Below are 57671 nucleotides of genomic sequence, written 5' to 3' on the forward strand. Positions count from 1 at the left end.
TTAACTAATACTAATACCTCATCACCTGATTCGTTTCTGGTGATGAGGTATTTTATAAAATAACAATCCCTCGTTATCACTCAATTTTTACTAAAATTCAACAAAATTATGAAAAAAGTAATTTTAAGCGTTGTCGCGCTAGCTATCGCAAGTGTCGCAATGGCTCAGGACACAGGGGCTCGTAAAGCAGTTCAGGTAGCACAAATACCAGGATCTGTAGCAACTGCAAATACAGGGGAAAGTGTTCAAAACGGTGTAGCAAATGCAGTACAAGTGCGTCAAGCAGGTACCATGAATTCAGCATTGACTCTTCAGAATGGAGAAGAAAATCAAGCTAGAATCATGCAGACTGGTGACGTTAATGGGAATCAAGCCCTTAGTGGTCAGTTAAACCTTGCAGAGGTAGATCAGTTAGGTTTTGGTAACGAATCCACTAGCTACCAAGAAGGAGACTTTAACAACGCGATGACAGAGCAACGAAACGAAGCAGGTGGTGGTACGATAGGAAACCGTGCATTAATTCAACAAGGAGTTGCAGACCAAGCTGAAAATAATGATGCCAACATTACTCAAGATGGTCAAGACAACTCGGCATACACAAAACAAACGTATGATAACAGTGATGCGGCGACTTCTCAAACAGGGGAAAGTAACATCTCTGAAATTGATCAAAATGCAGGTCCAGAAGATAGTCAAGGACAATTTGCTATTGTAAGCCAGATAGGAAGCAATAACGAATCTCGTGTGGAGCAAGACAATGCTGCTGGAAGTGATGCCCGTAATGTAGCTTATACTGCACAAACAGGGAGCAATAACAGTGCAGAGCAAATTCAGAGTGCTGAGGGGTCTACAGGAAATATAGCAGTTATTGCTCAAGGTCAAGGAAATCAATTATTTCAAGCTCCGGCATCTGAGCAAGTTTGGTTTAATACTTTTGCTTTCGATTCAAGTGTAACTGGTGGTGGGAATAATATTGGTGATTCTGATAATGGTGTTGCTTTTCAACAACAAAACGGTGATGGAAATCAAGCATTTTTAGGTCAATATGCTTCAACAGCTGATTCCAATAATGGAGCTCAACTTCAAGACGGTGATAATAATGCAGCATACATGAGTCAGAATGCCTTTGGAAGTTCAGATGGAAGTGGAAATATAGGAAGACAAGAGCAAATAGGAGATGGAAACGCTACTGGGGTATTGCAAACTGGAAGCGATCACCGTGCTCTTCAGGTACAAACTGGGAATAATAATAGCGCTATTTCTAGTCAAAGAGGAACAAATAATAATCTCAATGTATTCCAAGAAGGAGTAGGTAGTTACGGTCAGACGTTACAACACGGTGAATTTAACGTAGCACTTCTTACACAACGTGATGGACAAAGTTACACTATCCGTCAAAACGAAGGTCAATTTGGAATAGGTGGAAATCAAGCTGATATCCTCCAAGAAGGACCATTAGGAACTGGAAATCAAAATGGATTTATCCAAGTGACTCCTCAAGGTGTAACTGCACCAACTTCAGTTTCATCATTTACATTGGCACCTATCAACTAATAGAGAGTTTATAAAAAGTAATGTGTATAAAACTCATTATACACATTACTTTTTAATATTTCTCAACAATTTTAAATTCTATTAGTAATTAACAGTTTATATACTTTTTTTATTTTAAATTAGAGTTATGAAAAATTTTAAACATATAGTCATTGCTAGTTGCTTAACATTACTTTATAGTGCAACTCTTTTGGCTCAAACTTATGAGAAAGATACAGAAGAGCAAGAGGTAAATGGAAATGAAATTGTTGTAGATAATCAAACCGTAAGTTCTGATATATTTTTAAATTTAGGTTTTGACACCTCTGTTAATCCAAGAAATCAACAAATTACTGGGAATAGCATATTTTTAACACAAATAGGAGATTTGAATATAGTATCTATTAATTCAAATACGACTTCTAGTGAGATACAACTAACCCAAAGAGGCAATTCTAATTTTACAGCCTTAGATTATCGTGCTAACACCGTAGTGACTACTATAACTCAAGATGGTAATTTTAATTTAATACGAGATTTTGTAAATAACCCTACTGTAGATGTTTCTCTAGATTTACTTCAACAAGGGGATAATCTAACTTTTGAACGCTTTGGGACTAATACTTTAACAAGATCAATGAGATTTGTACAAACAGAAGCCTCACCAACAATTATTATAAGAAGCTACCAGTAATCTCTACGTTTTCTTTTTATTACTTACTCGTTTTATATGAGACTACTTAATGTAATATTTGCTCATATATCAAAGAAATATCTTCTTTGTCTTGTTTTTCTTACAACAAGTGTTTTCACAAGTTTTGCTCAGTTTTTTAACAAAGATATCCAAGCCAAAATTTTAATAGAACGTAATAGCGAATTCTATACTTTTCACGCTGGGGCGCGAAATAAAACAGCTACCGATTTTAATTTAAAATATGATTATTCAGTTTTCAGAACTGATAAAGACGGTAATGTTGCAAAGTCAAATCAATCAGGCTTGTTTTTTTTAAAAGGAAATGAGACAAAAATATTATCAACATTAACTGTGAACTATAATGTTGAAGATAAAATTATATTGCTTCTATTGGTCTACGATACTGACGATAAACCTATAGGGAAAGACCGTATTGTTTTAGAACAAGGAGGTAAAACAATCATAGATTTAAATAGAGATACCCCTAAAAAAACTTCAGGAGATCAAGCCGTAGCACAAGATGGCTATAAAATAGAAGGATTAGTGCTACAAAAAACATTAACAAAATCTGGGAGAGATTTTTTCAGAATGTTTTATAGTGAGTATTACAATAACCAAATACAATCTCCAGTAAATATATTAATTAAAGAAGTTCCTGGTAGAAGGAGAAACACATTAATTAGTGTGGAGGTAGACGGAAAACTAGTATGGCAATTTTTTGCGCAACCTAGAAAAGAATTTCTTACCGATATGGTTAGAATTTCTCTTCAAAGAGTATTATCTTTCCTGAATAGATTAGAAAAACAGAATGAACAATTTATAAGGTATTAGCGATATGAAAACTACAATCATTACACTATTAATTTCTTTTGTTGTGACCTCAATGAGTGCACAACAATTTGTGTATAGACCTATAAATCCTTTTTTTGGAGGGGACACGTTTAATTACCAGCAATTATTAAGTTCTGCACAAGCTCAAAATGGATTTACAGCTCCACAAAATGCGGCAGATCAGCAATCAGATTTAGAGCGATTTGGCGATAATTTAAACAATCAAATTTTAAGTCAGATTTCTCGTACGTTAACACAACAACAATTAGATTCTATAGGAGATTTAACAGAACCTGGCACATTTACATTTGGTACATTGGCTGTAGAAGTCTTTGAAAGCTCAGAGGGACTCGTTATTAATATTTTAGATACTACAAACGGAGAGGAAACACAAGTAATAGTTCCTAATTAGTAAGCGCAATTAGTATTATAATATGCACCATTTTAAAAAGTTTATACTAGTACTTTTACTAGTTGTATTTAATTCCTGCGGGTCTTATTTTAACCAACCTTTATTTCAAGAGCCTTCGAGAGTAGGCGAGTTTTCTAGATCTACAGACAAATTATTAGACCTTCCTGATGCAGCCCAAAAACTAGAAGTGGCTGTTTATAATTTTAGTGATCAAACAGGTCAATTTAAACCAGTCGAAAATGGAAGTACGTTTAGTACTGCTGTTACTCAGGGAGGAACGACCATTTTAATAAAAGCATTAGAAGATTCTGGTTGGTTCAAGCCTATTGAGCGAGAAAATCTTGGTAACCTGACTACTGAGCGTAATATTATAAGAAATACCAAGCAGGAATATATTAAAAATTTAGATCCTAATACCCCTCCTTTGCCTCCTTTATTATACGCTGGACTTATATTAGAAGGCGGTATTATATCCTATGATACCAACATTGTTACTGGTGGTATGGGAGCTAGATACTTTGGATTAGGCGCCTCTTCTCAATATCGACAAGACAGGATAACTGTTTATTTAAGAGCTGTATCCACAACCAGTGGCGAGATTCTTAAAACTATATATGTTTCTAAAACGATATTATCACAATCGTTAAGTGGTAACTTTTTTAGATTTGTAAAATTTCAACGATTGTTAGAGGTAGAAACGGGTATTACGCAGAGCGAACCTATTCAAATAGCAGTAAAAGATGCTATTGAAAAAGCAGTACATGATTTAATTGTTGAAGGTGTTAAAGATCAATTGTGGAGCAGTAAAGAAGGAAAAGCAGTGAATGATCAATTGGTCACAGATTATCTAAAAGATAAAGAATTTGAAGAGTCTAAAGCTTTGTATAACAGATTATTTGTTGACAGAGAATATAAAAATACGATTAGTTTATCAGGTGGAGCCAATCTCATAGATGGGGATTATGCAACAAAAAGATTAGGTTTTTATGGAGCAGCTTCTTACCAACGTAACCTGAATCGTTTTTTTGATTTTGGTATTGATGGAGCCGTTTTCGAATTAAATAATGGGGAACAGTATTCAAATATATTTGGAAGTATAGGTCTTAATGGTATTTTTAATTTATTACCTAAAGACGACCTAGCCCCTTTTATTTATGCAGGACCTGGACTCGTTGTAGATGTTCGAGAAGTAACCGATACGCAAACACGATTTGGAAAAGCATTTTTTAAATTCCAATATGGAGCTGGAGTTCAATACAAACTAAATCCAAGAGTTGGAATAAAGGTTTTTGGAGAACATAATGTTGTTCTAAGTGATGAGTTAGATTTTAGAGTTAATGGTAAAAGAGATGATTTTTATTTTAACTTTGGTATAGGTGTTAATTATAATTTCAATTGGAGAAATAAATCCAAAAAAGAAAATATAGAAGATATTGAGGATGAGAATTAATAATTTTATTTATAGGTTTCTTTTAGTGCTATTCGCTTTTACGATTAGTTGTAGTGAGGATACAATACAGGATGAACTGACAGGAGGTTTAACAGGGACTGTGATTTCTAGTGAAGATAATATGCCATTAAGCAATGTTAAAATCACAACTAATCCATCATCAAGTACTGTTTTTACAGATGCTAATGGGTTCTTTTCATTATTGAACATAGCCGTAGATGATTATTCTGTGATGGCAGAACTTGAAGATTTTGACACTGCTTTTGAAGGTGTTGCTGTTATTCCTGATGAAATAGCTACAGTCGCTTTTGAATTAGATAGATCTTCTATTACAAATGACCCTCCATCAGCGCCCATATTAGTACTGCCTGCAGATGGAGCAGATGATTTAGAAAGTGAAGTCATGTTTGTTTGGAGCCGTTCAGAATCAAATGCAGAATCACTTACCTATGATTTAGAATTACGAAATGCTTTTACAAATGAAATAGAGAACTATACGGTTGAACAGGATACCACATTTACAGTAAATAATCTAGACCTAGGGGCTACCTATTTTTGGCAAGTAACGGTATCTGATGATGATAACTCACCTGTTTCTTCAACGATAAGTGAATTCTCAACCTTGGCATTTCCGTCAAATCCTTTCTTATTTGTAAAGAAAGAAGGAGGTAATAGTGTGATTTATTCTGGAGACGGAGCAGGAGATACAGGAAACTCTCAAGTAGATGTCAATTTGTTTCAATTAACAGATGATGCTACCAATAGCTTTAGACCTAGAAAAAGCAACGAGGCACAACGTATTGCTTTCTTGAGGACAGTAGGAGGAAGCACACATATATTCACGATGGATTTAACAGGTGAAAATGTACAGCAAGTTACCTCTACAATACCTGTATCTGGGTTCAGGCAGGATGAACTTGATTTTACATGGTCACCCAACGGAGGTCGTATTATATATCCATCTTTTGATAGATTATATAGTATCAATCCAGATGGCTCAGATCTAGATCTTATATATCAAACAACTGATGGTTCTTTTATCTCTGAGGTTGATATTCAGGAATTTGATGCTGATTTATTACTATTAAAAACTAATAATGTCAATGGGTATGACGTTAGGATTTTTACATTACGACTAACTACAGGACTAGAAGAAACTGTTGTTTTAGAAGGACTACCAGGCGCTGCTGGAGGTGTACAAATAAGTGCCAATGGAGATCGTATTTTGTATTCAAGAGATACTTCAAACTCTCAGAATCCTCAATATAGAATTTTTGCAAGCAGATTGTTTATTTATGAAGCGGCAAGTGCTACGAGTGTCGAGCTTGTTACCGATGTTATTACTGGGAAAAATGATTTAGACCCTAGGTTTTCTCCTTCTGAAGGAAATATTATATTTACCAGAGTTGATAGTAATACAGGAGCAATTCCATCTATATTTTTATTTGAATTAGGCGGAAATAACCCTGAAGACGATGAGTTATTTACAAGCGCTAATATGCCTGATTGGGAGTAAGTCTCTTTAAATTCATACAAATAAAAGCTCTAAGTTTTAATTTATAAATCTTAGAGCTTTTTTGATTAGGTAATTATCTATTGCAACAAGGTGTAGTTCTATTTTAAAACAGAAGTGCTTACAAATCTTTATTTCTCTTTTATATTTTTTCGCTTTAAGCGAAAAACTAAAATAGGTTCTATTATTTAGTTCGTAGTATTTCTTCAGAATATGAGATAGCTAATGATAATTAAGATTTAATCTCTCAACCCTTTTTTGATGAGTGATTTTATGTCTCGATCATCTGCATAATCCAAAGGCGTTTTTCCTTTGATCGTTTTGAGTTTTAAATCTGCATTGCTCGCGATTAACAATTTTATTACTTCCATGAACGAAACACCTCGCTGTGCAGCTATATGTGTCGCCGTTTCCCCATATCCATTGGTAGCATTGATATCAGCGCCTTTTTCTAGTAAGAAGCTTACGAGTTGAACATCTTCAATAGCGATTTCTTTTAAATATAACAATAGTGGGCTTTCATTGGTGTCATAAGTATGATTTACATCAACGCCATTAGTAATAAGCGTTTTAATTCCATAAATATAATTTACTGAAATAGCTTCTCTCAATAATTCAGGAGATGGTTGTGCGCCTGCATTTAACAAATAGTTGAGTATATCGTTTTGTTTGTAGTAGATAGCATCTAATAAACCTTCTTGTAGGCCAAAATCTTTTTTCTCCGAAAGGTATTTGACAACCATTAGATTTCCTTTTCTACAGGCTATCGACAACGCATTTTCACTGATCGAATTACTCTTTTTCATAAGCAAGAGAATAATCTCTTCATTGGTGGTTTCCATAGCATCTTTCAGTGCTTCATCGGCAGTTGCTCCTTTTCCTAAAAGGTAGGATGTAATATCAATATTGGCAGTTTCTGAAGCTGTTTGAATCGCATCATTTACATTGGAATTTCCTTCTTCGATAAGTACTTTTGATAATTCAAGATTTTCGCCTTTTACAGCACTTATAATAAATTCAGGACTGAGCGTTTCTGCACCTTCAGAGATTAAGTATTGTACAATAGGGATATTTTCTACGTGTACAGCAGATGCCATTCCTTCACTTGGATTTCCGCTATTGTTCACTAAAAGCGTGACCATTTCTAAATTTTCATTTTCTACAGCCATAGGGATGACTTTGCTGGTATCTAGTGACTCATTATTTTGAGCCAAAACTAATTGCGCAAATTCTAATTGATCTCCTTTTACTGATGCTGTTAATGCCTCTTCAAAAGAACCTCCATAGGTAAGTAAGGTGTCTTCAAAAAGTTGTAAGTCTTCGCTTTTGATTGCATACGCAAATACAGGTTCAGGGATTGCTTTGTTTTTTAAAGCCACTTCAATCGCAGGCTTATTATCTTTTGTAATTGCATATTCCAACGCTTGAGATGGTTCTCCACCATTTTTTAATCCCATGTCAAGGATATGGGTGTTTTTATTGTCTATCGCCATTTCTACCGCCACATTGGTATTGATCTTCGCATCTTTATCGATAAAATATTCAAAAAGCGCATCGTCATCTATAGCAGCAGCGACTTCTAGCGATTGATTAGTAGCTTCTGTGACAGGAATAATGGTATTTTTAAGATCTATATTATCAGTTTTAATCGCTTTTTCCAGCATATATGCATCTGCGGTTGCTCCCATAGTGATAAACTTTTGAGCAAGCTCATGATCATCATTTTCGATCGCTAGAAGTAATTCATCTTTTCCTGCTTCAAAGACATCATATTCTTCGCTCATTAATGCTTTTACAGTAGGGTAGTAGCGGAGTTGGAGGGCGAATGAAAGATCATTATTACGCGGTTGTGCGCCTTCTCTAAAAAGCGCATACACCACTGGCGCACTCTTATAAGCGACAGCTTTATAGATCATATTATTTTTAGGAACAGCACCTCGCTCTAGTAGGATAAGCGCATATTCAGGATTAAAATGTTGGCGTTCAAATAAAATATCCAAATCCTCTGTCGTTGCCACAACTCCTTTATCTAAGATGTAATTAAGAATGTCTATAGGCTGTTTGTTGATAATCACTGCCTTGATAAGACCTTGTGCATTTGCGTTAGCGTTTCTCAAAAACAATTCTTCAAGTCTTTCCCTATTTCCTGTAGCAGCTGCAGCGACCAATTCAGAATCTATGACATAGTTATACTGTGTATTTGTGTTTTTAAGAAGATCGGTTTCTCTGACGAGTTCCATTGTGTAGACCACTTCGTAAATATGATCATCTATAGAAGTAAGTGTAATGGTTTTCTGCACATTTTTTAAAAGGGCATCTTTATAATAGGTTTTTGCTTCTTCGGAGCCCGCAACTCGTAATCGTTTTCTCTCTTTACTTTTAAATAGTTTTTTGGTATCATCCCAAACACTCATATATCCATATTCGATATCTTCTGGTTTGATCGTAACAATCACGTTTTTGTCGAGGGTGACTTCTTCATCTGTTATTAATGTCTCCAAACGAAGACCACCTCTTTCTATAAGCGGTTTTGTTTCTAATAAGGCTTCGTCTTTCGAAAAGCCTCCGAAAAAGATATCCCCTGTATAATCGTTTTCATCTGTTTTTACAGGCCCCATACTTTTTTTAACAAAGCTTACGATCTCTTGTTTGAATCTAAGGGAGTATTTTTTAAAGAACGTACTAGATTCTTTTCTGCTGACTTGATCACGGGCTGTTTGCATGGCGATCGTAGTGATACTGTCTAAGTGTTTTATTTTTTCAGCCTTGTTTTTTACATCTGGTAAAGGTATGGAACGTAAAATGTCTACAATGGGAGTCATTCGTACTTCAATGGGCGATTGAGTGTTTTTAGAAACGGTGTTTTCCCAAGCAGTAAACCACAACTGATTTTTATCACCACCTACCGTATATGGTCTTCCTTTTTTTGCATTGATATAAGGATCTATATCTTCACGATTGAGTTGCTGTTGTTCTATATCTTTTATGACCTTCTCTTTAAAAGCGTTCTCATCATAAGGAGAGTAGACATAATCATTTTTGGCAATCGAATTTTGAAGTAAAAATACACCACCATACGCAACTGCTTGGGCGATGTGCGTACCATAGCGAGCAATAAAACCACTAGGAGTTATATCACGACCCAGTCTGTTAAAGTCCTCTACAAGCGCACTATCCAACACACTTCCTTTTAGCCGAAGCAACGCCGTTTCAGTGCCTACTTTCTTTTTGGTGTACACCATCAACGCATCAGGGTTTTCAGCCGTATCAAATAGTTTATAATGTGCTTTGCTATTATGAGCGACATACGGATAGTCAACAGTGTCGGTTTCTAACACCTTCTTTTCATATTCGTACGAATTGGTCACAAAAAGATGTGTTTCAGGAAAGCTTTGCGTGTTGGCTGTGCGTTCGGGATTTCCTTGTAAAAGTGCTTTTCCTTTGGAAGAACTATTCCAATCTAACGGATCTACATAACGGATATCAAAACCATGCCCAAGAACATCTTGTGTTTGGCTATACATATTCCCTATAAAAAAAATTAAAAGCAGTATAAAAACTACCTTAGATGCATTAGTTGATTTCAATTGGATATCTATTTTTTTGTATACGGGGGAATATATACACCATTCTAAAATACGGAAAAAGAAGGTTTTAAAATATATTTTTAGACGTAATTATGGATTATAAGTTTATAACACATCGGGTTAATAAATAGACGTAAGAATTTTCAGTCATTTTTTAAGGTTTTGTGCGCTTTCGCGAAAGCGTATACATCAAAAATCTAATGAATTATACCTATTTTTGTGACTTCGAAAACAACCTATGAGCCAAGATATTTCAAAACGTTATGCGCTAAGAGGCGTATCTGCCGGAAAAGAAGATGTACACAATGCCATCAAAAATGTAGATAAAGGGCTATTTCCAAAAGCTTTTTGTAAAATCGTACCCGATCACCTTACGGGCGATGATGACTATTGTTTGATTATGCATGCCGATGGGGCGGGCACCAAATCGGCATTGGCGTATATGTATTGGAAGGAAACAGGAGATATCTCGGTATGGAAAGGCATTGCACAAGATGCGCTGATTATGAATGTAGACGACTTGCTTTGTGTAGGTGCGACCGATAATATTATTTTATCCTCCACGATAGGGCGAAATAAAAATTTGATTCCTGGCGAGGTGATTTCGGCGATCATCAATGGCACCGAAGCGTTGCTAAAGGATTTAAAATCTTTTGGCGTAACGATTCATTCGACAGGAGGAGAGACGGCAGATGTGGGTGATTTGGTGCGAACTATTATTGTAGACTCTACCGTGACGGCACGTATGAAGCGGAGCGATGTGATTGATAATGCCAATATTAAACCTGGCGATGTGATTGTAGGACTTGCTTCTTTTGGACAAGCGACCTACGAAACTGAATATAACGGCGGAATGGGAAGCAACGGACTGACCTCGGCGCGACACGATGTTTTTCATAAATACTTAGCTAAAAAGTTTCCAGAGAGTTTTGATGCGGCAGTTCCTGATAACCTGGTGTATAGCGGCTCCAAAAAACTAACGGATACCGTTAAAAATAGCCCAATAGATGCAGGGAAGTTAGTGCTTTCACCCACACGTACCTACGCACCGATTATCAAAGAAATCCTTTCCAACTATGACGCTTCCGACATTCACGGAATGGTACATTGTAGTGGAGGTGCGCAGACAAAAATTCTACACTTTGTAGAAGACTTACATATTATTAAAGACAACCTTTTTGAAGTACCACCGCTGTTTGATTTGATTCAAAAAGAAAGTGATACCGATTGGAAAGAGATGTACCAAGTCTTTAATATGGGACATCGTATGGAGATCTATTGTAGTGAAACCATTGCTAAAGAGTTGATAGCCATCTCCAAGTCTTTTGATGTAGCAGCAAAGATTGTGGGTCGCGTAGAAGCAAGCTCGAAAGGGAAAAAGCTAACGATAAAGAGTACTAAGGGGAAGTTTAAGTATTAGTTGTTCTTACTGTAATACACTTTACTTAATAAGAAGACTTAATAGATGAATAAAATAAAACTTTATAAAAAAATACTAGTTGGAATAACTATAGTTATAGTTTTATTAATAATCATTTTTACAATTGACGTTATTAGTGAAACACCTAATAAGTCTTTTTTGAACATTGATTTTGAAAATAAAAACAACATTGTTTCTGCTTATGGAGCTTTAATTGGTGGAATTCTAGCATTTTTATCAATACTTTTTGTTTTTTATGGACTTCTAGAACAAAGACAACAGACTTTAAATGAAAGAAAAGAAAAGGAAGAAGAAAATAAACAAGAACTTTTAGACCAACTGAAATTATTAAGTAGTTATTTTAAATCAACAATCAATGATATACTTAATCAAGGAGAAATTTTAGCCGAGTACTCTCAAAAGGAACAAGATTCACCTTCCGAAATGAATATGATGTACTTTACTACTAATAAAAATTTTAGTAGAATAATTGATATGAAACCTCTTTCAATTTATAAAGCTATTCGCACAAATTTTCATAAAGACGAAGATTGGGAAAAAATTTTTCTAAATATTTATAGCATATTTGACTTTTATTCAGGAGCATTAAAAGAATTAAAAGAAAAATATACATCTCACATTAATTTTAAAGTAAAAGAGCAAAGAAAAATTAATTTTGAGATTCGTAATCTATTAAGTCAATGTTCAATTCTAGTAGATAAGTATAGAGTTGAGTTTCCTGATGATTATATGTCATATTCTTGGGTAAAATTAGCAAATGAATTTACAATACAGTATTATGCTTATTTGGAGGATTATAAGCTAAATGATAGACTATCAAATCTAAGGTATATTTCGGATAATTTTTTAGAACCTTTTTTAAAAGCAGCAATCGAATTAAGGAATATGCCTGGTTATGAAAAACCTATTTGTAGAAAACTACTAGTGTCTTCTTCTGATATAAGAAAAGATATTTGGGAAACAGAATTTAACTCCGTTCACTATGCTAAAGATGTAGAAAAACAATTTAATGAATATTTTAGTAGTGAAAATAAACACTTAAAAGAACTGGAAAGATTGAAATTTGAAATTGACAAGAAATTGCAAAACTAGAAAAGACTGATCTACTATTCTAGTCTAACCTATCGTTGACTATCAAAACCTATGAAAAAAGCAATCCTCTTCTTAGTTATATGTTTTATCTCCATCACCCTTCAAGCACAACAACCTCCAGCCTTTCAAGACACCATTCCGTTTAGAAATGATCTAGGGATTATTATCATCCCGATGACGTTTAATGGAGTAGAAAAACAATTCGCCTTTGATACAGGTGCGCAGGTAACTGTTGGGTTTTCTTGGGTAGATCGGGATTTAAAGCCAACTTCAAAAACGGTAACAGTAAATTCATCCAACGGCTCTAAAACGAGAATGCGTTATTACAAAAGTGGCAACATTCAACTAGGAAGTCGGAAAATTACCAAACACAGAATCTTAAAAACTACCGATAGCGATATTTTCTCTTGCTATCAAGTAGACGGTGTATTGGGTGTTGATATTACACAACATTTTAATTGGATCATTGACTTTGAGAAAAAAATACTCATCATGTCTCCGCCCGATTTTTATCCTGAAGACGTCAAAGAAATGCACGCCTTGGATTTTGACTTTGCAAAAAACCGTCCATCGGTTTTTATGGAAATGAACGGAAAGAAAATCAAATTTCTATTAGACACAGGCGCTAGAGATTCGGATATCAATAAAGATGCTTACACGCTTTTAAGTATGGATGAATACCCTAAAGCTACATTTTACAGTGGTTTTTATGATGTGAATGGCACCTTAACCAAAACATACTCAAAAACGTTACAACTTCCTGAAATCAAATCTGGAACTGTGACCATTGCTCCAGATGTAGATTATAGCACGCAATCGACCAAAATAGGGAATAGTTTATGGAAAGACAGACGCTTGTTTCTGAGTTTAAAAAACGATCAATTGTTTGTCTCTGATGCCACGATTAAAAATGAGGCTTGGAGTTATGATGGTGCAGCCGTACTCAAAAATGGTAAAATGACTGTTTACAGAATTAGAGAAGGAAGTGACGCTTGGGAACAAGGTATTCGTCAGGGAGATGAAATTAAAACCTTTAATGGCAATGTATTCACAGATTTTTGTGAACTTGATAAATTTCAAAGACAATTGTCAGACGAGAAAAGCGATTTTGAATGGGAATTTACCAACGGAAAGAAATTGACCATTCAACGAAAAAAGTTGTTTGTACTTTAGTTTTTAAAATAGTATCTGTATATTGTTGTGATTATAGGTCTTAAATCATTTATAAACAAACACTTATCATTTATTTAAAAATAAATTTTTAAAAACCAAATTCCAAAAAGATACGTACATACATACATATAAATCAATTACGCATACAATAACATTACCCGCCCCAATCATGAATTATTTGAATTTTCTTTGGAAACGTCATCGTTTCTTAGTCTTTGCTATCGTACTATTGGTGGTGAATATTTGTGTAATATTCACCACAAATTTAGATCACAGTAGGCAAATACGATTCGTCTCTACAGTTTGCTTCTTACTATTTTATGTAGTGTCAAGTAAAAAACGAAACCTATTTGTACTTGGTGCATTATTGTTTTTTTTAGGAAAAGATATCGCTATTCAAGGATACGAAACGTATGTAGGAAACATATTCTATTTACTTTTCGGAATCCTAGCATACGGGGCACTCATCGCAGAACGTCTTCAGAAACTCAGAACTATAAAAATTAGTAGCAGTTTGATTTTTGTATCTGTACTATTAGTCTCGGCAAATACATATACGCTTTATATCATTCTGGATATGATAGACTATAGTTTTCAAAATCCGTTTCAAGTAATATTATTTTATACCTATGGTGCCTTTATGATGCTTATGGCGATTACAGCCGTAGCTTATAATAATTTATACAATAGTACACGCTCTTTTATATTTACATTGCTGGTATTCAGTTTTGTAACCTCAGATATTTCTTCTCTATTAGCCTATTATTATAAGATTGATTTTTGCTATTACATAGACCGTATAAGCTATCTTTTAGGGTTTGTATTTCTAGTTAATTACGGCCTTAACTATGAACTAGAAAGAGAAGAGAAGGAGCAATTGGAACTGTTGGAAAACAGTCAATCAGATACTTCTCTATCACATCCTAAAGCAAGCTCTATATCTGAAACAAAAGCGTCTTTACTTACATACACTCGTCATAAAGATGAGCAATAATATACTGCCGCGTGTAATGTGTTGCACACAAATTATTTTAAAAATGGATCGAAGATCTCTTTAAAATCTCTTTCTAGAAGTTTCATTTTTGGGTCAATATATCGTCTACAAAACGGTGCTTCAGGATTTCTTTTGTAATACGCTAAAAAGGTTTCATCATTCAGTTTAAACCTTTCAAATGGTAAGGCTTTGGTTATAATTGGTTTTGAAAAGTTTGGTTGTAATGTTGAGATCGCTTTCGCGAAAGCGGACTCTTGCTCTTCCCTAAACCAATACATTGCTGATCGATATTTCGTCCTAAAACGATGATCACTCGTTGACTGATGCGTATGCAAGTGTATTTCAATAAGCTGTTTTATACTAACTATATGCGAATCAAAATGTACGATTACTCCTTCCGAAAACGAATCATAAGGCGCAGTTGAAGCAATAAAACCTTGTTCAACATCGTAGACGCCCTTAATAGTTTGAAATACGGCTTCGGTACACCAATGACAACCACCTCCAAAGGCTATTTTATCTGTCGTTTGAATGAGAGTTCAGTGTTAAAAAATATGAATATTTAATGATGTTGGTATTGAGATGAAGCACAAAAAATTAACGGGATATTTTTAATTTATTACGGACTCTTCTCCATAGTTTATCTGATAAAATAGCTTTATCATTTAGATCAGACACTAGATGGCTTAAGTTTAATTCATTTATATCAAAATTGGTAGAGGAATCAATCATTGGATTGTTGGATATCATTGCCATACTCCAATCTTCAAATTCAAGTTTTGGTTTAGGACCTTGCCACAGGGTAACAATGCTATGATGTCTATTGTCTTTTTTTATGTTTTTATAAAGTTGTAGGACTTCCTTTTTGGGACCCTCTATTAACTGAAAAAAGATATTATTATGGAATATAAGACTTCCTGTAATATTATTGTTTTTGTTTTGAATCTTAGAAACATCAATAATGTTTACAACATCTTCTTCTTTTAATTCTAATACGGCTAAAGATCTGTAGCTTACTTCAAATAGAAACTCTCCTTTAGAAAAAGAATTTTTATAGTCTCTTGGCAATATTCCAAATCTTTTTCTGAAAACATTAGAAAAATAACTACGACTAGAATAACCTATACTATAGCATACTTGGGAGATTGTCATATCTGTAGATTGAATGAACTCCTTTGCCAATTCCATGCGTATGCTTGTAATATATTCGTTGACGGTGGTACCATATACGTAGCGTACACCTTTTTGTATTTTTTTTTCGTTAAACCCTAAATATTTACATAGTGTTGAAATATCTATAGTATTTGAGATATTTTTTCTGATATAATCTCCCAATTTTATAATGGCAGATATATCTTCTTGTGAAAAGTCTGTAGGACTTACAGAATTATTTTTATCATTTTGAAAAGATTCAATTTGTGATGCCAACATATTCAAGATAGCTCCTTCTACAGTTAGTCTTCCTACTAAGTCTATTCTCGAATTGCTAATAATCATTTTTACAAACTCACCTGTATGAAGATTAATATTTCCAAAATATCGATACGATTCTTCTTTAGAACTTTTTTTAAATAGTTGTTTTAGATTTGAAACTAATTGAACTCTTAGGTTTGTTTTATATTTCTTAAACAAGGAAGGGTTTATAATGAGATAACAGCTTTCATAATTAATATTTGATGGTATCGTAAATTCTGAATTTTGTCCAGTTTCTCCTGATAAAATAAAATTTTGACCCTCGTGGATTTTTTTTAATTCTTTTTCGTTAGAAAATTTTTGTAATTGATAGCCAGATTGATGATACCCAAAATAATACTGCGTACTCGTTGAAAAATCAAATTCAATTTTAAAATTCTCTGTATATGTTATTTTATAAACCCATGCAGTTAAGCCAGGGAAAACTTCATAGATAGAAATCGTACCTTTCCCTTTTTCATTATCTAAAACCAACTTAGCAGCTCCTAGATTCTCAATCAAATCTGCGTTGAGATACACAGCAAATTGACGTAGCATATCTATAGGAGTATTTTCTTTCAGATTGAACATAAGTATTTAGACAGTATTGATCTAGAAAATAGTAATTAAAAAAAAGTTGATACATTATTTAATACAAAGTTAAGAAATATATGTATTTATATGAAATACAACAATAAAGCCTTAATATTTTAAACTAATTGATGCTGTATATTTAATTTTTATAGGACTAATGGGTTTTTATAGTTCATACGTTAAATCAAAGTTATCCTTAAAAAGAGAAATCCCTTAAAATTTAATTCAAAATATAAGATCAAAAGCGATGATTCGCAAAGAAAATATCAATTGAAAATTGTAAATTCGCGGTAAGTAGAAGGCAATTATGTTAGAAAAATTACAGATCGTAAAACAACGTTTTGATGAAGTGAGTGATTTGATCATTCAACCTGATATTATCACAGATCAAAAACGATATATAGAACTCAATAAGGAATACAAAGATTTGAGAGCGCTTATGGATGAGCGTGAGAAATATATTGAATATACCAACAATATATCAGAAGCAGAAGAAATTATTTCTGATGGGAGTGATGCAGAGATGGTCGAAATGGCTAAAATGCAAATGGACGAAGCAAAAACTGCAATTCCTGAACTGGAAGAAAAGATCAGAATGATGCTGATTCCTAAAGATCCTGAAGATGCTAAAAATGTTGTCGTCGAGATTCGTGCAGGAACGGGAGGAGATGAAGCCAGTATTTTTGCTGGAGATTTGTACCGTATGTACACAAAGTATGTAGATAGTAAGCAAGGGTGGAGTCATAGTACAGTCGATTTCTCAGAAGGAACTTCGGGTGGATTTAAAGAGATTCAATTTGAAATCACGGGAGAAGATGTCTACGGAACCTTAAAGTTTGAAGCGGGAGTACACCGTGTACAACGAGTCCCACAAACCGAAACACAAGGACGTGTACACACCAGTGCTGCTACAGTCATGGTACTTCCAGAGGCCGAAGAGTTTGATGTACAAATAGATCCTAAAGATGTTCGTGTTGATTTTTTCTGTTCGTCAGGACCTGGAGGACAATCGGTAAATACGACCTATTCTGCAGTACGTTTAACACACATTCCTACGGGATTGGTGGCACAATGTCAAGATCAGAAATCACAACATAAGAATAAAGAAAAAGCATTTAAAGTCCTTCGCTCTCGATTGTACGATATGGAGCTTGCCAAAAAGCAAGAGGCAGATGCTGCAAAACGTAATTCGCAAGTAAGTAGTGGAGACCGTAGTGCAAAAATTAGAACTTACAATTATTCGCAAGGACGTGTCACAGATCACCGTATTGGATTGACCTTATACGATCTTCAAAATATTGTGAATGGTGATATTCAGAAAATATTAGATGAATTACAACTCGTTTCTAATACAGAAAAACTAAGAGCAAACGAAGGAGAATTATAATGACTACGCAAGAACTTGTTGCTCAGATTCATAAAAAGAAATCCTTTCTTGTGGTTGGATTAGACACCGATCTGGAAAAGATTCCGCAACATCTTTTGAATGAAGAAGATCCCATTTTTGCGTTTAATAAAGCCATTATAGATGCGACACATGATCTCTGTGTAGGGTATAAACCTAATATCGCTTTTTATGAAGCCTATGGGATCGCAGGGTGGAAGTCACTAGAGAAAACCATCAATTATCTCAACAAGAACTATCCAGCGCAATTTACAATTGCTGATGCAAAACGGGGGGATATAGGAAATACGTCGACACGATATGCCAAGGCATTTTTTGAATCCCTTAATTTTGATTCAGTAACAATCGCTCCGTATATGGGGCGTGATTCTGTAGAGCCTTTCTTAGCTTTTGAAGATAAGCACACCATTATATTAGCATTGACGTCTAACCAAGGCGCTTTTGATTTTCAAACCCAACAGATAGAAGGCACAGAGCTCTACAAGAAAGTACTTGAGACTTCAAAAACATACAAAAATAGTGATCGTTTGATGTATGTGGTGGGCGCTACAAAAGCGGAGTATTTAACCGATATCCGTGCGATTATTCCAGAAGCATTTTTATTAGTTCCTGGGGTGGGCGCTCAAGGCGGAAGTCTTGAAGATGTCTGTAAATACGGAATGACCAAAGATGTAGGGCTGTTGATTAATTCGTCTCGCGGAATCATCTATAAATCGCAAGGAGAAGATTTCGCTGAAGCTGCGCGTATCGCCGCAAAAGAAATGCAGCAAGCTATGCAAACGATATTAGAAGACACCTTATAAATCTTGTCTTTATGGAGTATAAAGATCAATTAGGACGTCTCCTTCAATTTTCTACAACTCCTACACGTATTGTTTCTTTAGTTCCTAGTCTAACCGAATTACTTGTTGATTTAGGGTTGAGAGATCATATTATGGGTCTGACCAAGTTTTGTGTGCATCCCAACGGATTGATCAAAGAAAAAATAATTGTAGGAGGTACCAAGCAAGTGCATATAGATAGGGTCAAAGCACTACAACCTGATATCATTCTGTGTAATAAAGAAGAGAATACAGAACAGATCGTAGATGACTTGGAAGCGATTGCGCCTGTACATATATCTGATATTAAAAATATAGAAGATACCCTTTCGTTGATCAGGATGTATGGTGCTATTTTTCAAATTCAAGACAAAGCACATCGTTTAGTCGATAAAATTCAGAAGAAACACAGGGATTTCTCAAAAGGTCTAGATGCATCAGTTCCGTGTAAAAAGGTTGCTTATTTTATATGGAAAGATCCTTGGATGGTCGCGGGAAATGACACCTTTATTGATTACTTGCTAGGAGAATGTGGCTATGAAAATGTATTTAAAACAAAGGAAGGAAGATATCCAGAGGTATCGTTAGATCAACTTCAGGAAGTAGATTATATCTTTTTGTCCTCAGAGCCTTTTCCTTTCGCTGAAAAGCATATACAAGAACTCATGCTTCACACCCGTGCAAAGATTATGTTGGTAGATGGGGAATATTTTTCTTGGTATGGAAGCCGATTATTGGGCGCATTTGATTACTTTAAAATCCTACAGAAACAACTAAAATTGTAAAAATTTTAATTTCTGGTCCAGTTGTAATGCTTCATACGTAAGTACATCACTTAAGCTAGCATCTGTATACTCTAGATTGTATGCTTCTTCAATAAGCCGTTTGTGCTTTCGTTCCAAATATTCTTTAAATTGAATATGTTTAGAAATGGTTTTCATTGATTGGGTAATAGGGGTTACTATTTGGTTCTTATTAAATTTACGTAAAAAATTGATAGTTAGATGTTTAAAATGTAATAAATTAAGTACTTGTATATTTTTAAGCATTTTGAATGCTATAACTAATTTTAAGTGTCTTATCACTTATTTTTGATGCAAAAACAATAAAAAGCAGCCACACAATCTATTTGTATGAATGTTTGGATATAGAAGATTTCTTCTAAAAAACGTCAGATAGATGTTTAATCAGTGTGTTTTTATTAGTCTTTTAAGATAATAACATATTTTAATAAATCTATTATTTTAAATATGAAAAATCATTAAGTTTCTAGCTTACACTAAATGTATATAAAAAATGCCATGCTTATCAAATAAGCATGGCATTACATAAACTTTAGTATTATACTATTTAATAATAATTTTTTTGACAACCGTAGTACCTTCAGAAATAATTCTTAATAAATAAATACCAGATTTTAATGTGTTATAATTCACATCAAATAATTCCTTTTCTCGAAGTGTTTCTTGATAAAGTGGCATACCACTTATGTCTAAAAGCTGATATTCTAATTGCTTTAGTTCTTTATCCAGATATACTTTAAATTGTCCGTTGGATGGGTTTGGAATAACCTGTACAGAAAACGTAGGAATATCAGCAGGAGCAAATCCAGATTCGGTGTTTGCATCTACATCTTCATAGTTAAGACAGTCTTCTACAATTATGGCATTAAATTCAGAGTTTGTAGCTACATCAAAACCAGGAAGTAACTCAATATAATGTTGCGCCACATAGATTGCTTTTGAATTATTTACAATTTTATTATCTGCTTTAATGTTTAATGCTTGATAAAAGCCATTATAATCTACAGGTGTTTCATCAGAAATACGATGAAAAATATATCGATTTGCTTGACAAAATGTGAGTTCGCCAAAACACTCTATATGCTCAAGAATACGATCTCTTATACGTTGTCCAGGTTGTACACCAAAACCACGTCTGTAGTCATAATCTTGCCAATCATTTGCACCTCCTCCAGAAGACATGAATGTGAAATAGGCAGGATCTGGTCCTGTATAGCAATTGTTTGCATCTCCATTAGGACCTGCGTCTAGAGCTGTTCCATTACCGTTCCAAATACAAGAACGCGTATGTGAAGAACCAAATAGATGTCCCATTTCGTGTATAAAAATTTTTAAACGGGGATGCACGCTAGGTAACTCATAATTTGTTGGTAATACAGAAGGTATCAAACCAACACCCATTCGTGATGTATTTGGGTTATCACAAAAACCACCTATAGTAGCTGCTCTCCCAGCGGCAAAACAGGTAGAGTTCACAAATAGATATGCGTAATCTCCATTATATGTATTTCCGCGTTCATTTTGGAATTGAGTCATATAATTAGAAGTTGCACCCTCACAATATATTTGACCATTGTAAATGACTTGATTTGTCATACCTGGTCCTGGGAACACAGTGCCAGATGGGGTGTCAAAGGATTCTACTTTTGCCTCAGAAACCCACATCGTAATCTCTTCATTAGCAAAAATCATGGCACTTTGATTAAAGTGCGAAAGCATCATATTGATAGTTTGAGTCACAGAACCATTTCCTATAGCAGGGTTTAAAAATACAGGATAATTTGCTTCTAGGGATATCGTAATGGGATGTCTCTGTATACGTATCCCTGAACTTTCATTCTGAGAACTATAGGGTGGTACATTTTCATTTTCTGCATCAGTCATACCACATTCTAAATCTTCCGACACTAAAGCATCTTTATAAAACGCATATATTCCTTTTCCAGCATTTTTTAAAGGAATAAGATTGAAACTTCCTTTACTACCTGAGAAATAGCCATAAATTTCATCATTAAAAAATGAGATAGCTACTTGTGTTTGTTCCCCAGCAACACGTCCCCAATAATGAGTTCCTTGAGTTTCAAGATCAATCACTTGCTTACCATCACTCGTCATACCCAAAGCTCCAGGATTAATAATCTGAGATTGCATAAGCTGAATTTCCATAGGCTGGTCACGTTTGCCATACGCAGGTAATAACAAGGTAAATTCTTGTACATTAGAACGCATAAACTTTTCAAACTTCAACACATCTAGCTGAAGGATATATCCATCATGTTCGGTTTTTAAGTACTGACTAGCAACGGTTCTATTTGACGAAACGTCAAATAGACTCAAAGCGTCTGTAGCTAAAGACTGTTGTCCAAACCCAGCATGGTAAAAGCTTAAGAAAATAAGTATTCCTATGCTTTTTATAAGAGTATTATAACGCATAGATCTATTCATCTTTTAAGGTTTCGATTTCTTTATTTAATTCTATTACATAGAGGGTAAGCTCTTCAATTTTTTGTAGGAGTAATTTATTCATCTCTCCTAAGTCAATTCCATCTTCAGCCACAGTTGCAGCAGATGGAATGTCCTTTAAATGTCCGTTTTCTTTAATAAATTTTTCTACTTCTTTAAGTGTAGGAAGTTTGTATTCTTTTTCAAAAACATAATCTGCCCAGCCAGTATAGACTTTTACAGAGGTAGCACGTATTTTTCCATTTACAGAGAGTTTGTAAGTGATGAGTCCATCTGTGGTAGAAGAGGTGCCAATAGAGACATTTCCATTTCTCCAAGTATTTGCAGTATTTGTATCACTTCCTAACCATTGGGAGTCTGGTATTGGCACGGGCCCATTTGCGGCACTTTGTGTAGCTGTTTGAGAAAATAGATTTGATGTTGCTAAAAGAACACACGTTAAAAACAAGATTTTTTTCATAATTATAAGAATTTTAATTAGTAATTACGATGAAAGTAACTATCTAAAAAACATATAACTATACCTGTTTTTAATGTGCAAGCTGTTCTTACATATCTGTAGAGAATTGATTCAAAAGCGATTTTTTAAAATCTTTTGAAGCAAGTATTAGAGAAGTAATTTCAGTATACTAAAAACTTAATCTTGCAATGCAAAAACCTTCTTTAAAAGATCTGTGGTTCTAGAAGTGTACTTTGTGCGGATTTGTTTTTCTTCTACCGCAATCATGGTATATACTCCTTTTAAAGCTTCTTGGGTAACGTAATCTGTAAGATCAGGATTAACATTGTTGGTTAACGGGATGCTATTATAGCGATTAATAAGATTTTCCCATATTTGATCAGCACCTACTTTACTAAAAGAATTTTGTATAACGGGATTGAACTTATTGTATAAAGCTTGTTGCGTTTTTGAAGTCAGATATTGTGTAGCAGCATCATCACTTCCTAATAATATAGTTTTCGCGTCAGCAAAAGTAATTCCTTTTACAGCATCTACAAATATAGGAGTCGCTTCTTTTACAGCGTCTTCGGCAGCTCTATTCAATACTTTAAGACCTTCGTCGGCTAATTTACCAAGACCAATATCTCTTAATGTTTTATCTACTTTTTGAAGCTCTTCAGGAAGTAAGATTTTTGTCAATTGGTTTTTATAAAAACCATCCTTTGTCGTAAGTTTTGATACTTGTTTATCAATTCCTAATTGTAATGCATCTCTTAAACCTGCACCTATCTGATCTTGAGAAAGACCAAAGTTTCCATCTTGCGGAAGATTATTTACAACCTGTTGTAATTCTGCACAAGAACTTAAACTGATGGCTAAGCATAGAACGATAAACTTTTTCATTTGGGTATCTTTGATATTATTTTGGTAAAGATATGAATTTAAGATTTTCAATAATAGCGGTATCCCTATTCATTTTTGGGTGCTCACAATCCTCAAAGACTTCACAAAAAACAGTCGATCCGCAAGAAACGGACGGGGTATATATAAAGGTGTTAGGAATTGCACAAGATGGCGGAATGCCACATATTAACAATTCGAAAGAGTTTGAAGCAGTGAGTCAAGGAAAACTAATTCAAGAGCGTGTGGTCAGTTTAGGACTTATAGATACAGATGCTCAAAAGAAATATCTTTTTGAAGCAACGCCAGATCTGCCAGAACAGCTCTATTTTTTACATCAGGAGATAGCTTCAAACACTATTGTAGACGGTGTTTTCTTAACCCATGCACATATAGGGCATTATACAGGCTTAATGCACTTTGGACGAGAGGCAATGGGAAGCAAAGCGATTCCGGTGTATGCCATGCCAAGAATGAAAACCTTTCTAGAAACCAATGGTCCGTGGAGTCAGTTGGTGGATTTAGAAAATATAAACATTCGTCCTATGCAGGCAGATAGTATAATTACGCTTTCGCGAAAGCTAAAGATCACACCATTCCTAGTGCCACATAGAGATGAGTTTTCTGAAACTGTAGGCTACCGAATCGAAGGGCCAGAAAAAATAGCCTTGCTTATTCCTGATATTGATAAGTGGTTCAAATGGGAAAGGTCTATTGTAGCCGAAGTGAAGAACGTAGATTATGCGTTTATAGATGCGACTTTTTTCTCTGAAGGCGAAATCCCAAGACCTATGAGTGAAGTCCCGCATCCTTTTATAGATGAGACTACTGCGCTTTTTAAAAACGAAACAAGCGCTGTAAAATCAAAAGTAATTTTTATCCACTTTAATCATTCTAATCCTGCATTGAATGAACAGCATCCAAAACGACTTGCTTTAGAAAAAGAAGGCTATCGCTTTGCGAGGCAAGGGGAGATGTATGGCTTATAAAAACTATAGCCTACGATTCGGTCTGTTCGAGCACAGTCGAGAACCGAGCACAGTCAAGAGCTATAAACTAACTTACCGATTCTCAATAATTCTTTTTATAATATTCAACAATACTTGGTCATAGCACTCATTGATACGTGATGATCGTATCTTATAAGCGATAAAAATGGTATGGGTCATTCAGATATCGAACACATAAATTAGTTACAATTATTAGATGTTTTAAGGAATATGAATTCCTTTTTACAACGATTTCGTTGCTCTTTTTAATACCTTTGCACTCTTAAAATAGTACTATATCTAAATTATGAAACAAGCCACACCTTATACTCCAAAAAATAAAGTTCGTATCGTTACTGCAGCCTCTCTTTTTGATGGGCATGATGCTGCCATTAATATTATGCGTCGGATCATACAAAGTACGGGAGTAGAGGTGATTCATTTAGGGCACGATCGTAGTGTAGAAGAGGTGGTCAATACCGCCATTCAGGAAGATGCAAATTCGATAGCCTTAACATCATATCAAGGAGGACATAACGAGTATTTTAAATATATGTATGATCTCCTCAAAGAAAAAGGAGCGGGACATATTAAAATCTTCGGAGGTGGAGGAGGTGTGATTCTTCCAGAAGAGATCAAAGAACTCATGGAGTATGGGATTACTCGTATTTATTCTCCAGATGATGGGCGTGAGATGGGATTACAAGGAATGATCAATGATCTGGTACAACAATCCGATTATCCTATAGGCGATCAATTAAACGGCGAAGTAGATCACTTAGTTGAGAAAAATCCTAGAGCAATTGCAAGAGTCATTTCTGCAGCAGAAAACTTTCCAGAAGTTGCTGCCGAAGCTTTAAAAGCGATTCATGAAAAAAATAAAACGTCTTTAACTCCTGTATTAGGAATTACAGGAACCGGCGGATCAGGAAAATCATCGTTGGTTGACGAACTCGTACGTCGTTTTCTTGTGGATTTCCCAGAAAAAACGATTGGTCTTATTTCTGTAGACCCATCCAAACGTAAAACAGGAGGAGCCTTATTAGGAGATCGGATTCGTATGAATGCGATTAATTCTCCACGAGTGTATATGCGTTCGTTAGCCACACGCCAGAGTAATCTTGCGCTTTCAAAATATGTCGCCGAAGCTATTCAAGTGCTGAAAGCGGCAGCCTATGATTTGATCATTCTGGAAACCTCAGGAATTGGTCAATCAGATACAGAGATTTTAGAACATTCTGATGTCTCTTTGTATGTGATGACCCCAGAGTTTGGTGCAGCCACACAATTGGAAAAAATCGATATGCTAGATTTTGCAGATTTGGTGGCGATCAATAAGTTTGATAAACGTGGTTCGCTAGATGCATTGCGTGACGTCAAAAAACAATATATGCGTAACCACAACCTTTGGGATACGCATCAAGATGATTTACCTGTTTTTGGAACCATCGCCTCTCAATTTAATGATCCCGGTATGAATACGCTCTATAAGAAGATTATGGAGAAAGTCAACGCTGTGAATGAGGCAGATCTGGCATCTACGTTTGAGATCAGTAAGGAGATGAGTGAAAAGATTTTTGTCATTCCACCAGCACGTACGCGTTATCTGAGCGAGATTTCCGAGAGTAATAGGGGATATGACGCTTTCGCGAAAGCGCAAAAAGAAACCGCACAAACCTTATACGGAATTTATAAAACTATAGAGAGCATTGTGGGCAGCAAACCCGCATTAGATAAAGCAGGATTGGATGTGAGTTCGAGCGCAGTCGATAACGCAACCGAAGAAAACAAAGATCTAATTAAACTTCTCGTAGCACAATTTGATCGTGTAAAACTAGATTTAGATCCGTATAACTGGGAAGTGATTACAGGATGGGACGAGAAAGTAAATCGTTATAAAACACCTGTCTATACCTTTAAAGTAAGGGACAAAGAAATTAAGATTGATACACATACCGAATCCTTATCCCATACACAGATTCCTAAAGTCGCCTTGCCTAAATATGAGGCTTGGGGAGATATATTGCATTGGGTATTGCAAGAAAATGTGCCAGGTGAATTCCCATACACGGCGGGCTTGTATCCTTTTAAGCGAACAGGAGAAGACCCTACACGTATGTTTGCAGGAGAAGGAGGACCAGAGCGAACAAATAAACGTTTCCATTATGTAAGCCTTGGCTTGCCAGCAAAGCGTTTAAGCACCGCTTTTGATAGTGTCACGCTTTACGGAAATGATCCAGGACGTCGACCAGATATCTACGGAAAGATTGGAAATGCTGGGGTAAGTATCTGTTGTCTTGATGATGCTAAAAAACTGTATTCTGGATTTGATTTAAGTCACCCGATGACCTCGGTAAGTATGACCATTAATGGGCCAGCACCTATGTTATTAGGATTCTTTATGAATGCTGCGATCGATCAGAATTGTGAGAAATATATAAAAGAACATAGCCTAGAAGCAGAAGTAGAAGCAAAGATAGCAGCCATCTATAAAGGGAAAACCCGTCCAGCTTATCAAGGCGAGTTACCAGAAGGAAACGATGGTCTTGGATTAATGCTTCTGGGTGTTACTGGAGATCAAGTATTACCAGAAGATGTGTATGCGAAGATTAAAGCAGAAACCCTTGCCCAAGTTCGCGGAACGGTGCAAGCAGATATTCTTAAAGAGGACCAAGCACAAAACACCTGTATTTTTTCTACAGAGTTTGCATTGCGACTCATGGGGGATGTACAACAATATTTTATAGAACAAAAAGTGCGTAATTTTTACTCGGTTTCTATTTCTGGGTATCATATCGCAGAAGCAGGCGCCAATCCTATTACACAACTTGCATTAACACTCACCAACGGATTTACGTATGTAGAGTATTACTTAAGTCGTGGAATGGATATCAATAAGTTTGGACCTAATCTCTCGTTCTTTTTCTCCAACGGAATCGATCCAGAATATGCCGTGATAGGGCGTGTAGCTCGGAAGATTTGGGCAAAAGCGATGAAGAATAAGTACAACGCCAATCCGCGTGCTCAGATGCTTAAATACCATATTCAGACGTCTGGACGTAGTTTGCACGCACAGGAAATTGATTTTAATGATATTCGTACGACCTTACAAGCGTTGTATGCGATTTATGATAATTGTAATTCATTGCATACCAATGCGTATGATGAGGCGATTACAACGCCTACAGAAGAGAGCGTACGTCGTGCAATGGCGATACAGTTGATTATTAATAAAGAATTAGGGTTGACTCAGAATGAGAACCCAATTCAAGGATCATTTATTATAGAAGAATTGACAGACCTAGTTGAAGAAGCCGTGCTTTTAGAATTTGATCGTATTACAGAACGTGGAGGTGTGTTAGGCGCTATGGAAACCATGTATCAACGTAGTAAGATTCAAGAAGAGAGTTTATATTATGAAACCTTAAAGCATACGGGAGAGTTTCCAATCATAGGTGTAAATACATTCTTAAGCAGTAAAGGAAGCCCAACCGTACGCCCAGCTGAAGTCATTAGAGCTACCGAAGAAGAAAAGCAATATCAAATTACTATGCTTGAGCATTTACAAAAAGAAAAAGCAGATAAGATTGATGCGGAACTTTCAAAAATTCAGGAAGCGGCGATTAAAAATGAGAATATCTTTGAACATCTGATGGAAGCTACCAAAGTGTGTTCTTTAGGGCAAATCACCAGCGCGCTGTTTGAAGTAGGAGGACAGTATAGAAGAAATATGTAAGCAGAGAACAACTATAAAGAGCGACCGAATGGGCGCTCTTTAAAGTTTGTGAATCGCTTATCCCGAAAGCGTAGCGTTTCGGGATCCCTTATGAGTTGTTATGTTAGTTTATAGCTACGAGTCGGGTATTAGGTATTACCAAACTCGCTTTGGGATCCCTTATGAGTTGTTAAGTTAGTTTACAGCTGCGAGTCGGTATTACCACACTCGTATTTGAATCCATTACGAGTCTTCCAATTCGCTAATATTCAGGTATTTTTTTATAATTGTTTTTAAGGTATCAAAATCGATAGGCTTTCCTAAAAATTCATCAAGACTATTTTCTGTGGTTAGTGTATCATCATCAAGATCAGCTTTGGCAGCCGTAATAGCAATGATTGGAGGTGCTTGGGTATTGTATTTTTCTAAAGATTTAATAAGTTTTGCCGCTTCAAGCCCTCCCATAACGGGCATATTAATATCCATAAGTATTAAATCATAGGTATTTTTTTTAAATAATGCGACACCTTCTTTTCCATTGGTCGCAATGTCGCAAGTGATCTGAAGTTTTGAGAGCAAACGTTCAATTACTTTTTGATTAATTTTATTATCTTCTACAATGAGTACATGCGTGTTTTCAGGATTATTGGATAGCGCTACTTTAATTTTTTTAGAAACATCTTTTCTACTTTTATGCTCCGTTTTTTTAAGTAATAAATCAAAATAGAAAATAGTCCCTTTTCCTAGCGTACTGCGTACTTCTAGTTTACTATTCATTAATTTTAGTAGATCATTTGAGAGTGACATTCCTAAACCGGCACCGTCAAATTTTCGTGTTTTAGAATTATCTCCTTGTTCAAAAGATTCTAGTAATTTATCAAAGTCATCTTCATCCATGCCAATTCCTGTATCTCCCACACTAAAACGAAGTTGTTGATATTCTGGTGATGACTCATATTCATCAATCGTGATGGTGATTTTACCTTGTTGTGTAAACTTAATCGCATTTTTCATCAGGTGAATAAGTACCTGTTGTACGCGAAGAGAATCTACAAAGACTTTATATGTAGTGTCACTATGATTGTGATATTCAAAGTCTAAATTCTTCTCTTTTGCTTGGTATTCAAAAATGCGCATTAACTGTGCGATATCTCTTTCTAGATTTACAGATTTTTCTTGTATTTCTAAATTGCCAGTTTCCAATTTGGAATGGTCAAGTACCATTGTGATCAAATCTGATAACTGATGTACAGAACGATCTACTATAGAAATATATTCTTCTTGTTTTTCTGGCGAATCATCTGCTGATTTTAAAAGATGCAACATTCCTTGAATACCATTTAATGGTGTACGCATCTCATGACTCATTTTTGATAAAAACTGTGTTTTGTAATGCGCATTATCTGTAGCCTTTTTTGCAGCTATTTCTAACTCATCTATATTTTGAACGAGTGTTTCTTTAAGTTTTTGATAACTTGCAAAAAGAGAATCTATCTCCAGAATGCTGTGATCAGAGTGTATTTCTTGGGTGTCTTCAAAATCACTTTCTATAAATTGAAGGATATTATCATTAAGTGCCTGAACTCCTTTAGTAAGATTTTTTGATAGGTATAAAATAAGAAGCACAAGGACAAAGGCTATGAGAATACTTATAATAGAAATGGCTGTTATCTGTGATAGTTTTTTAGATTCTATTGCTTTGCTTGTTGTGATACTTATATCAGCAAGTTCTTTTTGGATAATTCGATGTAATTCTTTGATATTTTTATGTAATCCAGTTTCTGAAAAAATCCCTATTTCATTATTTAAGTTGATTATACTACGCACATCTTGAATATACCCTCGTAATAAAATACGTGTGCTATCGCCTAGCGTCCGGTCGGTTAATAATTGACCTGATATAGTTTCAAAATCTTGGATATATTCTGGTTCCCCTTTCATTAGATAATCTTTTTCAAGGGTCCGTAATTGTAGGATTGTTGCTTTATCGACATCGTCACTTTCAGTTAATATCTTTGCTTTTTCATGCATTTCGCCTTCTATTCCAAAATCTTTATAGCCTCTACGCTCCATTTTCGCGACAAGCGTAATCACATCTTTACGAAGATTTTTATACTGATTTTTGACTTTTTGTATATCAATAGGAATTTGAATTTCTAAAGCATCCTGTTCTATGACTTCTAATTGATCAGGTATAGAACGTAAATTTGCAAGATAAGTGTATAAAGAACTTGCCTCTGATTTGTTATAAAAAGCGGCATCTCTGTATCCTGTATAAAAGAAGGTGTTGTAATTATCTATATTGGCATTAAACTGTTTAGATACGTCAAGAATTTCAATCGCTAAGTTTTCAGAAATCGCATCTTTTCTATGAATATAAAAATAGGAAGCGACCCAAACGATAAGGGAAGCTAGAAATGCTAAAAAGGATAAAATAGCCTTGGTTCTAAAGGAGCTAAGGCGTAGTTTTTTTATAAATTGAGCGTAAGACATTACTGCATAATTTGCGTTAAAATACAGAAAAATGGGCAGTGTGTTGTTTTTTCAAAAAAAAAATAATTCTCACCATCTGTTTGTGCCTTGTATAGCGCGTTAGATTTGTTATTTTTGCAAATCCTTACATACGTTATGATAAAGTACTTATATTCCTTTTTAGTATTCTTTAGTATTTCTCTGTGCTATGCACAAAGTAATGATGCTACCCTTTTAACAATAAACGGACAAGACATCTCTGTTGAAGAATTTAAAGCCGTGTATCTTAAGAATATTAGTTTAGTTCAAGATGATTCCCAAAAAGATCCTAGAGCTTATTTAGAACTTTTTAAAGAATACAAGCTCAAAGTACAAGAAGCCTATGCCCAGGGCTTAGATAAAAACCCCGCGTACATAAAAGAACTCAAAGGATACAGAGAGCAACTTCTTAAAAATTACCTTACAGATGTAGATGTTACTGAATCTTTAGTTAAAGAGGCATACAATCGTACGGTGACAGAAGTAAATGCACGTCATATTCTTGTAAAAACGGCACCAGATGCTTCTCCTGAAGATACTTTGAAAGCTTTCGCTAAAATTAATGAAGCACGTGATCGGATTCTGGCAGGCGAAAACTTTGAAGTGATCGCAAAGCAATACAGTGAAGATCCTTCGGCAAAATCAAACGGAGGAGAATTAGGCTGGTTTAAAGCTTTTAAAATGGTGTACCCATTTGAAACCGCTGCTTATGCTACAGAAACGGGAAGTGTTTCCAAACCATTTAAGACACGATTTGGCTATCACATTGTGCAGCCTACTGATAAGCGTCCAGCACGAGGTGGTATTCAAGTAGCGCATATTATGCTTACGCTAAAACAAAAAGATACAGCATTAGATCCAGAAAAACGGATTAAAGAGATCTATGCATTGTTAGAGCAAGGAGAGTCTTTTGAAAAACTAGCACAGACTCATAGTGATGATAAACGTTCTTCGGTAAAAGGAGGGATGTTAGATCGTTTTGAATCTGGGCAATTAAGTAGTAAAATTTTTGAAGAACAGGTATTTAGCATCAAAGAAAAAGGGACATACACAACCCCTTTTAGATCTGAATTTGGCTGGCATATCGCTAAATTAATCCAGCGATTTCCTGTAGGTTCTTATAAAGAAGAGCGTGGAGTTATAGAAGAAAAATTAAAAAGAGATATTAGAGCAAAGCAAATATCAGACTCGTTAGACTCAAAATTACGCTTCTTATATAAGGTAAAGGAAAATAAAGAACTTCAATCGTATTTTATGTCTCGCCTGTCTGATGCTGATTTTACGAACAGAAAATGGAAATATGTTCCAAGTGAATCTGATAAGCAAAAAGTAGCATTTACACTTAAAGATACCACATTTACATACAATACTTTCGGAGAGCATTTAGAGCGTTTCCAAAGAGGAGGAGCTTATGTAAATAAAGAAGACCTTATAAAGACGCAGGCATTTGTTTGGACCAATAAGATGATTAGAAAGTACCATGAGAATCATTTGGAAGAGATGGATTCAGCATTCAATGCGCTGATTAGAGAATATAGAGAAGGATTGTTGCTTTTTGAGTTATTGGAATCAAAGGTGTGGAACGTAGCAAAAACAGACACCACAGGTCTTCAAGAATACTTTGTAAAAAACAAAGAGAGGTACAGATTGCCTGAGATGCTAAAAATGACGATGGTTACAGCATCGGATAAAAAGACGCTTTCAACGGCAAGAAAGCTGCTACAAAAAGGAACTTCAAAGGAAGAAATTGAAAAAAGATTCAATATAAATGATCAAGTAAACGTTTTGTTTACACAGCGGGAAGTGGCTTCAAATGATTCGACTTATATAGCACCTAGTTTTACACCAGAAAAAGAAATTAGTAAAATATACGAATTACGTACGGATTATGTATTGTATGATGTTGAAGAGATTCAACCTTCCAAATTACCAACACTGGAAGAAACCAGAGGGGCTGTTATAAATGATTATCAAAAACATATAGAAAGTGTTTGGTTACAAAGCCTAAAGGATAGCGCTACAATAAAAGTAAACGAAGCCGTTTTAGATCGTTTTATTAGTACATTAAAATAAATGAAATTACCACAGTACATAGTACTTTTTGCAGGATGCTTATCACTCATTTCCTGTGATTTCTTTAATAAGACCAAAGCAGATCAAGATGCTGTTGCTAGAGTAAATGATACGTATTTATACAAATCAGATATTGAAACTATTTTTAATGCAGCTACATTTTCTTTAGATAGCACTACGGTTGTAAATAGTTATATCAACGATTGGGCAACAAATAGATTACTACTTGATGGTGCTTTACTTAACTTATCTAAAGATGAGCAAGATCAATTTGAGCAACTCGTTCAAGATTATCGTACTGACCTATACATAAAGCTATACAAAGACAGATTGATTCAACAACGATTAGATAGTGTGGTGTCAGATCAAGAAGCGCAGGAGTTTTATGAGCAGAATAAGGAAAACTTCCGACTTAATGAAGAATTAGTGAAGCTTAGATATATTCATCTAGCACCAGACTATAATGATACTAATAATCTAGCAAAACTCTTTATCAATTTTAAAGAAGAAGACAAAGTGGTGCTAGATTCTATACGATTACAGTTTAAAAATTATTTTTTAAATGATTCCATTTGGGTAAAACGAAGTGTCGTCCAAAACAGTATCCAACCTATTGATGCCACAAATGCTGATAATTTGTTAAAAAAAACAAATTTCTTACAACTACGAGATTCATTAGGATTATATTTGATCGCTGTCAAGGAAACGCTATCACGCAATGATATTGCACCCTTAACGTATGTGCGGCCAACCATTAACCAAATTATAAGAAACAAACGGAAGTTAACCCTCACAAAGCAACTTGAAAAGGAGATTAAAGATGATGCCATTAAAAACAAAAAATTTGAAATATATAATTAGAACCCTTATCATACTATTTGTATGTCAACCCTTATTGGCGCAAGATAGTATTACAAATTCTTTCACTAAGTTTAAAGTAGACGGTGTTGCAGGTGTTGTAGGTGAATATTTGATTTTAGAAAGTGATATTGATAAATTTTTATTTGATATAAAAAGCCAAGGACAGTCTACAGTAGATATTACCCCTTGTCAAGTAATGGGTAAATTATTAGAAGATAAGTTACTCGCACATCATGCCATTCAGGACAGTATCGTTGTGAATGATGCACAAGTCAACTCAGAGGTAGATCAATTGATTGATAGATTTATTCAAATACGCGGATCTGAGCAAAAAGTATTAGAATTTTATAAAAAAGATAACATAGCTGATTTAAGAGTTGAGTTATTTTCTATCCGAAAAGACATTCGTCTTTCTGAAAGTATGAATGAAAAAATCATTTCAGAGGTAGACGTTACTCCTGATGAGGTAAAATCTTTCTTTGAAAGAATTCCAAAAGATGAGCTCCCTACCTTTGGTGTAGAACTTGAAATTGCACAAATTGTTATTGAACCGAAAGCCACCGAAGAAGAACGACAAAAAATCATTGATCGTTTGAATAGCTTTAGATCAGACATCCTTGATAATGGAAGTAGTTTTGCTACCAAAGCAGTACTATATACAGACGATCTAGCTTCTAGAGGTGAAGGAGGATTTATGATGATAGACAGAAAAACACCTTTAGTAAAAGAATTTAGAGATGTTGTTTTTGGATTACAGGAAGGAGAGGTAAGTGAGCCTTTTGAAACAGAATATGGATTCCATATTGCGACTCTTGAAAAAATTAGAGGAGATAAACTTGAAATCAGACATATCTTATTAATTCCAGACGTAGATAAAGAACAAGAAGAAGAAGCAAAAGATAAGATTGAACGTATCAAAAAACGTATCGAGTCTGGAGAACTTACCTTTGACGAAGCAGCTCGTGAATTTTCTGATGAAAAGGAAACTAAGTTTGACGGTGGCGTATTAGTAAATCCAGTAACGTTAGATAAGCGTTTTGAATTAAACAAATTAGACCCTACTTTATATACGAAAGTTAATGACTTAAATGACGGAGAAGTATCACTTGTATTCAATGATCCTAGCCGTACTGGAAAGACACGTTTTAAAATCATGACTGTAAAAAATAGATTAGAAGAGCATAAAGCCGATTATTCTAAAGATTACATTAAGATTAAAGATTTAGCGCTTAGAGAAAAGCAAATTCAGACAATCTCAGATTGGCAAAAAGAAAAAATAGAAGAGACATACATAAAAGTGAATGGTGAAAACCGTAACTGTGAATATGTAAGTAACTGGTTGAAAAATTAAAAAATATGTCAGACGTAGCTGCTATAAATCAATTAGTAGAAAAACATAAACAACTTAAAGCTGAAATTGCAAAAGTAATTGTAGGACAGGAAAGAGTCATAGATGAGATTCTTATTTCTATATTTTCTGGAGGTCACGCCTTATTAATAGGAGTCCCTGGTCTCGCAAAAACATTAATGGTAAATACCATTGCGACTGCATTAGGGCTGGATTTTAAACGTATTCAGTTTACACCTGATTTAATGCCGAGTGATATTTTGGGATCAGAGATCCTTGATGAATCGCGTCAGTTTAAGTTTATAAAAGGACCTGTATTTTCAAATATCATCTTGGCCGATGAGATCAACCGCACACCTCCAAAAACACAAGCAGCATTATTAGAAGCGATGCAAGAACGTATTGTGACTGTTGCTGGAAATAGGTACCCACTTAGTTTGCCTTATTTTGTGTTGGCAACCCAAAATCCAATTGAGCAAGAAGGAACGTATCCTTTACCAGAAGCGCAATTAGACCGTTTTATGTTTGCAATTAACCTAGATTATCCTTCATTTCAGGAAGAAGTAGATGTTGTAAAAGCAACCACTTCAGATCATAAGCCTGTCGTAAATTCGCTTTTTTCTGATCAAGAAATTATTGATTTTCAGCAGTTAATTCGTCGTATTCCTGTCGCAGACAATGTGATAGAATATGCGGTACAACTTGTAAGCAAAACAAGGCCCAAGACCAAAACAGCCACACAAATTATTAATGATTATGTAGATTGGGGAGCAGGACCAAGAGCCTCTCAAAACTTAATATTAGGCGCAAAAACGCATGCAGCTGTCAACGGTAAATATTCTCCAGATATTGAAGATGTACAAGCCGTTGCTACGGGAATTTTACGTCATAGATTAATTAAAAATTATAAAGCAGAAGCAGAAGGTCTCAGCATAGAAGATATTATTAAAAGCTTATTTTAAAATTATTCTATAAGCATGAATTATAAAGCTAAAAGGATATTTCTATTAGGAGAGGAATGGTTTTTTTTTAAAATTTATTTGGGTCCAGAAACATCGGAAGTGTTTTTAACTGAAGAATTTTATAATATTGTAAATCACCTTCTTAAAAATAATATTATTACTGAATGGTTCTTTATAAGATATGCTGACCCTGATTATCATTTAAGAATACGACTTCGCTTAAAAAAACAAGAAGACATAGGTGTTTTAATACAGAAAATACTTCCAAGTATTAAACTTTATGTTGATCATGGCTTAATCTGGAATTATCAAATAGACACTTATAAACGTGAACTAGAAAGATATGGAAGTAATACCATAGATTTTAGCGAGGATATATTCTATTTTGATTCTATGTTTATCCTTTCTTTTTTGAAATATTATAAAGAGAATGATAGTAATGAAAATTTGAGATGGCTTTCTGGGTTATCTGCTATAGATAGTTTATTAGATTCTTTTAAATGTGATTTAGATACTAAAATTTTTATTTCTAACTTTTTAAAAGAAAGCTATTATAAAGAGTTTGGTGTATCTAAGATTTTTAGACAAGAACTTAGCAAGAAATATAGAGCCAATAAAAAAGAAATAGAATTCTTTTTGACTAAATCTTATTGTAATGATAAAAATTATGATTTTTTAAGTAATCTTATTAATACTAAAGAAGAAAACATCAAAGGTCCTTGTTTAGATATTATAGATAGTGAAGCCCAGGGGACATTAGATGTATCTATAAATAGTTTGATCTGTAGTCATATTCATATGTTATGTAATAGGTTATTTTTAGTAAAAAATAGAGCTAATGAATTAGTGATTTATGATTTCTTATTTAGATATTATCAATCATTAAAGGCAAGAAGAAAATAGTTTATGATAATAATAAAAAAGAATCCCATTCTTTAATTTTTATATTGTCTATAGAGCATAATACAGAAGAAACACCAGTGACTCCATCAAGTAAAGACATATAATTTATGTTTTCTACATCATCTCTTAAACTAAAAAATACATCGTCTGATTTTTTATAACCAAGAGTTTCTTTTAACCAATATGTTGCAGCTTCCTTAACTCTGTAATCATCAATTTTTTTAGATAATTTTGAATAAATATGAGCTAGACCAGCACTTCCATGACAAAAACAAGCATCTTTTATGATTGTTTCAGCCGGCTCTTTTCTCGAAGTAGTTTGAATTATTAAGTCTTTAAAATGCTTAATTAACAGTTTATCTTCCAATGATGTTGCTGCAAAAAACAAAGCATGTAAAGCTCCCAAATCTCCATAACACCATGCTAATCTAGAGAATGATTGTTTATTTGAAGAGTAACTCTCAACACTTATAGAAGAAGGATATATAGACCCTGTTTCTTCAATTTTTTGCTCATTTCTATTATAAAAGGAAATGATATTATACATCATATCTTTTGATAAATCTGAGTTTATATTGTGGTTATAGCATTTGGAGAGGAAAAATAATAAACTTGCATTTCCATGGGCAAGCCCAAAATCATATACCATCTTTTTAGTTCTAAATTGGTCGTATGTTTGCCATTTAAATTCATGTTCATCTTTAATAATTTTATCATATATTTTTTGAACTAAAATTGCTATAGAAGAAAAATATTTTTTGCGCTTTATAAGGTACAAGGCAATTCCAATTGATCCATGAAGGGGGTCAAAGTTATTTTCATTTTGACCAGTTTCATACATAGTATCCTCTAGAATTTCATCAATCTCTTCCAATGTGTCTTCTAGATCATATTCACTTAAATTATTTTCTTGGATATAATGTAGACAGAAACCTACGCCAGCTATACCATTACTTAAAGAAACAAATAGATTTGAATTTTCATCAAGAGTTTCAATAATGTATTCAATATGCTCATCGATATATATAGAACGATCTAATGTTTCATTATTTAAACATAAAATGGCATTTGAAAAAAGTAGAGAACATCGACCAGAAAGGAGACCTACATTTCCTTCGTTAATATGAGTCGAGAGATCTTGAGAAAAAAAATGTTCAAATTCTATTATAATTTTTTTAATCTGCTCTTTATGCATTATTGTAGCTTTAATCTTTTATTAATCTCGATGAAAATCTAGTTTTATAAAATTTACTTTTCTTTAAAAAAACTAAATATAAGTTGATTTGTATATGAGTTTGAACTTTTTTCTTTTTTGACTATTCTTTGGTTTAGAAATAAAAATTCTCTGATAGAAATTATAGCTTTGTTTTTGGTCAGATTCAAGAAAATTTTTATTAAATCAATATTTAATAAACTGATTGTAATTTCAAGATCTCCTTCTGATAAAATAAAAATATCTGGAATTTTTCTTTTTTCCTTAAACTCTAAGATTTTAGACCTTAGTAGTTCATCACTATGAAAAGAATTTCTAATATCCTTAAGCTCTTCATTTTGTATGTACCATGTCGCATATCGTAGGATAACGCTATCATGCTCAATTCTTGGGATATAGTCAAAAAGTGAAGTTAAAGGTCCAATATCCAAATAAAACTCATTAGTTGTATTTTCATTCTGATAATCACACAAGAATTTATATATAGGTAGACTGCTATCATGATAGTTATGTGCGGTAGAAAGTTGTGGTTTTATTTCTTTATTTAACTGTTTAGATTTTAAGTATATTTTCCCATATGCATTTACAGATACATAAATATCATTTATATCTATAGTGTGCATTTTGTCTACACTTGATTTTGCTATATATGGAATTTCATATTCTCTTATTGTAGGTCTTGCAAGAATATTGCCAGCTCTAGGTTCAGGAAGATGAGCAATTTCAGCAATGATTGAATTTTCATCAAAATTCTTTTCAAAATCAGCTATTTTTAATACAAAATTCTCTATTTCTTTATCTAAGTGAGAAAAACGAGCAATAAGATTTGTAGCACTGGAGCCACCAAAAGGAAGGATTTTAATTTTTTCTTGCCCGTTTTCAAGCAATAATTCAGACATTACTGAAATTGTTGAGGGTAACTGTTCTGTGTTTTCAGGAAAAATATTGATTTCTTTCTTTGTGATTTGTACTACAGCTTCTCCTTGCTTAATTGCTTTTTGAATTTTTTCATACAAAAATTTATTAATTGCATTCCATGGTAAAGAATCACTTTGTTCTATATTTATAAAAAACGGTAAGCCTTCTAATAAAGGGGATAAGCCACTTTCAGTGCTATTATTATAATATCCAATACCAGTTTCAATATCTAATACTTTTGATAGCAAAATATCCCTATCCTCATAGCGGCTTCTAAAAGATTCTTTAAAATCTTTCATTGTATCAGTTTTATTATTTGGTCTTAATTTATTAATAACATAAATTCCATTTTTTATTTTATTAATAAGATTGCTTTCTATTGTAATATTAGATGCAGAAGATTTTAAATCAATTTGAATAAGGTTATTAAGATTTTGATGTTCAAAATATTTCTTTAAATTCTGTTTGAGCTCATTGATATTGGCTATCAAATTTTCAGGTTCCTCTTTTATTGTTTGTATAGATTTTTCAAGATTGAAAACAAATTCATATAATTCTGGTGATAAAGAAATAAATTTCAATTTTTTAATAAGAAAATCAAAGTTGTCATCACCTGTAACGCCTAGCTGTAGTTCATCTACTAAGACTTGATTATCAATTAATTCATGAATGTATTCCTTAGCTTCGTCAGGATCAACCTCTACATGATCTACTATAAAATCTGTGAGTTCTTTAAAACTGCAAATATCTTTTGAAAAAAGTAATAGATTTTCTAGATAACTAGTATGTTCTATTTCACTTACCTTAAACTTATAGTTTCCAGCGACTATATATTTTTCTATATATCTAATATTATTCCCAATAGTATAAATGGAGTTATTAGGTATATATGAGAGTTGTTCTCTAATGGGTTCTTGGGATACAAGCATAGAGACAATAGATTGTAATATACCCATATCTAATCTTGAGTAATAGCTACAATCATTAATAGAAAGATTCGTGGTGTTGGTAATTTTTCCTATCCCAATTCCAGCCATAAGGCCATAAGGTGTACATCTACTAGATATTCTAATAAAATACTTAATAATTGATGATTGTACTTTCTCTTTTTTCTTAAGATCAAGTTCGCCTAACAACATTTTTTGTATTCGATTATATAAAACAGGGGATGCTATGTATATAGCATCCATAAAAAATTTATTTTTACATAAATCTTCATAATCTTCATCTTTAAATTCTTTTTGAAATAGATATTGTTTTAGCTCTTCAAACGTAAAAGATGGTGTGCGTATTAAAAAATCATCAAAATATGAATACATTTTTTTGTTATAATTTGTTTCTATATCTGGCGTAACTTGATATTTGTTTATTTAATTTTTTTTAAAAGGCTCATTGAACCTTTCTTTTAATAATTTGCTTTTTGATCAACTTTATTTGACCTTGGTGACTAAGCTCATCATCAAGAAGATGTCTATATATAGAATAGATGTTATCTTTTCCTTTTTTATCATTTAATAACCAATCATCATCTTTTTTCATAAAATGTTTAATGATTAGATCTCTAGTTTCAAGCATTAGACCAGTATAGTAATTAATAGGATGATTTTTTATCATTTTTTTTACGAGATTTTCTTGGAATGCAGGAGTATATCTTACAATCTCTTCATTTGTCATAAATCTTTTTTCAAGATGTGTAATCAAAAACTCAAATTGTAAAAAATTTATATGTAGTAATAAGCTTCCAATACTATTAGTATAGTACTCATTACTATAATCTAATTGACTAGTACTTAGCCTTCCTACCAAGAAAAAAGTGTTTAATCTAATTTGTATCATATTATATATCAATACGTCAAATACAGGAGAATAATGTATAGGTTCTTTAACATTGTAAGATAGCATGCAGTAAATTGTATTAAATGAAGTTGATTTTTTTAAACTAATTTTAGAGTAAGTTTTAGTTTAAAAGCAAAAAGAGGATTTAATTAAATCCTCTTTTTGAAAAATAATAATAATATATTATTGTTGTGGACATCTAACAATCTCTGATGGTCTACAATTAAAATCATAGGTTAAACCTCCACACTGAGTACCTATAGACTCACAAGTCTCTAGTGTTTGTACAGACGGACAAGGGGATCCATTAGATGGTCCACCTGCTCCTCCTAAAGTGATTTTTGCTCCTAACTTAGAAATTTCTTTCTTTTTCAATGACAACTTCTTTACATTTTTTTTTTGCATAATTTTCGTATTTTATATGATTATAATACTTTAAATATACTTTTTTTTTTAAAGTCTAAAATTATATTTTATAATTTAACATTATAATATTCATATCTGGAGCATTATATAAAGCAGATTTACGCTTTCGCGAAAGCGTATCCAGTTAGAAACCCTCAAAGGGACTAGAAATTATACATTTTACAATTTCTAGTCCCTTTTTTTATGATTATGATATTATTATAGGGTGTTTTTTCGCATATCTCATTTATAAGATGTGATATAGGGAATCGTTGGCGTTGCTATTGTCTTTGTCGCTTCGTTTTCGTAATTTCGCTAGATTGATAAATAAGGTAGCTCGTACTACCAATAAACAACTTTAATAAACCAAAAAGTATATGGCATTTGATATAGAAATGATCAAGGGAGTCTACAAAAAAATGGCAGAGCGTGTAGATACAGCTCGTGACCTTGTAGGAAAACCATTAACCCTTTCTGAAAAGATTTTATATTCCCATTTATGGGAAGGAACACCTACAAAAGCTTTTGAAAGAGGCAAACATTATGTAGATTTTGCTCCAGATAGAATAGCTTGTCAAGATGCTACTGCACAAATGGCTTTATTACAGTTTATGCAAGCCGGTAAAGATAAAGTAGCAGTTCCCACCACTGTACATTGTGATCACTTAATCCAAGCAAAAGAAGGAGCTGCAAAAGATTTAAAGCATGCAAATGACGTAAGTAGTGAGGTATTTAATTTCTTGGAGTCTGTATCAAATAAATATGGTATTGGTTTCTGGAAGCCTGGTGCAGGAATTATTCATCAAGTAGTTTTAGAAAATTATGCCTTTCCAGGCGGAATGATGATTGGTACTGATTCGCATACCGTAAACGCAGGTGGTCTAGGTATGGTCGCTATTGGTGTTGGTGGAGCAGATGCTGTAGATGTAATGGCAGGAATGGCGTGGGAGCTTAAATTCCCTAAACTTATCGGAGTTAAACTTACAGGTAAATTAAGTGGATGGACAGCACCTAAAGATGTGATTCTTAAAGTAGCTGAAATTCTTACCGTAAAAGGAGGAACTGGAGCTATTGTTGAATATTTTGGACCTGGTGCGACTGCAATGTCTTGTACAGGAAAGGGAACTATCTGTAATATGGGAGCCGAAATAGGAGCAACCACGTCTACGTTTGGATATGATGAGTCGATGGAGCGTTACTTAAGAGCAACCGATAGAGAAGATGTAGCCGATGCCGCAAATAAAGTAAAAGAACACCTTACTGCAGATCCAGAAGTATATGCAAATCCTGAGCAGTATTTTGATCAGGTGATAGAAATTAATCTTTCAGAATTAGGGCCGTTATTAAATGGTCCATTTACCCCAGATTTATCTACAACAGTAGGTACTGAAATGACCAAAAAGGCAACAGCAAATGAATGGCCTTTACAAGTAGAATGGGGATTAATCGGATCTTGTACCAATTCATCTTACGAAGATTTATCAAGAGCCTCTTCAATTGCACAACAAGCGATTGATAAAGGGTTGAAGATGAAGTCAGAATTAGGGATTAACCCAGGTTCTGAACAAGTACGCTACACTGCAGAACGAGACGGAATCTTACAAGTTTTTGAAAACTTAGATGCTAAGATTTTTACCAATGCATGTGGCCCTTGTATCGGGCAGTGGGCACGTTATAGTGATCCTAAAAATGCACCCAAGAATAGTATCGTACATTCTTTTAATAGAAACTTTGCAAAGCGTGCAGATGGAAATCCTAATACGCATGCCTTTGTAGCTTCTCCGGAAATCACAGCAGCAATCGCAATTGCAGGTCGTTTGGACTTTAATCCGCTTACAGATTCATTAATTAATGAAGATGGACAAGAAGTGATGTTTGATGAGCCTACAGGATGGGAATTACCTCCAAAAGGATTTGAAGTAAAAGATAATGGATACTTAGCACCAGAAGAAGATGGAAGACACATTATTGTTGTTGTTAATGAAGATTCAGAACGTTTACAATTATTAACACCATTTGAACCTTTAGGAAATGCTATTACAGGAGCTAAATTATTGATAAAGGCATTTGGAAAATGTACCACCGATCATATTTCAATGGCAGGTCCTTGGTTACGTTTCAGAGGTCATCTAGATAATATTGCAAACAATACGTTGATAGGAGCCGTAAACGCTTTTAATAAAAAAACAAACTTTGTTAAGAATCAATTAACTGGGGAATATGGAGGTGTACCAGATACACAACGTGCATACAAAGCCGCAGGGATTAAAACAATAGTAGTAGGAGATCATAACTATGGTGAAGGATCCTCTCGTGAGCATGCTGCCATGCAACCACGTCACTTAGGAGTGGCTGCGGTGATTGTAAAAAGTTTTGCACGTATCCATGAGACTAATCTTAAAAAACAAGGGATGCTCGGATTAACTTTTGCTAATGAAGCAGATTACGATCTTATCCAAGAAGATGATACGTTCAACTTCTTAGACTTAAACGAGTTTGCTCCAGATAAGCCATTAACGATAGAGGTTGTTCATGCCGATGGAAGTAAAGACGTGATTAAAGTAAACCATACCTATAACCAACCTCAAATTGATTGGTATAACGAAGGAAGTGCTTTAAACCTGATCAAAAAGGAAAATGCTGCATAAGCTTATGAATATGATATATAGAAAAGAGCTATCCTAACCGATGGCTCTTTTTTTGTAAGAAATACTTGGCAATACCGACTATTTCTATTGGTTCAAAAAATAGGTTGAATTCCTACCTTGTCTTATACAACAGCTCACTTATGAAAAAAATCAACTTAAAAAATATCCTTTTCATCATCGTGATTGCATTGCTTCTTATTCCGCAAACCAGAACACCGATTCAGGTAGCGTTCAATAAGATCAAAGTAAAGCTATTTTCTCCTTCCGCTTTCGCGAAAGCAGACCAAACCCAACTCCAACCCTTTACCTATCAACTTGCTTCTATAGATGGGCTTTCTCGTGATGCCGAAGTAGGACAAGGGAAAGTAACCTTTATCAGCTATTGGGCGACCTGGTGTCCGCCTTGTATCGCTGAGTTACCAAGTATAGAAAAACTCTATGCAGACTACGGAAACAAAATTGATTTTGTATTGATTACCCAAGAAGAGCCTACAGTTGTTAAACGATTTTTAGAGCGAAAAAAGCTTAACATTCCAGCCGTTTTTCCAAAAATGCAAACCCCTGAGTTACTTTTTGAACGTAGTATTCCTACCAATTATATCATTGATAAAACAGGAAAAATCATCATCAAAGAAAAAGGCGCCGCCAATTGGAATAGTGCTGAAGTCCGTGAGACCTTGGATAGGCTTATTAGTGAAACTACGCTTTAAAAAGTTGCGAAGCAACACATTTAAAGTGGCTAGTTGAACTAATCCCGCTTTAGAGCGAGATCTAGTATTTGATATATTTCAAGCTTGTTTCCGAGGATTATTTGAACATATATTACTCTTCCGAAGGAAGGATGTCGGTAATGATATTAACCACGTCTGTGACATAAAAGACCGTAACGGTTTTGCCATTTGCTTTAACCATTTCATCATCAATAAACACCTCAAAATCTAAGTTCTCCCCTTCATTTCCGGCAATGGAAATAAAACTAGGGAGATCACCAGCAGTGACGGTACCAGCACCTTTAAGTGTTCCTGTAATTTGATCCCAGCTCTTATTATAGTCAGCGGCATATTCTCCAAAAACAGAAGTGCCGTTATAGTGAAGATCTTGCAGGTTGTTTCGTAACTCTGAGGTATAATAGATGGTCGCATATTTGCCTTCGAGTTTGTTGAGGCCTTCCACATCCAGCGACATCGACTCAATGTTTAAATCCAAATCTATTTTGGCTCTACTTCCTATAAAATTTACTGTGACGATAAAAAAAGGATAAGCTCCGTCTTCTATGTTTTCTATTTGTCCATATTCTTGAAGCACCTCGTCTTCGGTATATACTTCATCTTCTAGTTGTACCCACTTTCGTTCAAAATAGAGCGTAGTTCTCTTGCCCAAGCTATCTGTAGCGATAGCTTCTATAAATTCTTCATCATGTCCTTTGTATTGGATGCGGAGTGGATGATACCTATCTAATTCATAATATGCTCCTAGAGGCAGATCAAAGGGATTTTTTTCAATATCGTTGGTATAAATAGATAATAAGAACAAACGCTCTGATAAGGTATCTGGCTGTGCGTAGCCAAATATTCTATGATCCTTTCTCATGTTCGCATCCAGATAGAGCATACTATCTATAATATATGCCTTAGAAACGAAATCTCCAGAGGTACGTATACTTCGTGCATGGTCTTGATCCATACTGTCCAAAGCAGCGGTCAGATTTGTTTCTTTTTCAACAGTGTTGGAGGTGTCTTTTTTACAAGAAGCAAACAGAAGCAATAGAACAATAGGAAAAATAGAAATCACTTTTTTCATGGGGGTGCATATTTGAATAACAGTAGGTATGACTAAGTATGTTAGGAATCTAGGTCAAAACTAGGTATTATTTATGGAATATGGGAGAAAAATTTATGAGGAAGGTTGGAGGGTATTTTTATATCTAGTTAAAAATACAACCACGATCATAAAAGCTGTTTTTAAGGTTTTGTGACTAAAAACTATTCCTGGTTATTTACTTATTTTTAAACTTCCTTCTTGTTCTTATATCCCTTTAGAATGATCCCAGCACACGCAACAGACTCAAAGATACCTATGAGATACCTTTTACTCAAGATCAATCCGATACCGGCAAGGACTCCAAGAATCCCTAGGATTAGCCCTATTTTGTATGCATTTTGTTATCTTTTTTTATGTGTTTATTTGATACACAAGATATTGTAAGGTGTTATGCATAATAGTAAAGTAAAAGGACATGCAGATAAAGAAAATGATTATTTTATTTTAAATGTTTATTAAAGAATGCAATGGTGCGTTCCCAAGATAGTTTAGCTGCTTCTTTGTCATAACGTGGTGTTGTATTATTATGAAATCCATGATTCACTTGAGGATAGATATACGCCGTATGCTCAATGTTATTTTCTTTAAGGATTTCCTCAAAAGCTGGCCAACCTTCATTCACACGGGTATCTAATTCTCCATATTGTAGCAATAAGGGTGTTTTAATTTTTTTAGCATCTTCGGCTTCTGGTTGTCTACCATAATAGGGTACGGCTGCTCCTAAATCGGGTAGGCGTACGGCCATCATATTTGAAATCCAGCCACCAAAACAAAAACCAACTACACCAACTTTTCCAGTACAATTTTCGTGGGTTTTTAGATAATGATACCCCGCAATAAAATCCTCAAGCATTTCATTTCGGTCAAGTTTCTTTTGCATGGTTCTACCATCATCGTCATTTCCTGGATAACCTCCTAAAGGTGATAAAGCATCTGGTGCCAGACTTATAAAACCTGCCTTTGCGGTGCGTCTTCCTACATCTTCAATATATGGATTAAGTCCTCTGTTTTCGTGAACAACAATGACTCCTGGGAGTTTTTTTGCATCTTTAGGTTTTGACAATAAGCCTTTTATGATGCCTCCTCCTTTTGGTGAGTTATAACTAATATACTCCGAATCTAAGGTTGGGTCGTCGGGTTTTACCAATAGCGAATCAATGTAGTTCGGTGACATAAAACTAAGTAAGGATGATACAGTGAGACCTCCAACCGCATAAATACCAAGTTTTTCTGCAAATTGCCTTCTGTTAAGTTTGTTGTGAGCATAATCATCATACAGGTCAAAAATCTCTTGATTGATGTCTTCTTTTTTTAGTTCTTTCATAACGAAGGGATTGCTTTAATTAAATAGTGAGTAGAAAGTTACAAATTTTAAAATAGCTCATTTAGATGCTCATAGTGAAAAGTGAAAAGTGAAAAGTGAAAAGTGAAAAGTTAACGGTTCACAAATAACCTGTAACAGAATAATGATCTTAATGAATCCATCCTTTTTTATAAGAATAGGTGCTGAACCAATAAAAGAAAATATCCAATACAATAACTACTAACGGAAATAGTAATCCTTGACCCATTCCAAAAAGGTCTATAGTATCTAAAGCTAAGATACCTCCTAACGTTTGTGCGATCACCGCTAGTACTGAAATAGCAAATAATCGAATGGCTACTTTTTTTCTAACCAAGAGCATGATAGATGCTAAAACGCCAGTAATAGTGGAAATGCCAAATAATGCATTGATCCATATAGGCGCATTACGAATAGATTCCATTTGAACCTCCGTATAGGTTTCCGCATACATTTCTACAAAAAATACGGTTTTAATAAATTCTGAGAGCCCCGCTAAATTCCACAAAAGTGCAATAATAGCGACGATCCCCAAGAGCGCATTTGGTTTGCCAAGTGTTGTCATGGTGTGTTGGTTTTTGGTTGTTTGTTTTAACAATGTACGATTTTTTTAATTTTTAGTATTTATAATACCAATTTCAAAGCTAAATTCGCAGCTATGTTTGACAAGCGATTCTATTACTTATTAAAGATTCAATACTTAGGATTTAGATATCATGGGTGGCAAAAGCAACCTGATGTGCTTACGGTAGAGCGTATGGTAGAACGCACATTTTCGTATGTGTTGGGACATAAAAATTTTAAGCTATTAGCCTCTGGTCGAACGGATGCCAAGGTTTCTGCAAATGTGGCTTATGTGGAGCTGTTCTTAAAAGATACACCGTTGCCAGAAGATGATTTCTTAACACTTTTTAATGAAAATTTACCTCAAGACATTCGTTGTTTAGAAATCACAGAAGTCGATAAGACATTTAATGTTATGGATGCACCTATAGGAAAAGAGTATATCTATCTCTTTTCACATGGCGAAAAAAACCATCCGTTTGCAGCACCCTATATGGTTAATATCACAGCAACATTAGATATTGACTTGATGAAAGAAGCGGCTCAATTATTTGTAGGAACCCACGATTTTAGAACATACGCATATAAACCCAACCCAGAAACTAGAACCATAAATACCTTAGAAATCAGTGAGATTGTTACTAACGATCTGTATACAGCTAGTTTTTTCCCTGATGAGAGTTTTATATTTCGCGTATGCGGGAAAGGATTTAAGCGACATCAAGTTCGCTTAATGATGGGTGCTTTATTTGATCTTGGACAAGGCAAAATAGATTTTGAGTTTATCAAACAAACCTTAGTTCCTGATAATGGAATCAAACTAGAACACATCGCACAGCCTAGCGGATTGATGCTTCACAATGTACGTCTGTAATCAACAAAATAGTATCTTTAATTCCTTAAACAATATCATTATGAATACAGTACCAGCTTCTTCATTTTCCTTTTTAAAAGCACTTAAAGAGAACAATCATCGGGACTGGATGACAGAACATAAGAAAGAATACCAAGCAAGTGAAAAAGCGTTAAAAGCTTTTTATGCGGACATTCAAAAGGGACTTAATGAACATGACGAAATAGAGAAATTAAAGGTATTTCGGATCAATCGAGATATTCGTTTTAGTAAAGATAAGACACCGTATAATGTACATCGGAGTGCCAGTTTTAGTAGGGCAGGAGCACACCGCAGAGGTGGTTATTATCTGCGTATAGAACCAGGAAATAAATCGGTGGTGGCGGGTGGTTTCTTTAATCCTGAGCCTAAAGACTTATTACGGATACGCAACGAATTTCAGATGGATAGTACAGAGATTCGTGCGATTCTTGCTGAGCCCGCTTTCGCGAAAGCGTATGGAGGACATTTTGAAGCTTGGGATCCTGTAAAAACAGCTCCTAAAGGATTTAGTAAAGACGATCCCAATATTGATCTCATCCGACTCAAAAGTTTTTTTGTCTCCCATACATTTACAGACGCAGAGGTACTCGCACCTGATTTTGGAAAACAAGTAGTACACCATTACCAACTCTTACGTCCGTTTTTTGATTTGATGAGTGATGTACTCACCACCGACTTAAACGGCGTTTCTTTATTAGATTAAACCTCTTTATTTTTTGCGTCGTCGTCTGGCAACAAAATACACGACAATCAGTAGTATCGGTACTACTATAAAAATAATTAACTCCAAAGGAGATGATAGATCTATAGGTGAATTATTCTGATTTTCAGGAATTTGCATTAACTCACTTTTGTCAATACCATGGGGCGTTCAAATAATTGAATATGACTAAGAAGGCGTTCTTTTGCGATATTCATCATTCGCTTATTTAATGCAGACGAATTTTCAGCATATCTGAGATATTCATCTACCGTAAATTGACCAATAATAATTCCTTTAATACCATTGCGAAACTTCATATCCTTATGAATGGCATTTTCTATATAATCGGTTCGCTTTTGAATTGATAAGTCATAGAAAACGTTTTTATGCTTTGTAATGTAGTTTCGGAAAATTTCTATAAGTAATGGATCCTGTAGCTTGAGAATAGGACGAATTGTTTCGTTTTGAAAACGTTCTTCACTACTCATTTGATCGTGCACCCTTGCCGAAGGAATTTCTGGGCGTATGCGTTTGATGTCATTGGGCCTGTCATTCATAATTTTGAGTTTTAATAAAAGTACGAATAGGTGGTACGCTTTCGCGAAAGCGTACTCATAGGTTATCAACCAGTTATTAACTAATAAAAAGGTCGTCTAAAATTACTTTCAGACGACCTTTTAAGAGTGTATGTTATATAAATGATTACTTCAAGAAATCTTCTTTGCTTTTTAATTCCATAGCAAGAGTATCTGTTTTTTCTATATACTTTGTGAACTTAGATAAGCGCTTACTTAAGATTTTTTCTAAATCTGCTTCTGCTTTTGCATATCGATCAGAAAGTAAGGAAAGGTTCTCCAATTGTGCCTGACTTGGCGCTTCATAGTTAGCTGCAACATCACTATACAATTGTCCTAGCTTTTCTCTTAACTGAGGAGGCGCAGAATCTACATAGTTATCACCAGATGTGATTACCAATGTATTTTTCAAGGCATTAAGTTCGTCAATAAGTGGTTGTGCTACTTTTTTTGCTTTTGCATCAGCCGCTATTGCTTTTTCTCCTGTTTGGATCATCTCATCCATTTTATACACCATATACGCTAAGTCTTCTTGTATATCAAACAATTTTTGAGAGGTAGCGTGTTGTGCTTCTCTTTCTTTTGCTGTAATAAAAGATTTAGGATCGTTTTGAATCTCAAAGGTAGTTTCATAGGTATCCTTTCCTTTTGTAAGAACTGCTTTATACGTACCCGCTTTTGCTCTCATAGGTTGGAAAGCTCCAAAACTTAATGTTTTTCCAGCAGCATTTTTAGGTGCTTTTGTGTTGTAATCCCAACGTACTATATTAATCCCTTTTGACTTTCCGGGCGTTAATGTAGTGATCTCATTACCTTCCATGTCCTGAATTTCTAAAGACATTTTTCCAAACGTATGTCGTTTTTGTAAATAGTATTTTAATTGTAATGCAGTACCTGGATTTGGTCCTACAAATTCCAATTCGGTACTACCACCACCAAAGCCACCTTCTTCTACCATAGTTCCTTTCTTGGTATCAAAGAAATGCACATTTTTTGCTAATACATCCTGTGTTACTTCACGTAAGGTACTTATGTCATCTATAATAATAACACCACGGCCGTGTGTTCCAGCGACTAAATCATTGGTCTTTTTTTGAAGATCAAGAAAGTGTACCGCTGTGTGCGGGAAGTTATTTGTAAAATGTGACCAGTTTTTACCTCCGTTTACCGTAATGTATAATCCGTTTTCTGCGCCTAAGAATAATAAATCTTCGTTTACATAATCTTCTTGAATATTACGAGCAAAAATAGGAATGTCATCTGTTACGATACTTGTCCACGTAGCACCATAATCCTTTGTCTTATATACATAAGGTTTCATATCTCCTCGTGCATGACCATCAAAAACGGCATAGGCAGTTCCTTTTCCATGAACACTAGCTTCGATATGATATACCCACGTGGTAGCAGGTAATCCTGAGATATTTGCCGTTACGTTTGTCCAGTTCTTACCACCATCTTTAGTGATTTGCACATTTCCATCGTCGGTACCTACCCAGATCACTTTTTCATCCAGAGGAGATTCTGCAATAGTAAAAATAGTCGTATGCTTTTCTGCTCCAGAGGTATCGTTAGAAAGTCCCCCTGATTTAGTAGGCTGCTTTGCAGGATCATTTGTGGTTAAATCTGGAGAAATAATTCGCCATGTATCTCCCATATTATCACTTACGTGCAAATACTGACTACCCATATAAAAACGATCAGGTTGATGTGTACTTACTGCCATAGGTGCATTCCAGTTAAAACGTAAATCGTCATACCCAGTAACAGGAAGTGGTTTTACATTTTTAGTATAGTTACGCTCCATATCATAGCGCCATACATTATCTGCGCCTTGCATTTCTGAATATAGAATTTCTTTGGTTGGATGTTTTAACACTCTAAAACCATCACCAACACCCACGCGTACCCAATCACGAGCTTCTACACCTCCCGGTGAAGAAGAAGGGCCATACCAAGAACCATTGTCTTGTAAACCTCCATAAATTCGATAAGGCTCAGCATCATCTACGCTAATATGATAAAACTGTGATAAAGGTAAATTACTTACAATTTCCATCGTCGTTCCTTGATTCCAAGAACGATATACACCACCATCGGTACCTACGTGCATCATATCAGAATTATTGATATCAAATACAATATCATGAATGTCTGAGTGCATATTCCCTAGCGGTACAAAGGTTTCTCCTCCATCTTTAGAGATAGATCCGCTTAAACCTCCTTTTACAACCACATCTGGATTTTTAGGATCTACCACAATTCTTGAAAAGTAAAAAGGACGAACGGTTAATGCAAAATCACTATTGGTCAGTTCCCAAGTAGCACCTGCATCGTTAGAACGGTATAATCCTTTGTCTTTTTCAGATTCGATTACAGCATATACACGGTTAGAATCAGAAGGTGCTACGGCAATTCCGATACGTCCTAAGATTCCTTCCGGAAAACCATTGTGTATTTTATTCCACGTGGCACCACCATCTGTAGATTTGTATAATGCACTACCGTTTCCTCCAGAATTAAAGTCCCATCCCGTACGTCTGTGTTCCCACATCGCAGCATAGAGTACATCTGGATTATTTGGGTCCATCATAAAATCAGCAGCTCCAGTGTTCTCATCTACGTATAGAATGTTCTTCCACGTTGTACCACCGTCTGTTGTTTTATAAATTCCGCGTTCCGTGCTTGGGCTCCAAAGCGCACCTAATACAGAAACATACACGACATCACTATTTTCAGGATGAATTTCGATACCAGAAATACGTTCTGAGTTTTCAAACCCCATTTTATCCCAATTGACACCACCGTCTTTTGATCTGTATAAACCATCTCCGACAGAGACAGAGTTACGCGTCCATATTTCACCTGTACCTACCCAAACCGTTTTATCTGGATCATTAGGGTCTATAGCAACTTGTCCTATAGATTGGATGTGTTCTTCAAAAATAGGCGAGTAGGATGCACCTCCATTGCTAGACTTCCATACACCACCACCAGCGGTACCAGTATAGATGATTTGTGGATTGGTTGGGTGAACTTCCATATCGATGATACGTCCACTCATTAGGGCTGGACCAATTTGTCTAGCAGTAATGTCACCAAAAAGTTCTTTTCCCTTAAGAACGATTTCTTGAGCACTACCTACTAAAGTAAAGGATGCAAAGAGACACCCTAAAAAAATGTTTTTAGTTTTCATGAGAATTATGATTGATTGTTGTTTGTATATTTTTTCGCTTAAAGCGAAATAAAAAACCTCAATCAGAAACGATTGAGGTTTTGTATATGATCAAGTATTATTCTTGAACTGGGAAGGCAAACATCTCGTCTGTTACTTCTGGGTTCACTACGATACTTTTAATTTCTAATGCTTGTCCGCCAAAAACAGTTCTAGCAAACGCAAAATATAAGCCATCTACTTCTGTATAGTCACTATAAGTATCTTTAGAAATTTGTCCTTTTGCAGGTCCTGCTTGTATTTCTGAAGCGGTTTGAATAGGGACAAAATTTTCTGTTTCAAAGTAATATGTTACTTTATTATCTACCATCTCTCCGTCAGCTTTCACAGGATCCATAGTAACTTCAACTTTATACGTGTTCGTTCCATCTATGATCTCTTCTCCTAAAAGTTCAACTGTAAACCCTTTGTCTTTGTAATTTAAGAATGGGCTAGGGAACGTTTTACCTGATAGTATTTTAAAATTCTCTAAGGTTTCAGAATCTACTTTTTCTGATTTCATAGACTGGAAGTTTGTTGTCCAAGCCACGTCACCGTCAAAAGCTAATTGTGTAATTTCTTGTCCTTGTAAGTTAATTTTAATCATTTGACGTCCGTCTTTCATTTCAATAATTGTAACAGGAATTTCCATTCCTTGATTTACAACAGCATTAATTTGAAGTCCTTCGAGTTTGCCCCAAGCTTCTTCACCACCAGTATTTTCAAAGTAATTTGCAATGATCTCATCTGCGGTTTGTGCTTGCGTAGGGATCGCAACAGCTATCAATACTACTGCAATTAATAATTTAATCGTTTTCATAAAAGTCTAATTTGTGTATAATTAATGTTTGATGTCTAGCCATAAGACTATGAACTCTTTTTTTTGTTACACGTTTTTTAATTTTTTTTAGTACTTTTTTATTGGTAACAAAATCAGTGTTCTGTAATTAATATAAGGTTTTCTTTATCAAAAAGAGAACAAGATAAGAATAGTTATAATACTATGTATAGATCATTATTAATGAATTTCTGTTTTACGCTAACGTTATCGTTGATTTGTATTGCAAATAAAGGAGGTAAAATCTATTTATTTTATCTTTATGATCTTAGACCACAGAAAGATGAAATTTGGAAAAGTAGATCACCCAGAAACGATAGATTTTACACTCCCTCAAGATCATATAGATACAGAAAAAGTCTTAAGTACTACTACTTCAGCTCCTTTGCAAGTCTATGTAGGTTGTGCTAAATGGAATAAACAAGATTTGAAAAACTTTTATCCACGAGGCACCAAAGATGAATTGGGCTATTACTCTAGTCAGTTTAACTGTATAGAACTCAATGCGACCTTTTACAGACTTTTTCCTAAAGAGCAATATGAGAAATGGTATGATAAAACGCCTGAAGGATTTAAGTTCTTCCCTAAAATTACCAATAATATTAGCCACTTAAAACGACTTATTGATGCAGAACAGTATATTCCTGAATACCTAGATCACACCTTAGCACTCAAAGAAAAGTTAGGTACTATCTTTTTACAGATGCACAATAACTTCCAACCTAAAAATTTTGACCGCGTTGATAATTTTATAAATCATTGGCCTTCGCATGTTCCCATAGCATTGGAGTTTAGACACACTGATTGGTTTAATGATCCTCAGGTAGCAGAACGATTATATCATACCCTCGAAGAACATAATATGGCAAATGTATTGGTGGATACGGCAGGCAGACGTGATATTATGCACATGCGATTAACAAATAATGAAGCTTTTATACGCTTTGTAGGAGCCAACCATGAGAGTGATTATACACGCTTAGACGATTGGATAGTGAGATTACAAAAATGGATCGCTCAGGGATTAAAGAACATTCATTTTTTCATTCATCAGAATGTAGAGGTGGAGTCACCATTACTAACCGCTTATTTTATTAAAAAGTTGAATAGTGAATTGTCTTTAGATTTAAAAATACCTCAAACACTTTCACAGAATAATACAAACACACCAACCTTATTTTAATGGGAACGATATATGTAGTAATGGGCGTTTCTGGCGTAGGAAAGACGACCATAGGAAAAGCGATTGCAAAACAGCTACAAGTTCCTTTTTATGATGCCGATGATTTCCATCCTCAAAAAAATAAAGACAAAATGGCTTCGGGTGTTGCCTTACAAGATGAAGATCGTTGGCCTTGGCTAGATGCTATTGTAGCTCAGTATCCTCAGTGGAAAACCAAGGGTGCTGTTTTAGCTTGTTCTGCGCTTAAAGAAAAATATCGCAAACGTCTCGAAGTTGACCAACTACACGTTAAGACTATATATCTTTCGGCTAGTTGTACGCTTGTCAAAGAACGCTTAGCAGCGCGTACAGATCACTTTTTCAATCCCGACTTATTACAATCACAATTTGATGCTTTAGAAGCACCACGAGCAGGTATTATTTGTGATGCTACCATGCCTAAAGAGGCATTAGTAAAACATATTATGAATACAATACAACAACAAACTTTATCACAGTTAGGACTCATTGGGTTAGGGGTGATGGGGAAATCGCTTTCGCGAAATTTTGCAAATCACGATATAACCTTGTCCTTATACAACAGACACTTAGCTGATGTAGAAGAAAACGTCGCTATGCAGTTTGTACGTTCATATCCAGAATTACAACATAGTAAAGGCTTTGATGATATAGAAGCTTTTGTAAACTCTCTTGCGCTTCCGCGAAAAATATTCCTGATGGTCAATTCCGGTCCTGCAGTCGATGCTGTAATAGCCTCACTAGAACCCTATTTATCTAAAGGAGATATTATTATGGATGGAGGAAATAGCCATTATTTAGATACCGAAAGACGTGTAGAAACTTTGCAAGAAAAAGGAATTCACTTTATGGGAGTAGGTGTTTCAGGAGGAGAAGAAGGCGCTCTAAAAGGACCTTCAATCATGCCAAGCGGTACCGCCGAAGCCTACAAACAAGTTGGGATTTTTTTAGAAACCATAGCCGCTAGAGATGCACAGAATAATGCTTGTTGTGCCAGAGTAGGCGCTGGAGGTTCTGGTCATTTTATAAAAATGATTCACAATGGTATTGAATATGCCGAAATGCAACTTATCGCCGAAGTGTATGATATCTTACATTACCATTGTATGGTTTCACTAGAAGATATTGCACACACCTTTGACACTTGGAATGCTGGAGAAGAAAATAGTTATTTATTAGAAATATCATCAAAGATCTTACGTAAAACAGAAAATGGGCAACCACTTATAGATGTAATACTAGACAAAGCCCAACAAAAAGGAACTGGAAGTTGGAGTACTACGGCAGCCTTGCAAATAGGAACTCCTTTTGATACAATTGCACAAGCAGTACTTGCACGAATTATATCGTCAGAAAAAGTACAACGTGTTAAAGGACAACAACGCTATAAAATCAAAAGAGAAGAAATTAAACACCTTGAGATTGCTACCATAAAAAGTGCCTATCAAACAGCACGTATCATTAATCACGCGATAGGTTTTGAAACCTTACGTAAAGCTTCGATTCATTACAAATGGGAATTACATCTTTCAGAGATTGCACGTATATGGACCAATGGCTGTATTATACGTTCCAAACTGATGCAACAATTAATTGGTGTTCTAGACGGATTTGATGACAGTATATTATTTCACGAAAGTGTGATTCCGCAAATCACAAAAGGACAATCTGCGTTAAAACAAGTAGTACCAAAAGCCGTAGGAGCAGGAGCTGCTATTCCTGTTTTTAGTGCGTCACTTTCCTATTTTAATGCGATGATTCAAGGCGATTCATCAGCGAGTATGATTCAAGCACAACGGGACTTTTTTGGCGCGCACACCTACGAACGAAAAGATAGAGAAGGATCATTTCATACGGTTTGGGATGCATAGCTATGAGTCTGTGAGTGGTGAGTCTTTGAGATATTAGGAAATTAAAATGATTAAGAATTTATAGAGTGTATGAAGAGTAAATACCATTTTCGGTTTGAAGATTTGAATGTGTATCAGAAGGCTATTCAGTTTTGTGAAGCCGTAAATACTCAAATAGATACTTTCCCACAAAAAGAAATATACAGGCTATCTTCTCAATTTATTAGAGCAGCAGACTCTATCGCTTTTAATATAGCAGAAGGGTCAGGAAGTACAGATGCAAACTTTAATAGATATTTAAAGATGGCTTGGGATAGTTCTCCCGAATGTGTAGCTGCATCAACCAAAGCAAGATTAAGAGGGTATATTGATGTTGATACTGACGAATTGAATAGGCAACAATTAACAGAAATTGGAAAGATGATATCATCACTCAGAAAACATTTGAAAAAATGAACAGTAGCCCTTTATAACAAATTTACGACTCACAGGCTCATCAATCATAAACTCACCACTCACAAACCCAACACGAACTATGGATATACAATTACTAACAGCAGTACTCATAGGCATTAGTGTCCTGCTATTTTTAATACTCCGATTAAAATTTCAGGCATTTATAGCATTATTGATTACGTGTATTGTGGTGGGGGTCATTGCTGGTATGGAACCCAAAACCATTCTGG

At 34.8% G+C, this 57671-nt stretch carries 47 protein-coding genes (1 of these 47 running past the window's edge); 29 read left to right on the forward strand and 18 right to left on the reverse strand.

Annotation, left to right across the window (positions count from 1 at the left end; translation table 11 throughout):
* Nucleotides 1-108 precede the first annotated feature (108 nt).
* The 6 genes from Q0505_RS07895 to Q0505_RS07920 all read left to right on the forward strand — a co-directional run bounded on the left by Q0505_RS07895 (nt 109) and on the right by Q0505_RS07920 (nt 6436).
* A complete protein-coding gene (locus Q0505_RS07895) occupies nt 109-1554 on the forward strand; it encodes a curlin (protein ID WP_299211041.1) in 1446 nt (481 codons plus the stop codon).
* A gap of 127 nt (nt 1555-1681) precedes the next feature.
* The gene (locus tag Q0505_RS07900) at nt 1682-2227 is read left to right on the forward strand and encodes a hypothetical protein (RefSeq protein WP_299211044.1); all 546 of its coding nucleotides are present in this window, start codon (nt 1682-1684) and stop codon (nt 2225-2227) included.
* A gap of 36 nt (nt 2228-2263) precedes the next feature.
* The gene (locus Q0505_RS07905) at nt 2264-3058 is read left to right on the forward strand and encodes a CsgE family curli-type amyloid fiber assembly protein (protein WP_299211046.1); all 795 of its coding nucleotides are present in this window, start codon (nt 2264-2266) and stop codon (nt 3056-3058) included.
* Between the two features lie 4 nt (nt 3059-3062).
* On the forward strand, nt 3063-3470 hold the full coding sequence (locus Q0505_RS07910) for a curli assembly protein CsgF (RefSeq protein ID WP_299211049.1): 408 nt from the start codon (nt 3063-3065) through the stop codon (nt 3468-3470).
* Between the two features lie 22 nt (nt 3471-3492).
* Nucleotides 3493-4920, forward strand: a complete 1428-nt coding sequence (locus Q0505_RS07915; RefSeq protein ID WP_299211052.1) for a CsgG/HfaB family protein — start codon at nt 3493-3495, stop codon at nt 4918-4920.
* Nucleotides 4910-6436, forward strand: coding sequence for a carboxypeptidase regulatory-like domain-containing protein (locus tag Q0505_RS07920; RefSeq protein ID WP_299211055.1), 1527 nt, complete (start codon nt 4910-4912; stop codon nt 6434-6436). The genes Q0505_RS07915 and Q0505_RS07920 overlap by 11 nt, the downstream gene beginning before the upstream one ends.
* A 236-nt stretch (nt 6437-6672) precedes the next feature.
* Here the strand turns inward: Q0505_RS07920 and Q0505_RS07925 are convergent, their stop codons facing one another.
* On the reverse strand, nt 6673-9957 hold the full coding sequence (locus Q0505_RS07925) for an ankyrin repeat domain-containing protein (protein ID WP_299211058.1): 3285 nt from the start codon (nt 9955-9957) through the stop codon (nt 6673-6675).
* A 301-nt stretch (nt 9958-10258) separates the two neighbouring features.
* On the opposite strand from Q0505_RS07925, the gene Q0505_RS07930 reads away from it, so the two are divergent.
* The 5 genes from Q0505_RS07930 (at nt 10259) to Q0505_RS07945 (ending at nt 14720) form a co-directional block, all read left to right on the forward strand.
* Nucleotides 10259-11440, forward strand: coding sequence for an AIR synthase related protein (locus Q0505_RS07930; RefSeq protein WP_299211061.1), 1182 nt, complete (start codon nt 10259-10261; stop codon nt 11438-11440).
* Entirely contained in the window at nt 11436-11489 is a 54-nt protein-coding gene (locus Q0505_RS21410; RefSeq protein WP_366519382.1) for a hypothetical protein, read from the forward strand. The genes Q0505_RS07930 and Q0505_RS21410 overlap by 5 nt, the downstream gene beginning before the upstream one ends.
* Nucleotides 11486-12553: a hypothetical protein gene (locus Q0505_RS07935; protein WP_299211064.1), complete on the forward strand. Its 1068-nt coding sequence runs from the start codon at nt 11486-11488 to the stop codon at nt 12551-12553. The genes Q0505_RS21410 and Q0505_RS07935 overlap by 4 nt, the downstream gene beginning before the upstream one ends.
* A gap of 51 nt (nt 12554-12604) precedes the next feature.
* Nucleotides 12605-13726, forward strand: coding sequence for a pepsin/retropepsin-like aspartic protease family protein (locus Q0505_RS07940; protein ID WP_299211067.1), 1122 nt, complete (start codon nt 12605-12607; stop codon nt 13724-13726).
* 325 nt (nt 13727-14051) lie between these two features.
* Nucleotides 14052-14720: a hypothetical protein gene (locus Q0505_RS07945; RefSeq protein ID WP_299211070.1), complete on the forward strand. Its 669-nt coding sequence runs from the start codon at nt 14052-14054 to the stop codon at nt 14718-14720.
* A gap of 32 nt (nt 14721-14752) precedes the next feature.
* Here the strand turns inward: Q0505_RS07945 and Q0505_RS07950 are convergent, their stop codons facing one another.
* Nucleotides 14753-15253, reverse strand: coding sequence for a peptide-methionine (S)-S-oxide reductase (locus Q0505_RS07950; RefSeq protein WP_299211277.1), 501 nt, complete (start codon nt 15251-15253; stop codon nt 14753-14755).
* Nucleotides 15254-15317: 64 nt separating this feature from the next.
* Nucleotides 15318-16763 carry a BLUF domain-containing protein gene (locus Q0505_RS07955; RefSeq protein WP_299211072.1) on the reverse strand — a complete coding sequence of 482 codons (1446 nt, stop codon included), beginning with the start codon at nt 16761-16763 and terminating at the stop codon, nt 15318-15320.
* Between the two features lie 310 nt (nt 16764-17073).
* Between Q0505_RS07955 and prfA the strand changes: the two genes are divergently transcribed.
* From prfA to Q0505_RS07970, 3 genes are read left to right on the forward strand one after another with little or no spacing between them, the layout of a single operon-like run.
* Nucleotides 17074-18153 carry a peptide chain release factor 1 gene (prfA, locus tag Q0505_RS07960; protein WP_299211075.1) on the forward strand — a complete coding sequence of 360 codons (1080 nt, stop codon included), beginning with the start codon at nt 17074-17076 and terminating at the stop codon, nt 18151-18153.
* On the forward strand, nt 18153-18974 hold the full coding sequence (gene pyrF / locus Q0505_RS07965; protein WP_299211078.1) for an orotidine-5'-phosphate decarboxylase: 822 nt from the start codon (nt 18153-18155) through the stop codon (nt 18972-18974). The genes prfA and pyrF overlap by 1 nt, the downstream gene beginning before the upstream one ends.
* An 11-nt stretch (nt 18975-18985) precedes the next feature.
* Nucleotides 18986-19777 (forward strand): helical backbone metal receptor, encoded by a 792-nt coding sequence (locus Q0505_RS07970; protein WP_299211081.1) that lies wholly within the window; start codon nt 18986-18988, stop codon nt 19775-19777.
* Here Q0505_RS07970 and Q0505_RS07975 read toward each other — a convergent pair.
* The 4 genes from Q0505_RS07975 to Q0505_RS07990 form a co-directional block, all read right to left on the reverse strand.
* Entirely contained in the window at nt 19766-19933 is a 168-nt protein-coding gene (locus Q0505_RS07975; RefSeq protein WP_299211084.1) for a Lacal_2735 family protein, read from the reverse strand. The genes Q0505_RS07970 and Q0505_RS07975 overlap by 12 nt on opposite strands.
* A gap of 405 nt (nt 19934-20338) precedes the next feature.
* Nucleotides 20339-22240 carry a zinc-dependent metalloprotease gene (locus Q0505_RS07980; RefSeq protein WP_299211087.1) on the reverse strand — a complete coding sequence of 634 codons (1902 nt, stop codon included), beginning with the start codon at nt 22238-22240 and terminating at the stop codon, nt 20339-20341.
* A complete protein-coding gene (locus Q0505_RS07985) occupies nt 22233-22718 on the reverse strand; it encodes a hypothetical protein (RefSeq protein WP_299211090.1) in 486 nt (161 codons plus the stop codon). The genes Q0505_RS07980 and Q0505_RS07985 overlap by 8 nt, the downstream gene beginning before the upstream one ends.
* A 177-nt stretch (nt 22719-22895) precedes the next feature.
* The gene (locus Q0505_RS07990) at nt 22896-23603 is read right to left on the reverse strand and encodes a DUF4197 domain-containing protein (RefSeq protein ID WP_299211093.1); all 708 of its coding nucleotides are present in this window, start codon (nt 23601-23603) and stop codon (nt 22896-22898) included.
* A gap of 32 nt (nt 23604-23635) precedes the next feature.
* Between Q0505_RS07990 and Q0505_RS07995 the strand changes: the two genes are divergently transcribed.
* On the forward strand, nt 23636-24589 hold the full coding sequence (locus Q0505_RS07995; protein ID WP_299211096.1) for an MBL fold metallo-hydrolase: 954 nt from the start codon (nt 23636-23638) through the stop codon (nt 24587-24589).
* A 307-nt stretch (nt 24590-24896) separates the two neighbouring features.
* Complete coding sequence (locus tag Q0505_RS08000) at nt 24897-28325, forward strand: methylmalonyl-CoA mutase family protein (RefSeq protein WP_299211099.1); 3429 nt, start codon at nt 24897-24899, stop codon at nt 28323-28325.
* A 222-nt stretch (nt 28326-28547) separates the two neighbouring features.
* On the opposite strand, the gene Q0505_RS08005 is transcribed toward Q0505_RS08000, so the two are convergent.
* Nucleotides 28548-30797, reverse strand: coding sequence for an ATP-binding protein (locus tag Q0505_RS08005; protein ID WP_299211102.1), 2250 nt, complete (start codon nt 30795-30797; stop codon nt 28548-28550).
* Between the two features lie 135 nt (nt 30798-30932).
* Between Q0505_RS08005 and Q0505_RS08010 the strand changes: the two genes are divergently transcribed.
* The 5 genes from Q0505_RS08010 to Q0505_RS08030 are packed head-to-tail and all read left to right on the forward strand — an operon-like array spanning nt 30933 to nt 36962.
* Nucleotides 30933-32888 (forward strand): peptidylprolyl isomerase, encoded by a 1956-nt coding sequence (locus tag Q0505_RS08010; protein WP_299211105.1) that lies wholly within the window; start codon nt 30933-30935, stop codon nt 32886-32888.
* A complete protein-coding gene (locus Q0505_RS08015; RefSeq protein WP_299211108.1) occupies nt 32889-33749 on the forward strand; it encodes a peptidyl-prolyl cis-trans isomerase in 861 nt (286 codons plus the stop codon).
* On the forward strand, nt 33733-35100 hold the full coding sequence (locus tag Q0505_RS08020) for a peptidylprolyl isomerase (protein WP_366519380.1): 1368 nt from the start codon (nt 33733-33735) through the stop codon (nt 35098-35100). The genes Q0505_RS08015 and Q0505_RS08020 overlap by 17 nt, the downstream gene beginning before the upstream one ends.
* A 5-nt stretch (nt 35101-35105) precedes the next feature.
* Nucleotides 35106-36059, forward strand: coding sequence for a MoxR family ATPase (locus tag Q0505_RS08025; RefSeq protein WP_299211111.1), 954 nt, complete (start codon nt 35106-35108; stop codon nt 36057-36059).
* 15 nt (nt 36060-36074) lie between these two features.
* Nucleotides 36075-36962: a thiopeptide-type bacteriocin biosynthesis protein gene (locus tag Q0505_RS08030; RefSeq protein ID WP_299211114.1), complete on the forward strand. Its 888-nt coding sequence runs from the start codon at nt 36075-36077 to the stop codon at nt 36960-36962.
* A gap of 1 nt (nt 36963) precedes the next feature.
* Here the strand turns inward: Q0505_RS08030 and Q0505_RS08035 are convergent, their stop codons facing one another.
* The 4 genes from Q0505_RS08035 to Q0505_RS08050 form a co-directional block, all read right to left on the reverse strand.
* Nucleotides 36964-38157 carry a lanthionine synthetase LanC family protein gene (locus Q0505_RS08035; RefSeq protein ID WP_299211116.1) on the reverse strand — a complete coding sequence of 398 codons (1194 nt, stop codon included), beginning with the start codon at nt 38155-38157 and terminating at the stop codon, nt 36964-36966.
* A gap of 53 nt (nt 38158-38210) precedes the next feature.
* Nucleotides 38211-40412, reverse strand: coding sequence for a lantibiotic dehydratase family protein (locus Q0505_RS08040; RefSeq protein ID WP_299211119.1), 2202 nt, complete (start codon nt 40410-40412; stop codon nt 38211-38213).
* Nucleotides 40413-40482: 70 nt separating this feature from the next.
* Nucleotides 40483-40929: a hypothetical protein gene (locus tag Q0505_RS08045; protein WP_299211122.1), complete on the reverse strand. Its 447-nt coding sequence runs from the start codon at nt 40927-40929 to the stop codon at nt 40483-40485.
* A 183-nt stretch (nt 40930-41112) separates the two neighbouring features.
* The gene (locus Q0505_RS08050) at nt 41113-41334 is read right to left on the reverse strand and encodes a hypothetical protein (RefSeq protein WP_299211125.1); all 222 of its coding nucleotides are present in this window, start codon (nt 41332-41334) and stop codon (nt 41113-41115) included.
* A gap of 377 nt (nt 41335-41711) precedes the next feature.
* On the opposite strand from Q0505_RS08050, the gene Q0505_RS08055 reads away from it, so the two are divergent.
* Together Q0505_RS08055 and Q0505_RS08060 are read left to right on the forward strand one after the other, a co-directional pair.
* Entirely contained in the window at nt 41712-43982 is a 2271-nt protein-coding gene (locus Q0505_RS08055) for an aconitate hydratase (RefSeq protein WP_299211128.1), read from the forward strand.
* A 140-nt stretch (nt 43983-44122) separates the two neighbouring features.
* Nucleotides 44123-44692: a TlpA disulfide reductase family protein gene (locus tag Q0505_RS08060; RefSeq protein ID WP_299211131.1), complete on the forward strand. Its 570-nt coding sequence runs from the start codon at nt 44123-44125 to the stop codon at nt 44690-44692.
* Nucleotides 44693-44804: 112 nt separating this feature from the next.
* Here Q0505_RS08060 and Q0505_RS08065 read toward each other — a convergent pair whose 3' ends face one another.
* The 3 genes from Q0505_RS08065 to Q0505_RS08075 form a co-directional block, all read right to left on the reverse strand.
* Nucleotides 44805-45782: a hypothetical protein gene (locus tag Q0505_RS08065; RefSeq protein WP_299211134.1), complete on the reverse strand. Its 978-nt coding sequence runs from the start codon at nt 45780-45782 to the stop codon at nt 44805-44807.
* A 460-nt stretch (nt 45783-46242) separates the two neighbouring features.
* Nucleotides 46243-47127 carry a dienelactone hydrolase family protein gene (locus tag Q0505_RS08070; RefSeq protein WP_299211137.1) on the reverse strand — a complete coding sequence of 295 codons (885 nt, stop codon included), beginning with the start codon at nt 47125-47127 and terminating at the stop codon, nt 46243-46245.
* A 148-nt stretch (nt 47128-47275) separates the two neighbouring features.
* Nucleotides 47276-47710: a hypothetical protein gene (locus tag Q0505_RS08075; RefSeq protein ID WP_299211140.1), complete on the reverse strand. Its 435-nt coding sequence runs from the start codon at nt 47708-47710 to the stop codon at nt 47276-47278.
* Nucleotides 47711-47803: 93 nt separating this feature from the next.
* Here Q0505_RS08075 and Q0505_RS08080 point away from each other — a divergent pair, with 93 nt between their 5' ends.
* A complete protein-coding gene (locus tag Q0505_RS08080; RefSeq protein ID WP_299211143.1) occupies nt 47804-48583 on the forward strand; it encodes a tRNA pseudouridine(38-40) synthase TruA in 780 nt (259 codons plus the stop codon).
* Nucleotides 48584-48623: 40 nt separating this feature from the next.
* The gene (locus Q0505_RS08085) at nt 48624-49307 is read left to right on the forward strand and encodes a DUF2461 domain-containing protein (RefSeq protein ID WP_299211146.1); all 684 of its coding nucleotides are present in this window, start codon (nt 48624-48626) and stop codon (nt 49305-49307) included.
* A gap of 137 nt (nt 49308-49444) precedes the next feature.
* Here Q0505_RS08085 and Q0505_RS08090 read toward each other — a convergent pair whose 3' ends face one another.
* The 3 genes from Q0505_RS08090 to Q0505_RS08100 form a co-directional block, all read right to left on the reverse strand.
* Nucleotides 49445-49864 (reverse strand): glyoxalase, encoded by a 420-nt coding sequence (locus tag Q0505_RS08090; RefSeq protein WP_299211148.1) that lies wholly within the window; start codon nt 49862-49864, stop codon nt 49445-49447.
* A 145-nt stretch (nt 49865-50009) separates the two neighbouring features.
* Nucleotides 50010-53078 (reverse strand): hypothetical protein, encoded by a 3069-nt coding sequence (locus Q0505_RS08095; RefSeq protein WP_299211151.1) that lies wholly within the window; start codon nt 53076-53078, stop codon nt 50010-50012.
* A 97-nt stretch (nt 53079-53175) separates the two neighbouring features.
* Nucleotides 53176-53916 (reverse strand): outer membrane lipoprotein-sorting protein, encoded by a 741-nt coding sequence (locus tag Q0505_RS08100; RefSeq protein ID WP_299211154.1) that lies wholly within the window; start codon nt 53914-53916, stop codon nt 53176-53178.
* 301 nt (nt 53917-54217) lie between these two features.
* On the opposite strand from Q0505_RS08100, the gene Q0505_RS08105 reads away from it, so the two are divergent.
* The 4 genes from Q0505_RS08105 to Q0505_RS08120 form a co-directional block, all read left to right on the forward strand.
* Nucleotides 54218-55117 (forward strand): DUF72 domain-containing protein, encoded by a 900-nt coding sequence (locus Q0505_RS08105; protein WP_299211157.1) that lies wholly within the window; start codon nt 54218-54220, stop codon nt 55115-55117.
* Nucleotides 55117-57006 carry an NADP-dependent phosphogluconate dehydrogenase gene (gene gndA / locus Q0505_RS08110; RefSeq protein WP_299211160.1) on the forward strand — a complete coding sequence of 630 codons (1890 nt, stop codon included), beginning with the start codon at nt 55117-55119 and terminating at the stop codon, nt 57004-57006. Before Q0505_RS08105 ends, gndA begins: the two co-directional genes overlap by 1 nt.
* A gap of 69 nt (nt 57007-57075) precedes the next feature.
* Complete coding sequence (locus Q0505_RS08115) at nt 57076-57441, forward strand: four helix bundle protein (protein ID WP_299211163.1); 366 nt, start codon at nt 57076-57078, stop codon at nt 57439-57441.
* Between the two features lie 79 nt (nt 57442-57520).
* Nucleotides 57521-57671 carry the beginning of a gluconate:H+ symporter gene (locus Q0505_RS08120; protein ID WP_299211166.1) on the forward strand. Its footprint extends 1217 nt past the window's final position, so only the first 151 of its 1368 coding nucleotides appear in the window; it begins with the start codon at nt 57521-57523; its stop codon lies off the right edge, out of view.

The sequence above is a fragment of the uncultured Dokdonia sp. genome, assembly GCF_937910895.1.
Classification (GTDB): domain Bacteria; phylum Bacteroidota; class Bacteroidia; order Flavobacteriales; family Flavobacteriaceae; genus Dokdonia.

Excerpts from the sequence above, each read along its gene's own strand:
- Q0505_RS07935 (WP_299211064.1), top strand. The coding sequence starts at position 11,486 with ATGAATAAAATAAAACTTTATAAAAAAATACTAGTTGGAATAACTATA.
- gndA (WP_299211160.1), top strand. The coding sequence starts at position 55,117 with ATGGGAACGATATATGTAGTAATGGGCGTTTCTGGCGTAGGAAAGACG.
- Q0505_RS08100 (WP_299211154.1), bottom strand. The coding sequence starts at position 53,916 with ATGAAAACGATTAAATTATTAATTGCAGTAGTATTGATAGCTGTTGCG.
- Q0505_RS08090 (WP_299211148.1), bottom strand. The coding sequence starts at position 49,864 with ATGAATGACAGGCCCAATGACATCAAACGCATACGCCCAGAAATTCCT.
- Q0505_RS07995 (WP_299211096.1), top strand. The coding sequence starts at position 23,636 with ATGAATTTAAGATTTTCAATAATAGCGGTATCCCTATTCATTTTTGGG.
- Q0505_RS07920 (WP_299211055.1), top strand. The coding sequence starts at position 4,910 with ATGAGAATTAATAATTTTATTTATAGGTTTCTTTTAGTGCTATTCGCT.
- Q0505_RS07975 (WP_299211084.1), bottom strand. The coding sequence starts at position 19,933 with ATGAAAACCATTTCTAAACATATTCAATTTAAAGAATATTTGGAACGA.
- Q0505_RS07895 (WP_299211041.1), top strand. The coding sequence starts at position 109 with ATGAAAAAAGTAATTTTAAGCGTTGTCGCGCTAGCTATCGCAAGTGTC.
- Q0505_RS07990 (WP_299211093.1), bottom strand. The coding sequence starts at position 23,603 with ATGAAAAAGTTTATCGTTCTATGCTTAGCCATCAGTTTAAGTTCTTGT.
- Q0505_RS08030 (WP_299211114.1), top strand. The coding sequence starts at position 36,075 with ATGAATTATAAAGCTAAAAGGATATTTCTATTAGGAGAGGAATGGTTT.
- Q0505_RS07910 (WP_299211049.1), top strand. The coding sequence starts at position 3,063 with ATGAAAACTACAATCATTACACTATTAATTTCTTTTGTTGTGACCTCA.
- Q0505_RS07925 (WP_299211058.1), bottom strand. The coding sequence starts at position 9,957 with ATGTATAGCCAAACACAAGATGTTCTTGGGCATGGTTTTGATATCCGT.
- Q0505_RS08050 (WP_299211125.1), bottom strand. The coding sequence starts at position 41,334 with ATGCAAAAAAAAAATGTAAAGAAGTTGTCATTGAAAAAGAAAGAAATT.
- Q0505_RS08095 (WP_299211151.1), bottom strand. The coding sequence starts at position 53,078 with ATGAAAACTAAAAACATTTTTTTAGGGTGTCTCTTTGCATCCTTTACT.
- Q0505_RS07930 (WP_299211061.1), top strand. The coding sequence starts at position 10,259 with ATGAGCCAAGATATTTCAAAACGTTATGCGCTAAGAGGCGTATCTGCC.
- Q0505_RS08025 (WP_299211111.1), top strand. The coding sequence starts at position 35,106 with ATGTCAGACGTAGCTGCTATAAATCAATTAGTAGAAAAACATAAACAA.
- Q0505_RS08105 (WP_299211157.1), top strand. The coding sequence starts at position 54,218 with ATGAAATTTGGAAAAGTAGATCACCCAGAAACGATAGATTTTACACTC.
- Q0505_RS08015 (WP_299211108.1), top strand. The coding sequence starts at position 32,889 with ATGAAATTACCACAGTACATAGTACTTTTTGCAGGATGCTTATCACTC.
- Q0505_RS07955 (WP_299211072.1), bottom strand. The coding sequence starts at position 16,763 with ATGTTCAATCTGAAAGAAAATACTCCTATAGATATGCTACGTCAATTT.
- Q0505_RS08115 (WP_299211163.1), top strand. The coding sequence starts at position 57,076 with ATGAAGAGTAAATACCATTTTCGGTTTGAAGATTTGAATGTGTATCAG.
- Q0505_RS08000 (WP_299211099.1), top strand. The coding sequence starts at position 24,897 with ATGAAACAAGCCACACCTTATACTCCAAAAAATAAAGTTCGTATCGTT.
- Q0505_RS08035 (WP_299211116.1), bottom strand. The coding sequence starts at position 38,157 with ATGCATAAAGAGCAGATTAAAAAAATTATAATAGAATTTGAACATTTT.
- pyrF (WP_299211078.1), top strand. The coding sequence starts at position 18,153 with ATGACTACGCAAGAACTTGTTGCTCAGATTCATAAAAAGAAATCCTTT.
- Q0505_RS08055 (WP_299211128.1), top strand. The coding sequence starts at position 41,712 with ATGGCATTTGATATAGAAATGATCAAGGGAGTCTACAAAAAAATGGCA.
- Q0505_RS07940 (WP_299211067.1), top strand. The coding sequence starts at position 12,605 with ATGAAAAAAGCAATCCTCTTCTTAGTTATATGTTTTATCTCCATCACC.
- Q0505_RS07915 (WP_299211052.1), top strand. The coding sequence starts at position 3,493 with ATGCACCATTTTAAAAAGTTTATACTAGTACTTTTACTAGTTGTATTT.
- prfA (WP_299211075.1), top strand. The coding sequence starts at position 17,074 with ATGTTAGAAAAATTACAGATCGTAAAACAACGTTTTGATGAAGTGAGT.
- Q0505_RS08075 (WP_299211140.1), bottom strand. The coding sequence starts at position 47,710 with ATGACAACACTTGGCAAACCAAATGCGCTCTTGGGGATCGTCGCTATT.
- Q0505_RS08060 (WP_299211131.1), top strand. The coding sequence starts at position 44,123 with ATGAAAAAAATCAACTTAAAAAATATCCTTTTCATCATCGTGATTGCA.
- Q0505_RS08070 (WP_299211137.1), bottom strand. The coding sequence starts at position 47,127 with ATGAAAGAACTAAAAAAAGAAGACATCAATCAAGAGATTTTTGACCTG.
- Q0505_RS08065 (WP_299211134.1), bottom strand. The coding sequence starts at position 45,782 with ATGAAAAAAGTGATTTCTATTTTTCCTATTGTTCTATTGCTTCTGTTT.
- Q0505_RS08010 (WP_299211105.1), top strand. The coding sequence starts at position 30,933 with ATGATAAAGTACTTATATTCCTTTTTAGTATTCTTTAGTATTTCTCTG.
- Q0505_RS07970 (WP_299211081.1), top strand. The coding sequence starts at position 18,986 with ATGGAGTATAAAGATCAATTAGGACGTCTCCTTCAATTTTCTACAACT.
- Q0505_RS08080 (WP_299211143.1), top strand. The coding sequence starts at position 47,804 with ATGTTTGACAAGCGATTCTATTACTTATTAAAGATTCAATACTTAGGA.
- Q0505_RS07985 (WP_299211090.1), bottom strand. The coding sequence starts at position 22,718 with ATGAAAAAAATCTTGTTTTTAACGTGTGTTCTTTTAGCAACATCAAAT.
- Q0505_RS07905 (WP_299211046.1), top strand. The coding sequence starts at position 2,264 with ATGAGACTACTTAATGTAATATTTGCTCATATATCAAAGAAATATCTT.
- Q0505_RS08045 (WP_299211122.1), bottom strand. The coding sequence starts at position 40,929 with ATGATACAAATTAGATTAAACACTTTTTTCTTGGTAGGAAGGCTAAGT.
- Q0505_RS07980 (WP_299211087.1), bottom strand. The coding sequence starts at position 22,240 with ATGAATAGATCTATGCGTTATAATACTCTTATAAAAAGCATAGGAATA.
- Q0505_RS07900 (WP_299211044.1), top strand. The coding sequence starts at position 1,682 with ATGAAAAATTTTAAACATATAGTCATTGCTAGTTGCTTAACATTACTT.
- Q0505_RS08005 (WP_299211102.1), bottom strand. The coding sequence starts at position 30,797 with ATGTCTTACGCTCAATTTATAAAAAAACTACGCCTTAGCTCCTTTAGA.
- Q0505_RS08040 (WP_299211119.1), bottom strand. The coding sequence starts at position 40,412 with ATGTATTCATATTTTGATGATTTTTTAATACGCACACCATCTTTTACG.
- Q0505_RS08085 (WP_299211146.1), top strand. The coding sequence starts at position 48,624 with ATGAATACAGTACCAGCTTCTTCATTTTCCTTTTTAAAAGCACTTAAA.